Source organism: Mesorhizobium loti (assembly GCF_003148495.1).
GTDB lineage: Bacteria > Pseudomonadota > Alphaproteobacteria > Rhizobiales > Rhizobiaceae > Mesorhizobium > Mesorhizobium loti.
The window spans coordinates 223,847-279,216 of sequence record NZ_QGGH01000003.1 but is presented as its reverse complement, the minus strand read 5'-3'; the positions used below and the strand labels follow the sequence as shown (position 1 = coordinate 279,216).

The window sequence follows — 55,370 nt, the reverse complement described above, 5'->3', positions numbered from 1 at the left end:
TTACGGCGTCGTTTCCGTCTGCATCGTGGCGGCCGTCTGGTCGATCTTGTCGGCAAGGACGCCCTGGGCCCAGGCCGTGACCTCGTCGTCGACCGGCTTGTTGGCCATGTCCGTCAGCGCCGCGTCGAGCGATGCATCATCGGTGCCCTCCGTTGCCGCAGCAGCCGCCGCGTTGTCGGCAGCGACCTCGGCCTGCAGAGCCGCGATCTTCCCAGGCAGGGCCGCCTGATCTTCGGGCGACATGGCGGCAATCTGATCGGGTGTCAGCGCCGTCAGGGCGTCCAGTTCGGCCTGGGCGGCGGCCGCTGTAGCCTGGGCGACCTTGGCTTTCGCGGACTGCGTCACGAATGCCTGAATGGCAGCGAACTTTTTGCTCTTGGAGTTCATGTAGGCGTTGATGTTGCGCTGCAGCGAGTTCAACCGGCCGAGTTTGGCGTGGATGTTTTTCTCCTTGGGCACGGCCGAGACCTTTGTGGTCGTGTCGACCGTGGTGCTGTCCGCCTTTGCCGCCCGCCCGGGAGCCGACGACGACTTGCCGTGCGAAGCGCCGCTCTTGCCACTGCCATTGCCGCCGCCGTTACCGCCAGCATTGCCACCGCCGTTCCCGTTGCCGCCGGCATTGCCACCGCCATTGCCGCCGCCGTGCCCGTTGCCGCCGGCTCCGGCGAGCGCCGGAGACGCCAGAAGCGCCAATGCGGCAAGCGCCGCGAACAGAGTCTTTCGGTTCGTCATGGTAACCTCCTCGGGGAATCGCCACCCTCGCCCGACCGCTAGGCGACCGTCGTATGAGAAATCGCTAATTGTACAGAGTAAACTTTAGACAAATGCCGTCTCAATACGCGAGCCGGCAACCAGCCGGCACCATAAACCTTTGATATCAAATACAAATCAATCTTCTCAGATCGCCATGGCACTGAAGTCCCACGTCGGCCAGACTATAGTCCTGCCGCCGAGCAGCGGCACGGGTAAAAGTCGTGGCGTAGTATATCGGAAAGGCTTTGAAACACGGGACGTCCATAACGAAAGCACAGGTCTCAGCCGATGCTTTCGCCCCCATCGATCACCAGCGCCTGGCCGGTCATGAAGGATGAGCGGTCGGAGACGAGGAACAGGATCGCCTCGGCGATCTCATCGGCGCTGGCCCAGCGCCCCATCGGTATCTTGGTGCGGACATAGTTTTCGATCGCCTCGCGTCCACCCATCTGGGCGATGAACGGCTCGTTGAACGGCGTGTCGACCCAGCCGGGACAGAGTGCGTTGACGCGGACATTGTGCCGGGCGTAGTCGAGCGACATCTGCCGCGTCATTGCCACCACCGCATGTTTGGAGGTTGCGTAGGCGATCATCTCGCGGTCGTAGAACACGCCCGAATTGGAGGCGGTGTTGAGGATGACACCGCCGCCTCGTGCGACCATCGACGGCATGACCATCCTGGCCGCCAGGAACTGCGCCCGCACATTGACCCGCCACGAGGCATCCATGCCGTCGACTTCGACTTCAGTCAGCGTGCCGCCGACCTGGATGCCGGCGTGATTGTGCAGGATGTCGATCCGCCCATGCCTGTCGAGCGTGCCGGCAATGAGTTGCCCGACCGCCGCGTCATCAGCGACATCGGTCGCGATTGCCTCGGCCTGCCCTCCCGCTGCCCGAATGTCCGAAGCTGTTGCTTCGCCGGCGGCCTGATCCCTGTCGGCGATGACGACCACCGCGCCTTCCCTGGCCATGGTCATGGCGCCGGCGCGCCCGATGCCGGAGCCGGCGCCTGTCACTACGGCGATGCGGTCTTTGAGGATCATGACGCAGCTTTCAGTTTGACGGTTTGCGTTGGCGCAACTGCCATTGGGCAAGCACCACAAGCAGCACGGAGGCGACGAGGACGATCGTCGCGATGGCATTGATTTCCGGCGTCACGCCACGCCGGATCGAAGCGAAGACATAGATCGGCAACGTCGTCTGTGCGCCGGCGACGAAGAAGGCGACGATGAAATCATCGAAGGAGAAGGTGAAGGCGAGCAGGAAGCCGGCGACCACCGCCGGCAGGATCTGTGGCAGGACGATGCTGCGAAACGTCGTCAACGGCGTGGCGTAGAGATCACTCGAAGCCTCGACCAGATTGCGGTCGAGGCTGCCGAGCCGGGTGCCAACGATCATCGTCACCAGCGCCATCGAAAACAGCCCATGTGCCGCAATGATGGAACCGTAGCCGAGCGCCAGGCGCGGCGGCTGGCCATCCGGCCAGATCGAGGCGAGGAACGGGTTGACGACGCCAAAGAGCTGGACGAGCGCAACCAGCGTCGAAATGCCGATGACGACACCCGGAACGACGATCGCGGCCCCGAGAAGGGCATCGAAAACCGCGCGGGTTCTGACGCTGACACGCGCCAGGCCGAGTGCGGCCGCCGTGCCGCACAGCGCCGCCAGCGAAGCGCTGGTGGTGGCAATGAACAGGCTGTTCTTCAGCGCCTCGACCAGGAACGGGTTCGCCAGCGCCTTGCCGTACCATTGCACCGAAAAGCCGGTGAACTCGCTGGCATGGTGACCGGCGTTGAAGGAGAACAGCACGACCAGCGCGATCGGCAGATAGAGGAAGGCAAAGACGGCAATGACAAAGGCGCGCATCAGATCAGGTCCACCCGGCGCGCGCCCGAAACCCGGGTCGAGATGCGGTTGGCGGCAATCAGCACCACCACCGAGACCAGCACCAGCGTGATCGCGATGGCCGATCCGAACGGCCAGTTGCGCGACTGCAGGAACAGGTCGACCAGCGCGTTGCCGATGAAGAACACCTTGCCGCCGCCGAGCAGCGTTGGGATCAGATATTCGCCAAGCAGCAGGATCATGACCAGCGAGAAGCCGGTCATCACGCCCGGCAGCGACAGCTTTAGGGTCACACCGAGGAAGGTCGATAATGGCGTGGCGCCGAGATCGGCTGAGGCTTCCAGCAGCCTGCGATCAAGCCGTTCGAGGCTGACATAGATCGGCAGGATCATCAGCGGCAGATAGCCATAGACGATGCCGAGCAGCACCGCGCCCGGCGTGTTGATCAGCCTGACGTCCTCAAATCCGATATAAGCAAGCAATGCCGGAATGCCGCGTCCGCCCAGCACGTACATCCAGGCATAGGTCCGCATCAGAAGGCTGGTCCAGAACGGGATGACGACCAGCGCCAGCAGGATCAGCCGCCAGCGCTGCGGCGCGCGCAGGGCGAGGTAATAGGCAACCGGGTAGGCGACGAGAAGACAGGCGAGCGCTCCCACAGGCGCCAGCACCATCGTGTTCCAGAAGGCGGTCGCCCGCGCCGGAAGATTGGCATATTGCGCGAAAGTGAAGGCCGCCTGATAGCCGCCTTCCGGCGCCCGTTCGCCGACGCTGAAGACGGCGATGGCAATGAACGGCAGCACCAGAAACACCACCAGCCACGCGGTCGCTGGACCGAGCAGCATGGCGGTCAGAAGATTCTTGCGAAGACGGCTGCCGTGCATGGAGAGATTGCCCCGGTACCGGCGGGCATGACCCGCCGGTCAAGTTTGTCTGAGTCGAATTGAGGCCAGCTGCTCAGGCCGACTTGAAGCGCGCCATCAATTCGGCACGGCCGGGGTCGGTCAGCGTTGCCGCCGCGCCGAATTCCAGCGGCGTCAACAGGTCCGCCGCCGGATAGAGGATCGGATTGTCGAGCACCTCCTTCGGCAGCAGCTTGTTGACTCGCGCATCGGTCGAGGGCGCACCATTGGCCAGGTGCTCCTTCACCGCCACCTGCGGGTTCATCAGATAGTTGAGCAGAGCGTAACCTGCGGGCTTGTTCGGCGCATCCTTCGGAATGGCGTAGAAATCGGTCCAGATCTCGCCGCCTTCCTTGCCCAGCACATAGGCGATCTCGGGAATGTCACGATGCAGCTGGGCGCCGTCGTTCGTCCAGCACATGGTCATCCAGGCGTCACCCGCGCGCATCCCAGGCTGGTAGTCGGATGAGACCGCGAACAGATGCGGCTTGACCTTCAGCAGCAGTTCCTCCGCCTTGGCGAGTTCGTCCTGCTTGAGCGAGTTGAACGAGTAGCCGTAATATTTCAGCGCATTGCCGATCGTGGTCAGCTGGTAGTCATGCACCATGGTGCGGCTGTCGCCTTCGGCCATGGCGGTGTCCCAGAATTCCTTCCAGCTCGTCATCGGCTTGGTCAGCTTCTTGGTGTTGACGGCAAAGCCGGTGGTGCCCCAGTTCTTCGGTACCGCATAGGTCACCGCATCGATCGTGCCTTCCCCAGTGAAGCGTGGATCCTCCTGCGAGCCGTCGAAGTTCGGCAGCTTCGCCATCTCCAGCGGCTCGATGATGCCGAGCTTCTTGTAGGTCGAGATCGTGTAGTTGGTCGGCACGAAAAGGCTCCAGCCCGAGGCGCCGGCCTGCAGCTTGGCCAGCATCTCCTCATTGGAGCCGAACACGTTGACCTCGACGGCAACGCCGGTGTCCTTTTTGAAATTCTCGAAGGTCGCCGGGTCATGATAGTTCGGCCAGGTGGCGATCGACATGCGGTCGCCAAGGCTTTCCGCGGCGAAGGCCGGTGTCGGCATGATGCCGATCTCGCGCGCCATCACCGCCGTCGCAATGCCAAGGCCGGTGAGGCCAAGGAAATCGCGGCGGCCGATCGAGCCGCGCTTGAGGCGCATCAACTGGTCGACGAAATTCTCGGGGCTTATCGGCAGTCCGTCACGATATGATTTCGACATGTTTATCTACCCTCTGGTTGGTCCCGTTGTTCTTGGTGTCCGGAAACGCCAGCGGCGTTCCGGAGGCAAAGCCGATGGCGACGGGTTCACCCGGCTTGAAGAGATTGCCGTGGCCGATCAGATGGTCGGCCTTGGCGAGCAGCGTTCCGATACCCTGGACCTCGATCGCGTATTCCGCTGTCGAACCCAGGAAAATCCGGTTGCGGACGATGCCCTTGAACCGGCCACTTTCCGGCGCGCCGAGACTGAACGATTCGGGGCGAAGGCTGACTGAAACGGCCTCGCCCTGCTGCAAGGCGGTCCGCTTGCGCGCCGCAATCACCGTGCCATCGGCAAGCGTTACCTCCACCAGATCGCCGGTATGCCCGGCGACGGTGCCGCTCAAGAGATTGGTCTTGCCGACGAAGTCGGCGACGAACAAATCGGCCGGCTCGTCATAGATCTCGCTCGGCTGCCCAAGCTGGACGATGCGGCCGCCATTCATGACGCAGACGAAATCGCTCATCGACAGCGCTTCCTCCTGGTCGTGGGTGACCAGCACGAAGGTGATGCCGATCTCGCGCTGCAGGTTCTGGAGCTCGATCTGCATGTCGGTGCGCAGCTTCTTGTCGAGCGCCGCCAGCGGCTCGTCGAGCAAAAGCACGGCCGGCTTGTTGACCAGCGCGCGCGCCAACGCGACCCGCTGCTGCTGGCCGCCTGACAGTTCGTGGATCTTGCGGCGGCCATAGCCGGCGAGCCGCACCATTTCGAGCGCCTCGCCCGCCCTTGAGGATATCTCGCGTGACGACAGCCTTGGCCGCGCCTGGCGCAGCCCGTAGGCGACGTTGTCCTCGACATCGAGATGCGGAAACAGCGCGTATTGCTGGAACACCATGTTGACCGGCCGCCGGTAGGGCGGCGTGCCGGCCATGTCCTGGCCGCGAATGAACACCTTGCCTTCGCTCGGCTGTTCGAAACCGCCGATCATGCGCAGGCAGGTGGTCTTGCCGCAGCCGGAGGGACCGAGCAAGGCAACAAAGGCGGAAGGTGGCACGGCGAGATCGATGCTGCTCACAGCCGTCACGCTGCCATAGCGCTTGGTGACGCCGCGAAACTCGATGTCGGGCACTGCGGTCAAAGGCTGCGGGCTCCAGCGACAGGGCAATTTCAGAACGCTACCAGAGCCAATGCCGGCTAGTATATACCTCGCAGGTGGTATATCTGATCTATTTTCTCGTTTAAGGGGGTATGGATTGTCCCGCAGCGACGAATACAGCCAGCTCGCCACGCTCGTCGCGGCGACGCGGGAGACGAGCGGCGACCTGTTCGGCAAGGCGCTGGTCGACTGGCTGCGGCTCCATGTCAGTTTCGATCACTGCGTGGTCTTCGGCTATCGCGGCGCCTCGCGCCCGCCGCTGCTGTTCGAGACCTTTTCGCCGGCCGAAAGCCACGTCTTCGTCGCGCTCTATCAGGAGGGGCCGTATCTGCTTGACCCGTTTCACCACGCGGCGGTCGAGCGCAAGGAAGGGTTCTGGCGCATGCGCGAACTGGCGCCGGACCGCTTCTATGCCAGCGAGTATTTTCGCTCCTACTACAGCCAGACCAGACTGGCCGAGGAGGTCGGCTTCTTCGTGCCGCTGCCGGGCAAGGATGCGCTGGTGCTGTCGCTGATGCGGCTGCGCGCTTCAGGCCCGTTCGGCACCGCTGATGCCAGATTGTTGCGCGACATGGCGCCTGCGGTGATCAGCTTCATCAGGTTGCGCTGGCCTGCCCTGGCGACCGACGAACCGGCAGAATTGAAGCAGGACGAGACGGTAGCGCCGGTCAACGAATTCGACCGTGCCCATATCTGGAAGAGCCTGTCGCTGACGCCGCGCGAAAAGCATGTCGTCGATCTGGTGCTGCAGGGACACTCCACCGAATCGATCGCCAGGGCGATGCGCATCGTGCCGGGAACCGTGAAGGTTCACCGCCGCAACATCTACCGCAAGCTCAAGATCAAGTCGCAGGCCGGTCTGTTCGCGCGCTTCGTCGAGATCATCGACGCACGGATCCGGTAATTCCCCTAACCGCCGGCTTCCCACGACCCGGCCCCGGCCATCCGCTTTAGTAGCGGCGCGACGAGGAACACATCCCTGCCTGTCCGCTGATGCCAGTAATCGAGCCGCTCGACGATCTTGGCCGGACCTTCGAGGCCAGCCCAGAACATCGGCCCACCTCTGCCGATGGGAAAACCGTAGCCGTTGACCCAGACGACATCGATGTCGGACGCACGGGCCGCTATGCCTTCCTCCAGGATCTTCGCGCCCTCGTTGACCAGGGGATAGAGCGTGCGCTCGATGATTTCTTCCGCGCTGATCGCACGCGGCGCGATGCCCTTCTCGGCAGCCTTGTCGCGGATCAGCGCTTCAACCTCGGGATCCGGCACCGGCGTGCGCGCGCCAGCCTCGTAGAGATAGAAGCCCCGGCCGGTCTTCTGGCCGAAACGTCCTTGTTCGCACAGCGTGTCGGCGATCACGGCTGTCTGGCCGCGTGCCTTGCGGTTGCGCCAGCCAATGTCGAGGCCAGCGAGATCGCCCATCTGGAACGGCCCCATCGGCCAGCCGAAATCGGTGAAGGCCTGGTCGATCTGGCTGGGTGTCGCACCCTCCAGCAGAAGCGCTTCCGATTCCGAGCCACGCGCCGCCAGCATGCGGTTACCGACGAAGCCGTGGCACACACCGACGACAACGGCCACCTTGCCGATCCGCCGCGCCAGGTCGACGACGGTCGCCAGCGCATCGGGCGCGGTCTTGTCGGCCCGCACGATCTCCAGCAGCTTCATGACATTGGCCGGCGAGAAGAAATGCAGGCCGAGCACATCCTGCGGCCGCGAGACCGAGGCGGCGATTTCGTTAATGTCGAGATAGGAGGTGTTGGTGGCAAGGATCGCGCCCGGCCTGGCCACCGCATCGAGCTTGCCAAAAACCTCCTTCTTGACCGCCATGTCCTCGAACACCGCCTCGACGATCAGGTCGCAATCGGCGAGATCGGCATAGTCGGTGGAGCCTTCGAACTGGGCGAGGCGCTCGCGCTTGGCATCTGCCGTCAGCGAGCCGCGCGTGACGGACACCGAGTAATTCTTGTCGATGGTCGCCAGTCCGCGCTGCAATGCCTCATGGCTGGTTTCCAGCAAGGTCACGGGATAGCCGCCATTGGCGAAAGCCATAGCGATGCCGCCGCCCATCGTGCCGGCCCCAATGACTCCGACACGCGCGATCCGGCGCTTGACGATGTCCTTGCCGGGAAGCTTTGCCGCCTCACGTTCGGCGAAGAACAGATGGCGCTGCGCCCGCGACTGGTCGCTGGCAACGAGCTTGACGAACAGCGCACGCTCCGCCACAAGCGCCTCATCGAAGGGCAGCGTGATGGCATTGCGCACCGCCTGCGCGCAGGCGATCGGCGCCTCGAGCCCCCGCGCCTTTTTGGCGAGGTCCGCGGCCTCGGCGTCGAAAGCCGCGAGGTCGGTTTCCCTAAGCCGGTCGTCGCGGTCGCGCACCGGCGTGAAGGGACCACCCTTGCGGGCTATCTCCCTGGCGAAGTTCACGGCATGCGTGGTCAGATCGCCTTCGAAGACGGCATCGACGAGACCGGCGGCATGCGCCTCGGTCGCACCGATCGGCGCACCGGAAACGATCATCTTCAAGGCCTTCAGCGCGCCGACCAGGCGCGGCAACCGCACTGTGCCACCGCCACCCGGCAACAGGCCGAGCTTCACCTCCGGCAGGCCGAGTCTGGCGCCGGCATCGGCGACACGGAAATGGCAACCGAGCGCCAATTCCAGCCCGCCGCCGAGCGCGGTGCCGTGGATGGCGGCAACCGTCGGCTTGGCGATGGTCTCCAGCGTCGCCACGATGGCGCGCAGTTCGGGTTGCTGCATCGGTTTGCCGAATTCAGTGATGTCGGCGCCGGCGACAAACGTCCGGCCGGCGCAAGCAATGACGATGGCCGCGACCGAAGCATCATCCCGCAGCTCAACCAGCGCCTGCATCAGCGGTTCGCGGACATGAAAACTCAGCGCGTTGACTGGCGGATTGTCGATGGTGACGATGGCGACATCGCCATCGCGGTTGACCCTGAGGAAATCGGACAAAACAAAACCTCCCAGCACTATTCAGCGGCCGTGGCCGCGCGAACCGGATTTACAGCGCCATGACGCGGATGGGAACCGGATGCCGGCCTGGCACAACGATTACAAGCCTTGAAAGTGTATGGCGCTGGCAGCATGACGAAGGCGGAGGCTAGCGCAGCGCCTTCTGTCCGCCCGCCGCGGTAATGACGCCAACGATGATCAGCCCCGTTAGCAGCAATCGCACCCCGGCACTCACTCCAAACGTGTTGAGCATGGTCAACAACAGCACCAGGAACAGCGCCGCGCCCCACACGCCGGGGACATTGGCCTTGCCGCCAGCCACCGACGTGCCGCCAATGACGACGACGGCGATCGAGGCCAGCAGATATTCATTGCCGATATCGACATTGGCGCCCCGGAAATAGCCGGCGAGCAACGCCCCGTCGATGCCGCCGAGCGCGCCCGACAGCGTGTAGGTGAGGAAGCGGATGCGGCCGACATTGACGCCGGCCAGCCACGCGGCGCGGATGTTCTGGCCGATCGCCAGCACCGAGCGGCCATAGATCATGCGCTGCAGGGCGATGGCGGCACCGATGGTGAACAGCACGGTGAGGATCGCCAGCACCGGAATGCCCAGCACCTGCCAGTTGGCGAAATCGGCGAAGCCCGGCGGCGGCTTGATCTGCAGCCCGCGGCCATAGCTGATGTCGATCGACTGGATGATGAAGCTGGCCGACAAGGTGGCGATGATCGGCGGAATGCGCAATGCCCAGATCAGCAGGTAGTTGACGGCGCCGACCGCAGCGCCGCAGGCAAGCGCCGCCAGCAGCCCAAGCGCGATCATGGAATCGTTGCCGTCCATCACCTTCATGGCGACCGCGCTGGCGAGGCCGATATTGGCCGGCAGCGACAGGTCGACATTGCCCGGTCCGAGCGTGATGACGAACATCTGGCCGACACCGACGATGACCGTGAACACCGCCAGCGACAAGGCGGCGGTCACCATGCCGCCGGCGCCATAACCGCCGGTGAAGGCGATCGTCGCCAGCCACACCAGAAGCGCACCAAGGAACGACCAGATCCAGGGTTTCGTCAGCAGCGATTTCACCGATGTCATCGCTCACCTCTCCCTACGGCTGATCAGCACCCGCGCCGCCAGCACGATGATCAAGATGGCGCCGTTGGCTGCGACCTGCCAGTCGGGTGGAATGTGCATGAAGGTGAGCAGCGGCGAGGCGGCCAGCGCCAGCGTCAGCGCGCCGATCACCGCGCCGATCGGCGACACCCGGCCGCCGACGAACTCACCGCCGCCAAGGATGACGCCGGCGATCGCCAGCAGCGTGTAGCCATTGCCGATATTGGCATCGGCCGAAGTGGTGATGCCGATCAGCGCCATACCGGACAGCACGCCAAACAGGCCGGCGAGCGCGAACAGCACGATCTTGGTCTTGAGCAGCGACCAGCCGGCGCGGCCGAGTGCTGCCGGATTGCCGCCCGAGCCGCGCAGGATCACGCCGTAGGAAGTGCGCATCAGGCCGAAATGAACGATGAGGCCGATGAGCAGCGCGGCAATGATCGGGAACGGCACGAAAGGCGGCTTGAACGCCATCAGCCCAAGCAGCCAGTCCGGCGCCTTGCCGCCCGGTTTGGGCAAAACGAGAATCGCGAGGCCCTGCCAGACGAAACTCATGCCCAGCGTCACCACGATGGAAGGCAGGTTGCGCAGATGGATCAGCGCGCCGAGCAGCGCATAGATGCCGATCGACCCGAGCAGGATGACGACGCCGATGAGCGGCGCATCCTTCAGCCAGGTCGCGGTGACGCAGCCGACGAAGCCGACGAAAGTGCCTATCGACAGGTCGAGCTCGTTGCCTGATATGACGAACATCTGCGCGATCGTCGCTAGGGCGATCGGGATCGCCAGGTTGAGCATCAGGCTGAAGCCGAAATAGCTGATGGCGCGCGGGTTGAGCCAGGCGATGGCGAGCAGCACCAGCGCCAACGACAGCGCCGGCAGCAGCCCGCGCAACAGGCGGGCGCGGGCCAGTGCGCCACGCTCGGCGGAAGTCTTGGCAACGGTTTCGAGGCTGGCGGCCGTCATCTCAGGCCGCGTCGCCGAAAGAGGACTGGATGATCTTCTCTTCGGTCAACTCGTCGCGGCGCAGATTGGCGACGATGCGGCCGTTCTTGAAGACATAGATGTGGTCGCAATTGTCGAGCTCTTCGGTTTCCGTGGTGTACCAGAGGAAGGTGCGGCCGCGGGCAGCCTCTTCGCGCACGAGGTCGTAGACCTCCAGCTTGGTGCCGATATCAACGCCGCGCATCGGATCGTCCATCAGCACGATCTGTGCGTCCGAGCCGAGTGCGCGGGCAAACAGCGCCTTCTGCTGGTTGCCGCCCGACAGCGAAAAGATGTTGTTGTTCATCTCCGGCGTGCGGATGCCGATCTTCTTCTGCCAAAATGCAGCAAGCTCTGCCTCGCGCTGCGGCGAGATCAACAGCCCGTTGCGCAGGCGCGCCAGCGAGCGGATGCCGATATTCTGCGCGATCGACCATTGCGGAAAAATGCCGTCCGACTGACGGTCGCCGGCGACCAGCGCCACAGGCGCTGTCACCTCGATGCCGGTCCGGGCGCGCGATGCCGCAGCGAAGATCGCCAGCAGCAGGTCGGTCTGGCCATGTCCCGCCAGCCCGGCGAGGCCGATGATCTCACCGGCACAGGCGACGAGATCGGTGCCGTCCTTCTGCGCGGCAGGTCGCGCCCGAACCCGCAGCGGGCTGGCGCTGGGCTTGGCGGCAGCGATTTGCGCCGCGATCTTCTGGCGCGCTTCCGCTCCGCCCATCGCCGTCACCAGCCGGTCGCGGTCGAAGGCACTGGCAGCGTCAGCGACAACCACTTTGCCGTCGCGCATCACCACGATGCGGTCGGCGTTCCGCAGCACCTCGCCCAGCACATGCGAGATCAGGATGCAGCTTTTGCCGCCGGCAACGAAGCGGCGTACGAAGGCCAGCAGCTGGCCCGCCGTATGCGCATCGAGCGATGATGTCGGCTCGTCGAGGATCACGAGGTCGAGCCGGTCTTGCGTCACCGTGAAGGCACGCGCCACCTCGACCATCTGGCGACGGCCGATCGACAGGTCGCCGACAATGTCCGACGCCGAGATGCTGTGACCCGGAAAGATCTCGTCGAGCTTGGCGGCGATCAGATCGGCCGCCTTGCGCCGCCAGCCGAAGCCACGCAGCGACGCATGGTTGATGCGTGTGTTCTCGGCGACGCTGAGATTGGGGCACAGCGACAGCTCCTGGAACACGCAGCGTATGCCGAGCTGCTGTGCCCGCGACACCGAGTAGTTGTCCTCGATGCCGCCATGCACGCCGATCTGCCCGCTGTCGGGCACCAGCGTGCCCGCCACCATGTGCATCAGCGTCGATTTGCCGGCGCCATTGTGGCCGACGAGACCGACACACTCGCCGGATCCGACGTGAAAATCCACGCCGCCCAGTGCGCGAACGGCGCCGAAATGCTTTTCGGCGCCGTTCAGTCTGATGATGTCAGCGTTCCCTTCAGGCATGCTCAACGATATCCGCTCGGCGATACGGACGGCAACGCTGCCGTGACATTCACTTGATGTTGGCTTTGATGGCCGCGATCGCATCTTCCTGCGTGTATTCGTGGCTGGCAACGCCGCCTTTGACGATCTTCGGCAGTTCGGCCTCGAAATCGTCCTGGGTGAAGGCCAGATACGGCACCAGCAAATCGTGCGGGATATCGGTGCGGCCGTCGAGCACCTGCTGCGCCACCCAGAAGGCGAGCGACGAGACGCCGGGCGCGATCGAGGCCGACCAGGTCTTGTAGCCGTCCTTGTCCTTCTGTTCCTTCCACCATTGCAGCTCGTCCTGGCGGTTGCCCATGATGATGGTCGGGCGCGGCTTGCCGGCGGCGGCGAAGGCCTGTGCGGCGCCATAGCCGTCACCACCCTGGTCGACGATGCCGACGATGTCGGGCAGCGACGGCAGGATGGTCGCCACCGCCTTTTGCGCCGTCGTCTGGTCCCAGTCGCCGGTCACCGAGCCGACGATCTTGAACTCGGGATGGGCAGCCACACCTTCAAGGATGCCGGCATGGATGGCATCGTCGATCGAGGTGCCGGCAAGGCCGCGGATTTCAAGGAGATTGCCGCCCTTGGGCTGGAATTTGGCCATCTGCTCGACTTCCTGCTTGCCCATGTCCTTGAAGTCGACGACGACGCGGTAGGCGCAGGGTTCGGTCACGGTGCCGTCGAAGGAGACGACAGTGATGCCGGCGTCGCAGGCCTGCTTGATGGCGCCGTTGAGTGCGTCCGGCGAGGCGGCATTGATGACGATCGCGTCATAGCCCTGCAGGATCAGGTTCTGCACCTGCGCCGCCTGCGTCGGCACTTCCTTGTCGGCGGTGGTGAAGATGTCGGCCGCGCCGACGATCTTGTCGGCGACCGCCTTCTTGGTGACGATGCCATAGCTGTCGAGCATCGCCTGCCGCCAGGAATTTCCGGCATAGTTGTTGGAGAAGGCGATCTTCTTGCCACTGGTGTCGGCCAGCGCCGTGCCCGAGGCGAGCATCGCCGCCAGGGCGCCCAAGACGAACAGTTTCTTCATGTCGTAATCCTCCCAGATGTTGACTGCTGCATTTCCCGCCGGCTTTGACCCCGGCCTCACTCCCAATCTGATTTGAGCACGGATCGTCGCGGGCTCAAAACAGTCTCAATCCCGGCACTCGCACCCTGAGCCGGTACAGCGACGTCGACGCGGCGATGTAGAGGCTCTGCAGGTCGTCGTCGCCGAAGGTGAAATTCGCGCAATTTTCCGGTGTCCGGATAACGCCGAGAATGGCGCCCGACGCATCGAAGACATGGATGCCACCGGGCCCGGTGCAGTAGAGATTGCCGCGGCTGTCGATCTTCATACCGTCGGGCGCTCCCGGCTCCTCGCCCTCGGTCACGGCCCAGACGGCGCCGCCATTGAGGTCGCCGTTCGCTTCCACGCCGAACACCCTGATGTGCCCCCGTTCGGTGTCGTTGATGAACAGCCGCGACTCGTCCAGCGAAAAGCAAAGCCCGTTCGGCTGGACAAAATCGTCGGCCAGCAATGTCAGCCGGGCGCCGTCGCCATCGATGCGGTAGACGCCCTGGAACGGCAGCTCCTGTGGCCGCGGCACGCCATAGAATTCCACCCGACCATAGCCGGGATCACTGAAGTAGATCGATCCGCCGGTGGCAACGACGATGTCGTTCGGACTGTTGAGCTGCTTGCCCTGATGGTGCGTGGCAAGCACCGTCACGCTGCCGTTGGGCTCGGCGCGGGTCACCCGGCTCGTCGCGTGCTCGCAGGTGACCAGCCGCCCGTGGCGGTCCAGCGTGTTGCCATTGGCCTTGTGGCTCGGTTCGCGGAACAGCTCGATCTCGCCCTCGGCACTGCGGCGGTACATGCGGCTTTCCGGAATGTCGGAGAAGACCAGCCACTTCTCGTAGGGGTGCCAGACCGGCCCTTCGAGGAAGCCGAAGCCGCTCGCCAGCGTCTCGATCGTCGCATCGCCGACGACGTCGTCCAGGCCGGAATGGCGGGCGCGCGCCGACACCGACATCACCGGCTCCCGGCGGTGCGAATCCGCATGGTGACGAATGGCATGAGCGCTTCCCCGATATATCTTCTTGTTGGGGTTGAGCGTAGTTGCGGCGCCGGCGTGGCGATACGGGTCAAAGCGCATGGCCGACTGTGCGTTTGCACAGTCGCGCAGGGGCTAATCGGGGCAGAGTGTTAGCGGCTACGGCGAGGTCGGACTAGGGCCGGCGAACACCCAGCAAAAGCGCGGTCAAGGTCGCGCTCGCGCACGCCACCGCCACGAGCACGACCACGCCAGCAGAGTTGGATTTTTGCCCTGCGCAAAATGGGTTGTGCTGCGTGGGCAAGGGACTGTGAATCAAGGTTTTCAGATCGGACCTGCTGCCGTGCCTAATGGAATAGGCGCGCGTTAACTCGGCACCGAGAAGGAAAATTTCCGACGAATAGTAAACCCAGAGCAGTACGACGAGCAGACCACCCGCCGCGCCATACGAGGACGCAGTCGCGCTGGTGCCGATATACCACCCGATAAGCGATTTCCCCAACGTGAACAGGGCAGCGGTCACAACAGCGCCAATCCCTACATCGCGCCATTCCAGGGTTCGATCGGGCAAAACTTTGTAAATGGCAGCGAACATCACGGAAATGAGCGCAAACGAAACGACGCCGTTGATCCCACTGAGTATGATCGTTCCAAACGGCAGATGGACGTTGATGAAATCGCTCAGCGCCGAAATCGCAGCGCTTGCTATGAGAGAAACCAGCAACAGGAACCCGAGCGCGGCCACCAACCCTAGACTGGCGGCCCGTGCCCGCACCAGACGCGACAAGGAGTTGCCCTGCGGTTCAACCTTCCAAATTGTGTTCAACGACTGCTGCATTTCGCCGAAGACGCCAGAGGCGGCCACCAACAAGGTGGCCAGCCCTATGATTGCGGCCCACGTCCCGTACAGCTTGCTAGATGCACTTTGCAGTGCGGTCTTGAGGAGATCGGCGCTTTCCGGCCCCATCAGCCCGGAGATCTGGGCCGACAAAGCCAATTGTGCGGCATCATGACCGAATACGAGACCAGCAATCGCAACCACAATCAGCAAGATCGGCGCCAGCGAGGTGGCAGCATAAAAGGCCATCGCAGCACCGTGACTAAGAGCATTGTCGTTGATGAAGCCGGCTACGCTTTCACGCACCAAGTGCCATGAATCTGTGATTGAGGGTCGCACTTTGAGTCCGCAGGCAGTGAATTGGAATGGCGTTCACTAGCAATGCGCCGGAACTTCCGATGTTCCGGTTGGCCGTGCCACCAATTTCACGAACCCATCGGAATCGGGTGTGGACACTCCAGTCATGAGGCCGAGGCGCAGAAGACGAGGCCCGCTATTGCTCCGCCAGCCAGGCATCGAGCCGGTCCTGCTCGCGGCGCAGCGCATCGACGTTGATCAGGCCGCGCGCCATGGCGAGATAGATCGCCCGCGTCCGCGAGTTGAACACCGAAGCATCGCTGGCGCCGTCCTCCGCCGGAACGATGCCAAGCTTGTCGTAGACATGTTTAATGCGGCTCTGCGCGCCACGGATCGACAGGCCGCGGCGTGCTGCGATCGCCCGGTCGGTCAGGCCGAGCGCGATGTCGATCAGGCTTTCATATTCGCCGTCGGTGATGCCCTCGAACCTGTCCTGCACGCGGTGCTGGATGCCGCGGATCTCGCGGTCGATGATGCAGTGGCCATCGCGGAAAACGCCGCGCAGGGCGGACCGCATGCCCTCCTCCGTCGCCGATTTGAGCACATAGCCGTAGACCGAGCCCGGCGGCACGATGCGCGCCACGCCACGCACATAGGCCTCGTCGGCGAAATTCGACCAGAACAGGATGTGCGTGCCGGCGCGGCGGTTCCAGATCGCCCTAGCAACCTCGATCCCGGTCGCCTTCGGCATCTGCAGGTCGAGCACGACATGCGGCGGCTCGCGTTCAGCCGCCAGGTTGATCGCGTCCTCGCCGTCGCTCGCTTCGATCACCTCGACGTCGCCGGGCCACAATTGCTCTACGGTCCGGCGCGCGAAGGTGCGGTGCAACCCATCGTTCTCGGCGATCATCACAAGCATCACATGGCCTCCGACACGGCGAACTCGCCGGGTGCTGTTGCAGCCGCCGCAGCCGGTAACTCCCGCGACGGCGGGCGGTCGATCTCGACGACGACACGGGTGCCGCCGCTCTTGCGGCCGGCCTGGCCCATGCGCAGCCGCGCCCCGATGAGGGCGGCCCGTGTGTGCATATGGCCGATGCCGCCATGGGCGGCCGGATCGACAGCGCCGCAGCCCTGGCCGTCATCGGTGACGATCACCCGAAGCACGCTCGTTGTCGACGCCAGCAGCACGTCGATGCGGTGTGGCGCGGCGTGGCGAACGGCATTGTTGATCGCTTCCTGCACGATCCGGTAGAGCGCGGTGCGAACCGGCTCCGGCAGACTGTCGGCGCCACCGTCGCTGGTGTCGGCGATGTGCACGGCGATTGGCGGCTTGGCTCTGGCGACGCTGCGGTTGAGATGCGCCTCGACGGCATCGCGCAGGCCGAACAATTCGAGCACGCTCGGGCGCATGTCGTCGACGATGTGGCGCAGCTCCGTGAGACAACCGGCGACCTCCTGCTCGAGGTCGGCAAGCTGCGCCGCCCGCGCCACGCCCTGGCCGCGCAGGGCCGAAAGCTGGCGCGCGATGCGGGCGAGGTCGGCAAGCGTCTGGTCGTGCAGGTCCATGGCCATGCGCCGGCGTTCGCGCTCCATGCCTTCGGTCAATTGCGAGGCGCCGACCCGCAGCAGTTCGACGCGGTTGCGGGCCTCGCTCTCGGCAAGCATCGCCCGGCGGGCCTCCTCGGTCTGGATCAGCGCGAATATATAGGGCGCGATCAGATCGGCGCATTGCTGGGCGACGGCGACATCGGCAAGCGTGTAGCAATCGACCTCGTGCCGGCTGATGTTGAGCGCGCCGATGATGCCGCCGCGTGCCCTGAGCGGCACGACGATGCGGCTGCGCAGTCGGGCGGCGAAGATCGGCCCATCTATGGCCGTGGCGAAATGGAAGCGCTGGTCGCTCAACGCGTCGTCGGCGAGCAGATAGGGTACTTCGCCCCACAGCACCGAGCGGATCGGGCTGACTTCGGTCGGCAGCGGATGCTGGGCAAGCTCGCTCCAGCTGGTGTGGAAGCCGGCTTCATAACAGGCGTGCCGGCGGCCATCATGCGACAGCACCGCCAGATCCATGTGGTCGTGCGGAATGAGCGAGCCGATCTCGATGGCTGTCGCGCGGAACGCCGTGCCGGGGTCGATATGGCCGGCAAGCGCCCGCGAGATCGCCAGCAGCCGGTCGATCAGGACCAGGGACACCTCCGGCATTGGCTTTCACGATCCTCCCGTGCCGGGAAATAGTGGACGCATGCCGGCGCTGCTGTCAACGACGCGCCATTGGCGGTGTCCGATCAACTTGCGGTGCAATGATTGTAAAGGGTTCGCGTCCTGGTCTAGGGAGGGGGCCAGGAGACCGAAACAGAATGCCAGTGACGCCAACCGTTGCTCCGGGCGCCCCGGGAATTCCGGCCCGCTGGACGTCAAGCGCCAAGAGCGGCGTCGGAACGTCGCTTTCGCCAGCCGGCCAGATCTGGTTCACGATCAGCCACGGCATCCTCAACGAAATCTACTATCCGCGCGTCGACAGCGCCTGCACGCGCGATTTCGGCCTGATCGTCACCGGTCCCGACGGCTACTTCTCGGAAGAGAAGCGTGATGCCGCGCACACCATCGAACCGTTCGAGGACGGCGTACCTGCCTACCGGCTGGTCAACACGGCGAGCGACGGCGCCTGGCGGATCGAAAAGCGCATCCTCGCCGACCCGGCGCGTCCCGCTTTGCTGCAGGAAATCACCTTCACGCCGCTCAAGGGTGCGCCCGGCGACTACCGCGTCTATGCGCTTCTGGCGCCGCATCTGGTCAATGCCGGCATGGGCAACACCGCCTGGGTCGGCGAGCACAAGGGAAAGCCCGTGCTGTTTGCCTCGGGGCGCGGCTCTTGCCTGGCGCTGGCCTCGTCGCTGCCTTGGAAAAACAGCGCGGCCGGCTATGTCGGCTTTTCCGACGGCTGGCAGCAACTGCACGACACCCGCCAACTCGATCCGGCTTGCCAGCGGGCCGAGGACGGCAATGTCGCGTTGACCGGCGAGATCGGTTTTTCCGCCGCAAAGACCAAGGCCTTGCTGGCGCTGGGCTTTGGCGCAACGCCCGACGAGGCCGCGGAAAATGCCTTCGCCAGCCTGAAGCGGGGTTTTGCGGCGGCGGCCAAGTCTTACATCCAGAACTGGCGCAAGTGGCAGACTGGCCTGCTGCCGCTGGATCGGCACACAGCATCAGGCATCAACAGCTATCGCACCAGCACCGCGGTACTGGCGACGCACCGGTCGATCGTCGTGCCGGGCGCCGCGGTCGCCAGCCTGTCGATCCCGTGGGGCTTCAACAAGGGCGACGACGACCTCGGTGGCTATCATCTGGTCTGGCCGCGCGATCTGGTCGAGACGGCGGGCGGCTTCCTCGCCGCCGGCGATGCCGCGGCGGCATTGCGGATTCTCGGCTACCTGCGCTCCATCCAGCAGCCGGACGGCCATTGGCCGCAGAATGCATGGCTCGACGGGTCCCCCTATTGGCCCGGCATACAGATGGACGAATGCGCGTTTCCGCTGCTGTTGGCCGATGCTTTGCGGCGCGCCGGCCATTTGCCGCGCGCCAGGCTCATAACCTTCCTGCCGATGATCGAGGACGCCGCCAGCTATGTCGTGCGCAACGGACCGGTCACCGGCGAAGACCGCTGGGAAGAGGATGCCGGCTACAGCCCGTTCACGCTTGCAGTCGAGATCGCGGCCCTGCTAGCTGCGGCGGACTTGCTCGATGTCTGCGGCAAGGACGACGCCGCGACCTATCTGCGCGAGACCGCCGACGTCTGGAACGACCAGGTCGAGCGCTGGACCTATGTCAGCGGCACGGCGATCTGCAGGCAAGTTGGCGTTGACGGCTACTACGTGCGCATCGCGCCGCCCGACAGCGCCGACGCCGGCTCGCCGAAGGACGGCTACGTACCGATCAAGAACCGGCCGCCCGGCGACAGCGACCGGCCCGCCGAGGCAATCGTCAGCCCGGACGCGCTGGCGCTGGTGCGTTTCGGTCTACGGGCGGCCAACGATCCGCGCATCGTCAACACGGTCAAGGTCATCGACGCTCAATTGCGCTGCGACCTGCCGCAAGGGCCGCTCTGGTATCGCTACACCAGCGACGGCTATGGCGAGCACGAAGACGGCGCGCCATTCGACGGCACCGGCCAGGGCCGCCCCTGGCCGCTATTGGCGGGCGAACGCGCCCATTATGAGCTGGCGGCAGGGCGCAAGGACAAGGCAGCCAGCCTTCTCGAGGCGCTGGAAGGCTCGGCCGGACCGGGCGGTCTGTTGCCGGAGCAAGTCTGGGACGGCCCCGACCTGATGGAGCGCGAATTGCTGCATGGCAGGCCCTCGGGCAGCGCCATGCCTTTGGTCTGGGCGCATTCGGAGCATATCAAGCTGTTGCGCTCGCTGCGCGACGGTGCGGTCTTCGACATGCCGCCGCAAGGCGTCAAGCGCTACATCGAGGACAAGACCGTATCGCCGTTCAGGACCTGGCGGTTCAACAACAAGATCCGCACCATGCCGGCGGGCAAAACGCTGCGCATCGAGCTGTTGGACCCGGCAATCGTTCACTGGAGCAGCGACAACTGGGCAACTGCCCATGACAGCCAGACGGCAGAGAACGCTTTCGGCATCCATCTTGCCGATCTGCCCGTCGCCGGCCTCCCCAAGGGAAGCACGCTGACCTTCACTTTTTTCTGGCCCGCAACCGGCGATTGGGAGAATGTCGACTTCTCCGTCATATCAGGCGAGCAGGATAGCCAGTAGATCTTCCCCCGACAAACCCCGTAAATCTCCTAGAAAACAGGGACGAAACCATGCAAATCGGAATGATGGGACTGGGCCGGATGGGCGCCAACATGGTCCGGCGCCTGATGCGCGACGGCCACGAATGCGTCGTCTACGACATCAATCCCGCCAGCGTCGCGGCTCTGGTGACTGACGGCGCGCTAGGGGCGGCTTCAATGGAAGAATTCGTCGGCAAGCTCGCCAAGCCGCGTTGTGTGTGGCTGATGCTGCCGGCAGCCATCACCGGCAGGATCATCGATCAGGTGGCGGCCCTGATGGAGCCCGCAGACATCGTCATCGACGGCGGCAATTCCTACTATCACGACGCCGTCGACCAGGCCGCGAAACTGGCTGGCAAGGGTATCCATCTTGTCGATGTCGGCACCAGCGGCGGTGTCTGGGGCCTGGAGCGTGGCTACTGCCTGATGATCGGCGGTCCCGATGTGGCGGTGCAACACCTCGATTCGATCTTCGCCACGCTGGCGCCGGGCGCCGACGCCGGCTCCAATCCGCCCAAGGATGCCGGGACCGCGCCCTTTGGCTATCTGCATTGCGGACCGAGCGGCGCAGGCCACTTCGTCAAGATGGTGCACAACGGCATCGAATATGGTGTCATGGCCGCCTATGCCGAAGGCATGAACATCCTGAAATCGGCCAATGCCGGCAAGCGGCAGCGGACGGCGGACGCCGAGACCAGCCCGCTGGAAAACCCGCAATACTACCAGTTCGATATCGACCTTCCCCAGGTGGCCGAGGTCTGGCGGCACGGCAGCGTCATCGGCTCCTGGCTGCTCGACCTGACGGCCGGCGCCTTGAAAGGCGACCCGGGCCTGGCGAATTACGGCGGCCGCGTCTCGGATTCCGGCGAAGGACGCTGGACACTGAAGGCGGCGATCGACACCGGCGTGCCGGCGCCGGTGCTGTCCTCTGCGCTGTTCGACCGCTTCTCCTCGCAAGGCGAATCCGAATTCGCCGACAAGCTGTTGTCCGCCATGCGCTATGCCTTTGGCGGTCATGTCGAAAAGCCGAAGGCAGGCAAGTGACGGCGATAGGGGAGACACGCTCATGAGCCAGGAACGGTCCGACACGCTGGTGCTCTTCGGAGCAACCGGCGACCTCGCCCACAAGAAGATATTTCCGGCACTTTACCAGATGGTCGCCAAGGGCACGCTCACCGAACCGGTGATCGGCGTCGCCTTCGACGCCTGGGACCTCAAGCAGTTGCAGGCCCGCGCCCGCGACGGCATCGTCAATGCGCTGGGCAAGATCGACGAAAAGGTGTTCGCCAAGTTCGCCTCGCTGCTGCGCTATGTCAGCGGCGACTACCGCGATGGAGCGACGTTCGAGAAACTGAAAAGCGCGCTCGGCACCGCGCAGCGGCCGCTGCACTACATGGCGGTGCCGCCGACCATGTTCGAGACCGTCGTCCAGGGGCTGGAACAATCGGGCACCGCGCATGGCGCACGGCTGATGGTGGAAAAGCCCTTCGGTCACGATCTGCAATCGGCGCGCTGGCTCAACCGGGTCCTTCACCTGGTGTTCGACGAACAGTCGATCTTCCGCATCGACCACTATCTCGGCAAGGAAGCGATCCAGAACCTGCTCTATTTCCGCTTCGCCAACTCTTTCCTCGAGCCGATCTGGAACCGCAACTTCGTCGAGAGCGTGCAGATCACCATGGCCGAGGATTTCGGCGTCGAGGGGCGAGGCCGCTTCTATGACGATGTCGGCTGCATCAGGGACGTCATCGAGAACCACCTGCTCAACATCCTGTTGCTGCTTGCCATGGAGCCGCCTGTCGGCCGTTCCGCCGACGATTTGATCGACGAGAAGGTGCAGGTGCTGCGCGCCATCCGGACGCTGACCAAAGACGATGTCGTGCGTGGCCAGTTCACCGGCTATCTCACTGAACCGGGCGTGGCGCCGAACTCGCCGGTCGAGACCTTCGCGGCGGTGCGTTTCTTCGTCGACACCTGGCGCTGGCAGGACGTGCCGTTCTTCATCCGCGCCGGCAAGAACATGCCGGTGCATGTCACCGAAGTGGTGGTGCGGTTGAAGCGGCCGCCGCTCGACGTCTTCGATCCGATCAAGCCCGCCGACCAGAACTACGTCCGCTTCCGCATCGACCCACAGGTGGTGATCGCTATCGGCGCCCAGCGCAAGGCGCCGGGCGACGACATGATCGGCGAGCAGGTCGAACTGACGGCGCTCGACGACAGCAAGGGCGACATGCCGCCCTATGAGCGGCTGATCGGCGACGCCATGAACGGCAACGGCCAGCTGTTCACCCGCCAGGATGCCAGCGAGCTGGCCTGGCGCATTGTCGGCCCGGTGCTTGGCGACACCACGCCGCCGCACCTCTACGAGCCGGGAACATGGGGGCCAGCGGACGTCATGGCCGGGTTCGGGCCGCCCAATGGTTGGATTGATCCAGTGAAATGAGAGGGGACACGATGGCCAAGGCGGTGAAGCAACCAACGTTGGGTATTGAGACATCGGGCGCTGAGAAGATCGTGCTCTCGATCGATATTGGCGGCTCGCACGTCAAGATCCTGACCAGTGCCGGCGGCGAAGAGCGCCGCGCCGACTCCGGACCGGGCCTGACGCCGCAGCAGATGATCGATGCGGTGAAGAAGCTTGCCGAGGGCCTGCCTTACGATGTCGTCTCGATGGGCTATCCCGGCCCGGTCAATCACAACAGGCCGCTGACCGACCCCGCCAATCTCGGCGCGGGTTGGGCTGGATTTGACTTCGCAGGTGCATTCGGCAAACCGGTGAAGGTGGTCAATGACGCGCTGATGCAGGCCATCGGCAGCTATGAGGGAGGACGCATGCTTTTCCTCGGGCTCGGCACTGGCCTTGGTGCAGCGATGATTGCCGACAACGTCGCCCAGCCGATGGAACTTGCACACCTGCCCTACAAGAAAGGCAAGAGTTTCGAGGATTATGTCGGCGAGCGCGGCCTCGAAGAGCGCGGCAAGAAGAAATGGCGCAAATATGTCTTCGACGTCGTCGACCGGCTTCGCGCCGCCCTGCAGCCTGACTATGTCGTCATTGGCGGCGGCAATGTCGACAAGCTCGATGAATTGCCCGCCGACTCCAGGCGCGGCGACAACACACGTGCGTTCGAAGGCGGATTTCGTTTGTGGCGCGACAAGGCACTGATAGTTTGATACTGTTATTGTTTAATATAGTTGTTCAAAATAACGTGTGATATGACACCAAGTCATTGCATTACGCAGATTTGCCGACTAGGAATTCCGCGCCACAACAACGCCATTCGTCCCGTGGACGCACGACGGACGCCATAGCATTTTTGATTTCGCGCATGATCCTTTCCGGAAATCGAATCCGATTTTCAGGTCATTCGCTGTAGACGGAGAAATAGAGTGACCGACGATAGCAACAGTGCCCGTAAAGACATCGACCTGCTCGAGCTGACCGCTCACATCGTGTCCGCTTACGTCGAGAAGAACCGGTTGCCCGCCTCCGGCCTGGCCGACCTCATCGCCAGCGTCAGCACCTCGATAAGCGGGCTCGGCAAGCCGGTGGTTCCGGTGGCTGCGCCCCTGGTCCCGGCGGTCAATCCCAAGAAGTCGGTGACGCCCGATTTCATCATCTGCCTCGAGGACGGCAAGAAGTTCAAATCGCTGAAGCGTCACCTCGGTGTGCATTTCGGCCTGACGCCGGACGCCTATCGCGCCAAGTGGGGCTTGCCGTCGGACTATCCGATGGTCGCCCCCAACTACGCGGCCTCGCGCTCGCTGCTGGCGAAGTCGATCGGCCTCGGCCGCAAGGCCGCCCCCGTGAAGGCACCTGTCAAGGGCAGGAAGGCCAAGGTTTCAGCCTGAGGCATGTCGCCCAAAAGCATGCCCTTGGGCTTGACCCAAGGGTGCGCAGCGCTTTTGGGACAACGACCTGCCTGAAGCAAAGACCTAATTCGGCCCTGAGCCAATAGATTGATTGGAACCTGCCGGCGAATCCGCCTTGGCAGGCTTCATGTTTTTATGGCTTGGATGGGGCCGACAAGGTCTTTGGGGGGAAGCCATGAACTACACCAGGATGGTGATCGAGAAAGAGGCGCCGGAGGAATACGGCTACGACCGCATCCGCTACAATCTCTCCGAAAGTTCGATCGCCGACCAGAAACTCTCGGACATCGGCCTGTCACTGCCTGATCTCACGCTTTTCTATGGCGAGCATCGCGGCGACAAGGATTTGCGCGCGCTGATATCGGCGCAGGACGCCGGCACTTCGCCTGACGATGTCCTGGTCACCGCCGGTGCCGCCGGCGCGCTGTTCATCATCTCGACCTCGCTCTTGTCGGCGGACGACCATCTCGTCGTCATCAGGCCCAACTACGCCACCAACATCGAAACCCCAAGGGCGATCGGCTGCGCCATCAGCTTTGTCGACCTGGCCTTCGAAGAAGGCTTCGCCATCGATGTCGAACGCGTCAAGGCGGCGATACAGCCGAACACGAAACTGATCAGCGTCACCTGCCCGCACAACCCGACCGGCACGATGATGAGCCGAACCGAGCTCGATGAGCTGGTGGCGCTCGCGGAAAGCAGGAACTGCCGTCTGCTGGTTGACGAGACCTACCGCGACCTCTCCTACGGCCGCCGCCTGCCGTCGGCGGCATCGCTCAGCCCGAAGGCGATCAGCGTCTCATCGCTGTCCAAGGCTTTCGGTATTCCCGGCATCCGCATCGGCTGGCTGGTCACCAGGGATGCGGCGCTTCAGGAGAAATTTCTCGCCGCCAAGGAGCAGATCGGCGTCTGCGGCAGCGTCATCGATGAAGGCATTGCGCGCGGCATGCTTGAGCGCCGGGACGCCTTCCTGGCGACGCTGCTGCCCGAAATGGCCAAACGCCGCGACAGCGTCCAGGCCTGGATCGACCGCGAGCCACTGGTCGACTGGGTTCGGCCCGAAGGTGGCGTCGTAGGTTTCCCCCGCCTGAATGTCGATCCCGGCTTCGACCTCGACCGGTTCTATGTGAACCTGGTGGAGAACCACGGCACCTATGTCGGACCCGGCCACTGGTTCGAAATGGAGAAGCGCTTCTTCCGCGTCGGCTTTGGCTGGCCGACGGAAGCCGAATTGAGCGGCGGCCTCGACGCCATTTCCGCCGCGCTGAGGCAGTAACTTCCCCGTGCGGGCGATGGAGCAGGCTGAAAATTCCTTGATCCAGCACTGATTTTAACGCATATCCGCGGCGAACTTTACTAGAAGTTCCATTGGTCGGAACAGCACCCATCCGGGAAGTGCCCCGCCGGCCGATGCCATCGCAACGGGGCCTCACTCCATGACATCAGCACAAACCTCGCCGGACCAGCGCTATGCCGCGTTCCGCCACCGCTCCTTCCTGAGCTATTGGGCGGCGCGCTTCCTCACCACCTTCGCCACCATGATCGTGTCCGTCGCGGTCGGCTGGCAGATGTACGATTTGACCCGTGACCCGCTCGATCTCGGCCTGGTCGGCATCGTCCAGTTCCTGCCGTCGCTGCTACTGGTGCTGGTCACCGGGGTCGTCGCCGACCGCTTCGGCCGCCGCCTGATCATGGCGCTGGCGGTGGTGGTGGAAGCAATCTGCGCGCTGGCGCTGCTGCTCTTGGCGCTGCGCGGTATCAGTGGACCGCTGCCGATCTTCGCCGTACTCGCCATGTTCGGTGTCGCCCGCGCCTTCTTCGGCCCGGCCTCGGCCTCGCTGTTCGCCAATCTGGTGCCATCGGAGGATTTCGCCAACGCCATCGCCTGGAATTCATCGGCCTGGCAGACGGCGACCATCGTTGGCCCGGTCGCCGGCGGCCTGCTCTACGGCGTTTCGCCGGAAGTGGCCTACGGCACCGCCGCTGTCCTGATGCTTGTGTCCGGGCTGCTGATCTTCACCATCCCGAAGCCGTCGCAGCGCACGGAGACGGAAAAGCCGACCATGCAGCACCTGTTAGGCGGGTTCAGCTATATCTGGAGCGAGAAGATCGTGCTGGGCGCCATCTCGCTCGATCTGTTCGCCGTGCTCCTGTCCGGCGCCTCGGCGCTGCTGCCGGTCTACGCGCGCGACATCCTCCAGCTCGGTCCCTGGGGGCTCGGCCTGCTGCGCTCGGCGCCCAGCGTCGGCGCCATTTGCGTCGCGATCTGGCTGGCCGGGCATCCGCTCCGCAACCACGCCGGCATAATCATGCTGGCTTCCGCCGCATCGTTCGGCGCCTTCACCGTGCTGTTCGGCCTGTCGACCATCACCTGGCTGTCGATCGTCGCCCTTGCCTTCCTTGGCGCCACCGACATGTTCAGCGTCTACATCAGGGAGACTCTGATCCAGCTGTGGACGCCCGACCACGTGCGTGGCCGTGTTAATGCCGTCAACCAAGTCTTCGTCGGCGCCTCCAACGAACTGGGCGAATTCCGCGCCGGTACCATGGCGGCGCTGATCGGCACCGTGCCGGCCGTGGTGGTCGGCGGCGTCGGCGCCATCGTCGTCGCCGGCCTGTGGATGGTGCTGTTCCCGCAACTGCGTAAGGTCCGCCACCTCAACGGGCGAAACTGACCTTATCGCGCTGCCGGCTTGCCGAAAATCACCCGCAGGAATTCGTCCAGCCAGCGCTTGAGATGCATGTCCCAGATCAGCCGGCCGCCGAGATGATCGCGGCCGGGCTGCGCGCCCGGCAACTCGAAGCGATGCGCGCCGCGCACCACCCAGCGCTGCATCATCACCCTGGTCAACTCGCCATGGAACTGGATGCCCCAGGCATTGTCGCCATAGCGGAAGGCCTGGTTGGGATAGGTCTCGGCCGTCGCCAGCAGCGTCGCGTCCCTGGGCAGCGAAAAGCCCTCGCGGTGGAACTGATAGACCATCTCAGGCCAGTGCATCAGTTGCTTGCCGGCTTCGGTCGCCTTCAGCTTGTACCAGCCGATCTCGACCAGCCCTTCGCCATGCCCCTCGACCTTGCCGCCGAGATGATTGGCCAGCATCTGCGCGCCAAGGCAGATGCCGAGGAACGGCCGGTTCTCCTTGAGCGGTATTTCCAGCCAGTTGGTCTCGCGGCGGACGAACTCGTCATCGTCATTGGCGCTCATCGGGCCGCCGAACACCACCGTGCCGGCATGGCCGTCCAGCGTTTCCGGCAAGGTGTCGCCCAGCGGCGGCCGGCGGATGTCGAGATCGAAGCCCTCCTCCAGAAGCATGTGGCCGACACGTCCGGGGCTCGAATTCTCCTGATGCAGCACGATCAGGATTTTGGGCTTCGAACTCGTTTGGCGCGGCATGGGTAGGCGAAATCCCGTCTATTCGTCGCTCGATGTTCCGGTGGCGCCGGGCGCGTGCGCCGCCGCCTTGCGGCGCGCCTCGACGCGGTCGCGGCGTTCGACGCCGATCAGCTCGGCGACGCGCCAGACGGTGTTATCCTCCAGCTCGTGCAGCTCGCCATCGGCATAGACGATCTCCCACATCAGGCCGATGAAGGCCTTGCGCGCATCGGCATCGAGATGGCGCTTCAAGACACTGGTGAAGGCATAGAGATCGATCGCCTCATTGTCGGCCCGCTCGCCGGCGGCGACGAGCGCTTCGAGTTCGGCGCCGCTGATCGAGTAGCTCTCCGCCAGTACCGCCTTGAACCGCTCCCACTCGACATCCTGGCGCACACCATCGGCATTCATCACATGGTAGAGAAGCGCCGAGGCCGCGATGCGCGGATCGTCCGTGCTGGCATGCGTGTCGGCGCCGGCCGGCAAATCCCTGAGAAATGACAGAACGCGTTCAAACATAAGTCCATTCCTCAGAGCATGATGCCGAAAAGTGTGAAGCGGTTTTCGGACGACATCGTGCTCTATCTCCTTGAGTCAGAGGGGGCTGACGGCCGGCCCAGTTCAAAACAGCCGAAACCGGCGCGGCGATTTTTCCGCTTCCTCGTCCGGATCGACGCCGGGATCGTCCGGCAGCCGTGCAAGCTCCTCGGCCGGCTCGACAGCCTCGGCATCGGTCGGCACCGCGGCGAAGGCCGCCGCCGTGATTGGCTTGACATGATCCTCGTGGCTCTCGGCGTCCCTGCCGCCTGCCTCGCCCTGACCGGCGTCATCGATCACCTCGGCCGGCTTTTTTCCGCTTATCGGCTTTGCCAGTGCTTCAATGACCGGCGCCGCGCTGGCTGGTGCATCCTCATGGCTGTCGATCAACTGGCCGAGACGCTCCATCGGCGCGCGCCATTCGAAGGCATCGAGCCGGCCGGTAATCGGTGACACCGGCGCCCAACGTTCGGACACCACGCCGTCGGCGACCCAGGCCGGATCGCGCGGCGCCCGCACCGCCCTCGACAGCAGTTGCCGCACCTTGCCCTGGTCGCCGGTCTCGGCCTCCTCGATGTCGGCGAGCAGCAGATAGGCGCCCTCGCGGCGATCCATCCGGATCGCGGCCTCGGCCTCGCGGCGGGCGGTCGAGAAATCCTGCGCGTCGAGTGCGGCGCGCGCCACCGTCATCGACGACTCGGCGTGGTTCTTCTTCATCTCCTGCAGCTTCTTCGCCCGGTTGAGGCGGTCGAGCACGGCGTCGCCCGGTCTGGCATGGGTATAGAGTTCGGCGACCTCCGGATGCGGCTCGGCCTTCCACGCCGCCTCGAGGATCTTTGAGCCCTTGCGCACGTCGTTCTGCTTGAACAGCGCGGCGGCGGCTGCAACGGCGGCGGGCGCGAAGTCCGGTCGCAGCCGGTTTGCCTCGATCGCCGCGGTTCTGGCGGCAGCGGGATCGCTGTCGGCAAGCGCCTGCGCCTTGGCGGTCAGCAGCACGGCGCGGCGGCGGGTGGCCGCGTCGCGTTCGATCTGCCGTGTCGACTTCTGCGCGTCGACCAGTTTCAAGGCGCCGTCCCAGTCGCCGCGTGCGGTCAGCTCTTCCAGCGTCGATTCGGCTGCCCACGCCAGCTGCGGCGCCACAGCGGCAGCACGGCCGGCATAGTGCCGGGCGGCGTTGCGGTCGCCGAGCCGTTCGGCTTCGAGATAGAGCCCGCGCAAACCCAACAGCCGCATTTCGGGATCGTCGAGCATGCTCTCGAATTTCTGCCGCGCGCCTTCATGATCGCCTTCGAGCAGCGACGCCTGCGCCTCGAGCAGATGGATCAGCGGTTCCTGGTCGGAGCGGATCAGCTTGGCGGCTTCCTTGGTCTTCTTGCGGGCCAGCGCGCCGTCTCCGGCGCCGGCGGCGATCATGCCGGTCGACAGCGCCTGATAGCCGCGGTCGCGGCGGCGCACCCGGAAATAGCGCGAGATGGTGTAGGGGCTGTTCCACAGCGACTTGAGCAGCCACCACAGGATCATCACCGCGGCGACCACGGCAACGACAGCCACCGCCGCCACCATCAGGCTGACCTGGTACTGATAGCCGCTGAAGGTGACGACCATGTCGCCTGGCCGGTCGGCCAGCCAGGCAAAGCCCAGCCCAAGTGCGAAAACGACGATGAGGAAGGCGAGCAGCCGGATCATTGTGTTGCCCTCATGCCTTCATCGCGCCGGAGATCAGCGCGTCGACTTGGGTTTCGACCTCGATGCGTGCCTTCAGTTTGCCGGCAAAATCGGCGCCGGCGGCCTTGGCGGCTTGCGGCAGCGTGTCGTATTCACTGAGCGCCTTGGCGTAGTCGCCCTGATTGACCGCCGCCTCCATGCGCGCGACGGTTTCCGGCGCACCGGCGCCCTCGACGGCGCCGATCGGCCTGACCTTGACCAGCGATTCGGCGCTCGACAAAAGGTTCTGCAGGAAGCCGGCATTCTCATCGACAGGCGTCGCAGCAGTAACCATGGCACTGGCGGCGGCATCCGCTTGCGTTGCGATCTCGGCGCGGGTCGGAACGCCCTTTTCGGCATAGGGACGCAAGGTCGCAAGCTGCGGCGCGTCCGGGGAAATCGCGGCAAAGGTCTCGAGTTCGGCCGAGAAAGGCGCGCCACGGTCGAGCGCCGCCTTGAGCGCCGACGCGGCGATGGCGAGCGCGATCTTCGGCTGTCCTGCCGCCGCCTCGACCTTGCTGGAAAGCTGCGACACCGACTGCTCCAGCGCGGTGAGCCGGCCATCCTGTGCCGTCGCCGCCTCGCCGGCCGACTTCACCTGCGCGTCGAGACCAGCCAGTTTTTCGTTGAGCGGGCCGAGATCGACCGGAGCCGTGCTGCCGGCCTTGCTGAGCGTGGCGACCGCCGTTTCGATCTGCGCGACCTTGTCGCCCAGTGCGGCGACCCCGGCAGTGTCGCCTGCTCCACCTTTCTCGACCGCCGATTTCAGCGCCGCGACATCGGCCTTGACCTGCTCCAGGCCCGAGGACAGGCCGACCACCTTGGCCGCTGCATCGCTGTTGCCGCCAGAGTCCTTCAAGCCGGCGATTTCGGCCTTCAGCGAAGCGATGTCACCATTGACGCCATCGAGCGAGACACTGGCGCCGGAGCCCGGTGCGCCGAGCAGGCCGGCAAACTGCAGCCCGCCGGCGCCGACCAGCGCGATGACACCGCCGATGATGCCGGCAGCGATGCCGTTGAGGCCGCCACGCTTTTCAGGGGGAGGTGCCGGCGCCATTCTGTCGTCCCGTGTCTCGGCTTCTGCCTTGCTGCTATCGGTCTGGGTGCGCTTTGCCGACGCATCTTCGAAACTGTAGTCGAAGGCTTTGGCGCGGTTGGGCGGAGCATCCGAACCGGGATAGGGGAGCTCTGGTTCGGCGGCTTTGGCTCCGGCATCTGCCGGCGCTTGCGTCTCCGCTGGCCCTGCGGCGGCATCCGCATGCTCCCAGGGCTCGAGATCGGTTTGGTCGGCATGAACCGGCTCTTCGGGAACTGCGGATCGAGAGGTTTCCGTGGCCTCCACTGGCGCTTCATCAGTGCCGGCCTGCGTCTTGGCGGCATCCTCGTCGGCGATGCGTGAGACGGCGCCCGGCTCCAGATCGATGGTCACCGGCTCGCGGCGGCTTTTTGAGTGTCGCATCTTCGGCGTCTTGACCATGCCTGGGCTCCGCACAATTCGCTTCGTCTCAACGCCCTGCGGCGCATGATGGTTCAGAAAGGGTCTAGCACATCACCAAGCGGTGAAAAGGGGCGGTGTGATGACGCGGCTCAGCTCACGCTCGCAAAAGCGCCAGCAGCGCTTCCTCGTCGGGCTGTGCGGCAATGCGGATTCTTTCGCTGGCGGTATCGTCGAGGATTGCCGCGATGCGGTTGGAAAGTGCGAAAAACCACGTTTTTTCAAAGAGCCCGTGCAGAGCGGGCCGTCTGGCCAGGACCTGCATCGCGGCAGCCGCCTTGGCTGAATAAAGCAGCACCGCATCGGCAGGTTGGCCGGACAGACGCTCGAGGATGGTTTCGTCCGAATAACCCATCTGTAGCGTGTCATATGTTTCGACGGCGTGGACCTGAACGCTCGCCGCCTTGAGCTCATGTTCGAAGGCCGGAAATCGCACGCGTCCACAGAGATAGACAATGGTCTTGCCCGAGAGATCAGCAGCAAGACTGCCGGCGAGACCTTCGGCATTGCCCGGGCCTTCGCTGACCGACAAGAACCCCGCTTCGCGCGCGGCTTCCGCCGTCCTTTTGCCGACGGCATGGCAAGGCAAGGCGGCGAGCGCCGCGATGACGTCTTCCGGCGCATGGCGCACGGCATTGGCGCTGGTGATGGCAACGGCGATGGCATCGTCCGGGACGAGTCCGGCATCGACCGGCAGCGCCACCGTTTCGGTCAGAGGCAGAAGAATCGGCAGAAACCCTGTCTCCCGAAGCTGCCGCGCTGTGCGCAAGGCGCCCGGTTCCGGTCTCGTCACCAGGACGCGAAGCATTTCAGAGCCAGCCGTCGAAGAACTTTTCGCCGGCCTTGTCCCTCACCGTCCTGGCTGCTTCGGCGCCGATACGGGCGGCGTCTTGCGCCGGTCCCTGCAGCTCGACTGTGTGCGACAGCGTGCCGTCGGGCGATATGATCAGCCCTGCGAACGACAGTTTCCCGGCCTCGATCGCCGCATAACCAGCGATCGGCGTGCGACAGGAACCGTCGAGCGCCGCCAGAAAGGCGCGCTCGCAGGCCAGCGCCTGACCGGTCGGAACATCATGGATTGCCACCAGCATCTTTTCGGCATCGCGATCGCCGATGCGGGTCTCGATGCCGATCGCGCCTTGCCCTGGCGCCGGCGGGAAGAGGTCGAGCGGCATCAGGTCGGTGGCGACATGCTCGAGCCCGAGCCGCTTCAGCCCGGCATAGGCGAGGATCGTGCCGGCGGCGACGCCTTCGTCCAGCTTGCGCAGGCGCGTCTGCACATTGCCGCGGAACATAACCACGTCGAGATCCGGCCGCATGCGGCGGATCAGCGCCTGCCGCCGCAGCGACGACGAACCGACTTTCGCCCCTTGCGGCAGGTCCGCAATCGTCTTCGCCGCCCTGCCGACAAAGGCGTCGCGCGCATCCTCCCGCGGCAGGAAGGCTGAGAGTTCGAGACCGTCGGGCAGTTGCGTCGGCATGTCCTTCGACGAATGCACGGCGATGTCGATCCGGCCCGCCAGCAGCGCCTCCTCGATCTCCTTGGTGAACAGACCCTTGCCGCCGGCTTCCGACAGCGGCCGGTCCTGGATGCGGTCGCCGCTGGTCGAGATGACGACGATCTCGAAGGCCTCCGCCGGCATGCCGTGCGCGGCCATCAGTCGCGCCTGCGTTTCCTGCGCCTGTGCCAACGCCAGCGGGCTGCCGCGTGTTCCGATTCTCAAGATTGTTTGCATGGCGCGCGGTCCGTGATAACCCCCGGCCTGAGCATTTTGCAGCCAAGTGGAACCACTTGGCGTCGCAGCAATGCGGCTAAAATAACCGAGGCCTTTCCGGACTTTCTCCTAACGGGGAAAGGCCTGACAGACAATCTCTTGGGATAGCGACGAATTGATCCGCGTGCTGGGCATAGAGACGAGTTGTGACGAGACCGCCGCCAGCGTCGTGGCTGTGGATGGCAACGCCGCGCCAAAAATCCTGTCCAACATCGTGCTCAGCCAGATCGAGGAACATGCCGCATTCGGCGGCGTCGTGCCGGAAATCGCGGCGCGCGCCCATGTCGAGGCGCTGGACGGCATCATCGAGGCGGCCCTTGCCGATTCGGGCGTGGCGCTCGCCGACATCGACGCGATTGCCGCCACCGCCGGTCCCGGCCTCGTCGGCGGGCTAATCGTCGGGCTGATGACGGCCAAGGCGATCGCCGCTGCGGCAAACAAGCCGCTGATCGCCATCAACCACCTCGAAGGTCATGCCTTGACCGCACGGCTGACCGACGGGCTCAATTTTCCCTATTTGCTGCTGCTGGTTTCCGGCGGTCATACGCAGATTCTCGCCGTGCGCGGCGTCGGCGACTATCAGCGCTGGGCAACCACCATAGACGACGCGCTCGGCGAAGCCTTCGACAAAACGGCCAAGATGCTTGGCCTGCCCTATCCTGGCGGACCGAATGTCGAGAAGGCGGCACAGGCCGGCAATCCTTCGCGCTTTGCCTTTCCGCGTCCGATGAAGGGCTCGGCTCAGCCCGACTTCTCCTTCTCCGGCCTCAAGACCGCCGTGCGTCAGGCGGCGACCGCCATTGCTCCCTTGAGCGACCAGGACGTCGCCGACATCTGCGCCTCCTTCCAGGTGGCCGTCGCCGATGCGCTGGCCGACCGCGTTTCCCGCGCGCTGACGCGCTTTCGGCAGACATTTCCCGCCACCAGGAACCCGGCACTCGTCGTGGCCGGCGGTGTCGCCGCCAACCGCACGATCAAGGCGATGCTGGAGCGGCTCTGTGCCGAGGCCGGCTTCAGCTTCATTGCGCCGCCGCTGAAACTTTGCACCGACAATGCGGCGATGATCGCCTGGGCCGGCGTCGAGCGGCTGCGCGCCGGCATGGCGCAGGAGAACGGCTTCGATTTCGTGCCGCGCTCGCGCTGGCCGCTGGACGGCATCTCGACGCCGATGGTCGGCTCCGGCCGGCGCGGAGCCAAGGCATGACTGGCCAGCATATGAACAGTCCGGACAAGAGCGGCTGGCGTGTCACCGTGCTTGGCGGCGGCGCCTGGGGCACGGCGCTGGCGCTGGCGATGCTACGCGCCGGTCATTCGGTCCGGCTGTTCGCGCGCGACCCGGAAACCGTCGCTGCGATCGGCCATGGCGAAAATCCGCGCTATCTGCCCGGCATTGCCATCGCGCCCGGCATCGAGGCGACGGGCGACATCAAGGTGGCACTTGCCGGCGCCGATTGCGTGCTGGCGGTGACCCCGGCGCAGGCGTTGCGGGCGACGCTGGCAGCCGCGAAGGACCATATGCCGGCGGGCATCCCGCTGGTTCTCTGCGCCAAGGGCATCGAGCGCGACACGGGCGCCTTGCTGTCGGCAATCGTCGAAGAGATCCTGCCGCAGAATCCGGTCGCCGCCCTGTCGGGTCCAAGCTTCGCCACCGATGTCGCCCGCGGCCTGCCGACGGCCGTTGTGGTCGCCGCCCGCGACGAGGCATTGGCCGCCGACCTCGCCGCCCGCTTTTCGGCGGAGAACCTGCGCTGCTATTCGAGTGACGACCTGATCGGCGTCGAAATCGGTGGCGCCTTGAAGAACGTCTTCGCCATTGCCGCCGGTGCTGTCACTGGCGCCGGGCTCGGCGCCAGCGCCCAGGCCGCCATGGTGACGCGCGGCTTTGTCGAACTGCGCCGCATCGGCGCCGCCTTCGGCGCCAGGCCCGAGACCTTGATGGGGCTTTCCGGCCTTGGTGACCTGCTGCTCACCTGCTCGTCCACCCAGTCGCGCAATTTCGCCTATGGGCTGGCGCTTGGGCAAGGCAAGCCGCTTGCCGGATTGCCGCTGGCCGAGGGCGTGCCGACGGCCGCGATCGCTGCCCGCATCGCCACCGAGCGCAACATCGACGCGCCGATCATCGCCGCCGTCGCCGCCATACTGGACGGCACCATTACCATCCGGCAGGCTGTGACGGCTCTGATGACCCGGCCGCTGAAGACCGAAACCAACGATTGATCCCCACGACTTTGATCCCCAAGACCAGGAGAAGACCATGCTGTTTGCCGTGATTTGCAAGGACAAGCCCGGAAGCCTGCAGGTGCGCCTCGACACGCGGCCCGAACATGTTGCCTTTCTCGAAGGGTTGAACGGCGACAAGAAGCTGGCCTTCGCCGGTCCGTTCCTTGACGCCGAAGGCAAGCCCAATGGCAGCCTCGTCGTCGTCGAAGCACCCGACATGGCGGGTGCACAGGCCCTGTCGGCCGCCGACCCCTACGCTAAGGCCGGGCTGTTCGAAAGCGTCGAAATCCGCCCGTGGAACTGGACGTTCAACAAGCCGGCAGCTAGTTAATCCCGGTCGTCGGCGCGCAACCCCAAGGAGGAGAAAAGACATGAACTACTGGCTGTTCAAATCCGAACCCTCGGTCTTCTCCTTCGAGGCATTGAAGGCCAAGGGCAAGGCCGGCACGCAATGGGACGGCGTGCGCAACTATGCGGCGCGCAACAACATGAAGGCGATGCAGATCGGCGATCTCGGCTTCTTCTATCATTCCAACGAGGGGCTGAACGTGGTCGGCATCGCCGAAGTCTGCGCGCTGGCCCATCCCGACACCACGTCGGATGATCCGCGCTGGGAATGCGTCGACATCCGCGCCGTCCAGGATGTGCCGAACCCGCCGACGCTGGAAGAGGTCAAGGCCAATCCAAAGCTTGCCGACATGGCGCTGGTGCGGCTCGGACGGCTTTCCGTGCAGCCGGTGACGCCGGCCGAATGGAAGGAAGTCTGCCGCATGGGCGGCTTGACACCCGCTCCGTGACGGCGCTGACGCCGAACAGTGCGAAACAATTCATTCTCGACAACACGGCGCTGATGGCGCCGCCGCACGTGCCGGAAATCCTGCTTCACCTTGCCGATGAAGCCCATGATCTGTGGCAGCGGACCGAGGACGAGCTGGTCGAAATCGGCCTGCCGCCGCCCTTCTGGGCCTTTGCCTGGGCCGGCGGCCAAGGCCTTGCCCGCTATGTCCTGGACAATCCCGGCACGGTGCGGGGCAAGCGCGTGCTCGACTTTGCCTCCGGCTCCGGCCTTGTCGCTATCGCCGCCGTCAAGGCGGGTGCTGCCAAGGTGATCGCCACCGACATCGATCCGTTTTGCGCGACCGCGATCCGGCTCAACAGCGAGGCCAACGATGTCGGGATCGAATTCCTCGGCACGGATTGCATCGGCACCGATGCGAGATGGGACGTGATCCTGGCCGGCGACGTCTTCTACGACAAATCCTTCGCCGACCGGCTGATGCCGTGGTTCGCAACCCTGAAGGCGCGTGGCGCCGAGATCCTCGTCGGCGATCCCGGCCGGTCGTATATGCCGAAGGCGGGGCTGGAACCGCTTGCGGTCTATGAAGTCGCCGTCACGCGGGCACTGGAGGATTCCCTGGTCAAGCGCACGACCGTCTGGCGCTTTGCTTGACGTGATCGCCGAACAGGCGTTCCATCACACCAGCATCTGAGGGGGAAGCTCATGGATTTTTCAGCAGTGAACTGGCTGGCGGTGATCGCAGCCGCAATCGTGGCATGGCTGTTCGGCGCCGCCTGGTACATGGGCCTGAGCAAGCCGTGGCTGAAGGCCGCCAAGCTTGATCCGGCCACGATGAAGAAATCGCCGCTGCCCTTCGTCATCAGCTTCATTGCCGAACTGGTCATGGCCTACATCATGGCCCTGGTCGTCGGCGCGATGACCGGCGGCGAGCCGACACTGCTGGCCGGCCTTGTCTTCGGCTTCGTGCTTTGGCTGGGCTTCGTCGCCACGACGCTCTCGGTCAACCACCGCTACGAGAATTTCGGCTGGGACCTGACCCTCATCGACGGCGGCCACTGGCTTGGCGTGCTGCTGATCATCGGCGCTGTGATCGGCTGGTTCGGCGCGGCGGCAAGCTGATCAAAGGCAGGGGAATAGGGGCCGAAGGCGGCACCGACGCCCATCCCTACTGCCCTACTGCCCTACTGCCCTACTGCCCTACTGCCCTACTGCCCTACTGCCCTACTGCCCTACTGCCCTTTGTCCGTGGTCCGCGTCTTGGCGACTTCCTCGAGAATCCATTCGCGAAAGGCGACGATACGCGGATCGTCGCCAGCGCTCTCGGGATAGACTAGGAAATAGGCGAACTCAGGCGCCACCCGTAGGCCGAGTTCGAAAGGCTGCACCAGCCTGCCTTGGGACAAGTCGTTGGCCACCATGGCGAAATCGGCGAGCGCGACGGCATTGCCGTCGAGCGCCGCCTGGACGGCGTCCGTGGAGTTTCCGAACACGACAGTCCGGCTGTCGTCGAAATCGTGGACGCCGGCCGCCGCCATCCACATCCGCCAGTTCGGCCATGTCACGCCTTGTCGCGACCATTCGATATGGGCAAGCGTGTGATTGAAAAGATCGCGCGGCTCGCGCAGCGGCGGACCGGACGTCAAGAGGCTCGGACTGCACACCGGGATGAGGATGTTGTCGAACAGCCGGTGGGCGCGAAGGCCCGGATATTTGCCGGCGCCGAACCGAATGCCGACATCGATGTCATCGAGTTCGAAATCCCGCACTTCGTAGGCGATGTCGAATCTCAGCTCGATATTGGGGTGATGCTTGCGAAAATCGTCGACGCGCCGCATCAGCCATTTTGACGCGAACTGTGCATCGAGAGTCACTTTCAGCAACGCGGTGCCGCGCGTCAGCTTTTGCGCCCGCGAAACGGCCCGGCCAAGCAGGTCGAGCGCGTCGGTCGACGCCTCGAAGAGCACCGTGCCCGCCTCGGTCAGCCGGATGGTGCGGCTGGTGCGCGTGAACAGCACAAGCCCAAGCTGATCCTCGATTTCCTTGATCTGGTGGCTGACGGCGGCTGGCGTCAGGCCCAGCTCGTCGGCCGCACGAGTGAAATTGAGGTGCCTGGCCGCTGCTTCCAGCGTCCTCAAGGCGCGAGTGCCTGGCAGCAGGCGAGCCATTCTATCCTCAAATAAAACTTGATAATCTAGAGAAAACTACTCGTTTCTCACAGCGATTTCAATCTGGCATGATCCAACCATCGAAACATCATCAAGCCGGATTTGATATCCGGAGAGAACGGATCACACCATGTCCATCATCGCTTTGAATTCATCCATCGCTCGTCCGAACTGGCTGACCGAGACCCTTGACTGGTTGCGTCACGCCAGGGTCGCGATCAATCTCCCACACCAGAACGTCGAAGACCTGTCGGATCGGCAACTGCGCGACGTCGGCGCCAGGCGCAAGGACATCGCACGCGCCATGGACCGCGAGATGGGCCGCCTCGGCCTTCTCGACATCGGCTGGCAGCAGTCTGGTCGTAAGGGAAGGGAATAGGGCAGTAGGGAAAATCAAGGCGCACTGACGCCCATCCCTACTGCCCTACTGCCCTACTGCCCTACTGCCCTACTGCCCTACTGCCCTACCTCACCACCCTCACCACCGTCCGGTCCGACAGCAGCGGCAGCAGCCGCGCCATGGTTTGCGCCGTCACAGCCACACAGCCTTGCGTCGGCGTGAAGCCGGGGCGCGCTAGATGAAAGAAGATGGCGCTGCCGCGCCCGCGTCGGCGTGGCGCCACGTTCCAGTCGAGCACCAGGCAGGCGTCGTAGAGCCGGTCGTCGCGCCGCATGCGTTCGTGGCTGGCGCCATAGGGAATCTTGACCGGCCTGTTATAGTTGCGGTCGTCAGGCACTTCGCACCAGCCGAGATCAGGCCCGATCGGCGTCATCGCCAGACGGGTCTTGCGGCCGCTGGTGAACTGATCTCCCCGGAAATATCCCGACAGGATCCGCATCGAGGCCAGCGGCGTGGCGCCGTCGCCTTCGCGCTTGCCGGCCGAGATGCCGCCCCACCCCAGCGCACAGGCAAACACCGTTTTGCCGGCCTGCAGCAGGCCTTGGCTTGGATGACCGGGCCTGGCCCGCACGGTCAGCACGCGCAGCCCTTTTCGCAAAATTGCGCCGGCTGCATTGCGATCGCGTTTTTTCTTGTATGATCGTGCCACGGAACAAATCACTGTGATCGGGTGTTGTGCCGGTCAGCTTCCGCATAAACAGGCAGCGGTCAACTGAATTTTCTTTTCAAAACAACGGATTGATCCATGACTTCACGCACCATTCTGATCGTCGACGACGATGACGACCTGCGCGGCACACTGGTCGAGCAATTGTCCCTTTACGAGGAATTCGACGTGCTGCAGGAATCGACTGCGGCAAAAGGTGTCGCCGCCGCACGCGGCGGCCTCATCGATCTGCTCATCATGGATGTCGGGCTGCCCGACATGGATGGCCGCGAAGCGGTGAAGATCCTGCGCAAGGGCGGCTACAAGGCGCCCATCATCATGCTCACCGGCCACGACACCGATTCGGATACGATTCTGGGTCTCGAGGCCGGCGCCAACGACTATGTGACGAAGCCGTTCCGCTTCGCCGTGCTGCTTGCGCGCATCCGGGCGCAATTGCGCCAGCATGAGCAGAGCGAGGACGCCACCTTCTCGGTCGGACCCTACACCTTCAAGCCCAGCCAGAAACTGCTGCTCGACCCGCGCGGCGGCAAGGTGCGGCTGACGGAGAAGGAGGCCTCGATCATCAAATATCTCTATCGCGCCGACCAGAAGGTGGTGACGCGCGATGTGCTGCTCGAGGAAGTCTGGGGCTACAATTCCGGCGTCACCACGCACACGCTGGAAACCCATGTCTATCGGCTGCGTCAGAAGATCGAGCGCGATCCTTCCAATGCGGAAATTCTTGTGACAGAAAGCGGCGGCTACAAGCTGGTTCCTTAAACATTTCATTATCCAATGAGCGGTCGGGCGGGGACGCTTTTCGGGTACGGTCCTGAAGCTGGAGGTGGTTTGGATCGAACTCGCAGAGGAGGAGTCGGACTGTCGGTTCGGGGACATAGCTAGATGGCGCTGGATGACGACATCCGCATCCTGTCCGCCGTGAGGCTCTTCGAGGGCTTCACGCAGGAACAGCTGCGCCTGCTCGCCTTTGGCGCCGAGAACACCAGGCTGAGCGCCAACCACAAGCTTTACCGCGAGGAGGACGAGGCCGATTCTGCCTATATCGTCGTCAGCGGGCGCATCGTGCTCTACCGTGAGCAGAATGGCGAACGCATCCCGATAGGCACGGCCGGCCCCGGCACGATCCTGAGCGAACTGGCATTGATCGCCGACACCAATCGGCTGACCAGCGCGTCGGCCGAAATCGATTCGGAAGTGATACGGCTCAGCCGCAAGATGTTCCGCCGCATCCTGGAGGAATACCCCGAGATCGCGGTCAAGCTCCACCAGCGCATCTCCGAGGAATTTCAGGCGATGATCCGCCGCATCGAGGAACTGGCGCCACGCTTCTCGGGCTGAGGCGCACATGAACTTCCAGCTTGTACGCGCTACCGGAAATGACCTGCCCTTCATCATGGCGACCGAGCGGCGCGAGGGCTATGACGCCTTTGTCGGGCGCTGGGACGAAGCGCGTCATCGCGAGGCCCTTTTCGACGACAGTCATGCCTATTTTGTCGGTGTCGATGGTTCAGTGCCGATCGGCTTCGTCATCCTTCGCCAATTGGCCTCTGCCGAGCGCGTGACGCTGGTCAAGCGCATCGCGGTCATCGCACCAGGACAAGGCCACGGCAGAATGCTTCTGGCAGCGGCGGTTGATCGGGTTTTCGTCGAGACCGACGCCTATCGGCTCTGCATTGGGCTTTTCCCGGACAATCATCGCGCCCGGCGCGCCTACGAAGCTGTCGGCTTCACGGCTGAGGGCATTTCGCGCGGCAGCGCGTTTTTCAAAGGCGTGCACCGCGACGAGCTGGTCATGGCGCAACTGCGGCCGGAGTGGGAGGATCGCCGACGGGTTGGTCATCCCGTTGCCCGGACCTGAGCGCCGAGGTTCCGTTGACAGGCAAGAGGTGAAATCCTACAGAACCTCGAAGGCGGGCGGCCCAGCAGGCACCGCCACCACCAGGCTCCTGGGGGGAGCGAGGCATGCTGCCAGCTCGGTACGAGACGATTATCTTGTATTCCCGCAATGACGCGTTCGGCGACGGATTGATCCGGATTCCGGCTTTGCGCGCCGCCAGAACGGCATTCCCCGATAGTTTTATCGTCTACGGAACCACCGGGTCATCGACCCTTGAACACGTCCTCAATCGCCATGTCGATCACCTCGTCGATGCGATCAATGTGCGGACGCCCCTGATGCAGCTTGTGGCCAGCCACCGCAAGGGCAAGGGGCGATTGGCCGTTGTCGATTTCCGCATCTCGGGGCGTTGGCTGCTTCAGACCTGGGGCTCGCTGCTCGGTCGCGGCATCGCCTATGAGGCGAACTTCCCGGCTTTCGCTCTTTCCTGGCGCCCGGGCCAAAAATCCGAAGCACGGCCCGAGCGCAACGCATGGCGCTACCACCGCCTCATCGAGCGTCTTGCGGGCAAACGGTTGCCTTTCGATCATCGCCTGGAGCCCACCCCAGCCGCCCGGGCGGCGGCCAGGAGCCTGGGGGACGGCAAGCATGCTCCATTGATCGTTATCGCGGCGCATGGCGATGGCGGCAAACGCATGACCGCGGATCAGGTTGTCGCGATATCCGACAGTATGATCGCCGACGGGGCAAACCTTCTCTACGTGAAAACGCCAGGCGACGGCCCTGATATGGCTGAACTGGCTCAACGCGCGCCCAAGTTGCAGCTTGTCGATTCCGGTACGGTCGAGGGTGTCAATGTCAGCGATGTTCTGCTGGCGCTAGGGGAGTTTGCCGATCTTTACATTGGCGCCGAAGGCGGCACGGCACATCTCATGGCAGCGGTGATGACGCCGATGGTTATCGTCAGTGGCGGTGCCAGCATGGCCCGTTGGCGGCCGCTTTCGAACTGCGTGGACGTGATCGAATCCCGCCATGCAAGTCCAACCGGCCTGGTCGCCAATGTCCCGGCGCCGATAATCATCGAAGCGGCCCAGCGCATGCTGGCGACGCGCCACCGCGACCATCCCCATCTGCTGGATCACGCGGCAGACCTGTCAGCGCAGCTGTCGCCCAACAAAGACTTGAAGCACGCCATTTGAATTTGGAAGCGCAGGAAGCCGCCGTTTGCAGGCTGGCCTCACCTGAATATCGACGCACCTAATCCAGATCGAACCGCGCGATGACGGGCACATGGTCCGACGGGCGCTCCCAGCCGCGCGCCAAGCGCAGGATCTCGTAGCCGGAAAAGCTGGACACCAGATTCGGCGACGACCAGACATGGTCGAGCCGCCGGCCGCGGTTCGAGGCTTCCCAATCCTGCGCGCGGTAACTCCACCATGTGTAGAGCTTCTGCTCATGCGGCACGTTGAGCCGCATGAGGTCGATCCAGTTGCCGGCGAGACGCATCGCCTCGAAATTTTCCGTCTCGACCGGCGTATGGCTGACCACGTTGAGCAATTGCTTGTGTGACCAGACGTCGTGTTCGAGCGGGGCGATGTTGAGGTCGCCGACCAGCATCGAGGCGGACACCTCGTCATGTTCTGCCCGGATGGCATTCATCTCGGCGACGAAATCGAGCTTGTGCTTGAACTTCCTGTTGATGACGGGATCCGGTTCGTCGCCGCCCGCAGGAACGTAGAAATTGTGCAGCAGGATCGCCTTGCCGCCGGCCCGCACCGTCACCGAAAGGTGCCGGCTGTCCTCGATCTCGCAGAAACGCCGCTTCTCGACCACTTCGATCGGCCGCCGCGCCACCGTCGCGACGCCGTGGTAGCCCTTCTGGCCATGGAAGGCGATGTGCTCGTAGCCGAGCTTGCGGAAGGCCTTTTCGGGAAACAGTTCGTCGGGAACCTTGGTTTCCTGCAGGCAGAGCACGTCAGGCGCATGCTCGACGAGCAGGCGCTCGACGATCGGCATGCGCAGCCGAACGGAGTTGATGTTCCAGGTGGCGATGGAGAAGGGCATTTGGCAATCCAGGACAGCGTGCGGCCGGCCAGAGCCGATGGGCCCTGACGGGGAAGACGCCTTTTGACGGAGTCAGTCCGGGAAACTGCCAGCCGCAAGCCGCAAAGACAAGCCGGCCAACGCCCGACGAGGCGCGGCCCGGTGCTTTCCACAGCTATAACGACAGGGTTAGCGCGACTTGTTGGTGTTGAGCTCGCGATTCGCCGTGTAGTCGATGGCGAAAGTATCGGGGGCGAAGCTGACGCCTTCCTTGGTGTTGAAGATCATCACCGTTGTGTCCTTGCCCTGCGCGTCGGTGATCGTCCACTGTCGCAAATCAAAGGTTTTAGGATCGAACATCATCGTGATCTTCGAATTGCCGAACACCGATTTGTCGGCGAGCTGGATGGTGGTGAGGTCATCCTCTTGCTTGACGCTTTTGACGCGGTCGCCGGAGAGGTCGATCCTGTTGTCGAGCAGCAGCTTCAAGGGTGTCTTCGACAGCGGATAGAGATCGGACGTGTTGAGCTTCTTGTTCAGGATGACCACCGACTGGCCGTCTGAAATCACCCGGAAGTTTGAAGAGCCGTCATAGTTGAAGCGGATCTTGCCCGGCCGTTCGAGGAAGAACTTGCCGCCGGTCTGCTCGCCCTTCGGGCCGAACTGCACGAATTCGCCGCTCATCGATTTCACCGAGGAAAAATGGTCGGCGATCTTCTGTGCCGCGGCCGGCACGGCCGCCTGCGCCGAAGCCAGCACCTGGAAGCCGGGCACCGCGTTGAAGGCTGCCGCCCCTGCAAACGCCAGGCCGAGGCCCAGCAACTGACGCCGGGAGGGAGCAAACGTGCTGAGCGCTGAAGGATCATTTTTCATGTCGGTCACTCTCATCTGATTCCTGAGTTGTTCTGGTGCTTGGACCCCCAGTTAGGCTGAAGTTTGGCGGGTCAGGGCTCCCTCAGTCGCTTCAACGTCTTGAAAGGTTCAAGGTTGCGAGACCGGGATGTCACAAGGGTCAGGCCTTCTGGTCAGAATTTGTCCTCTTCGGTCGGCACCAGGATCTCGCGCTTGCCGGCGTGGTTGGCCGGGCCGACGATCCCTTCCTTCTCCATCTTCTCTATGATCGAGGCGGCGCGGTTGTAGCCGATGCCCAGCCGGCGCTGGATATAGCTGGTCGAGGCCTTGCCGTCGCGCAGCACCACGGAAACCGCCTGATCGTAAGGATCGTCGGAATCCTCGAAATTGCTGTTGCCGCCACCGCTACCGGAACCACCCTTGCCTGACGGCTCGTCGTCGTCCTCGCCGTCATCCTCGGTGATGGCGTCAAGATATTCTGGCACGCCCTGCAGCTTCAGATGCGCGACGATCCTCTCGACCTCTTCATCGGCGACGAACGGGCCGTGCACGCGCTGGATACGGCCGCCGCCCGCCATATAGAGCATGTCGCCCATGCCGAGCAGCTGCTCGGCGCCCTGCTCGCCCAGAATGGTGCGGCTGTCGATCTTCGACGTCACCTGGAAGGAGATGCGGGTCGGGAAATTGGCCTTGATGGTGCCGGTGATGACGTCGACCGACGGGCGCTGCGTCGCCATGATGACATGGATGCCGGCGGCACGCGCCATCTGCGCCAGGCGCTGCACGGCACCCTCGATGTCCTTGCCGGCGACCATCATCAGGTCGGCCATCTCGTCGATGATGACGACGATATAGGGCATCGGCTCGAGATCGAGGTTCTCGGTCTCGTAGATCGCCTCGCCGGTCTGGCGGTCGAAGCCGGTCTGCACGGTGCGCGAGATCTTTTCGCCCTTCTTGTCAGCCTGGCTGACGCGGGCATTGAAACCGTCGATGTTGCGCACGCCGACCTTGGACATCTTGCGGTAGCGGTCCTCCATCTCGCGCACGGTCCATTTCAGCGCCACCACCGCCTTCTTCGGATCGGTGACAACGGGCGTGAGCAGATGCGGGATGCCGTCATAGACCGAGAGTTCCAGCATCTTCGGATCGATCATGATCAGCCGGCAATCCTGCGGCGTCAGCCGGTAGAGCAGCGACAGGATCATGGTGTTGATGGCAACCGATTTGCCCGAGCCGGTGGTGCCGGCGACCAGCACGTGCGGCATCTTGGCGATATCGACGATGACCGCCTCGCCGTTGATGGTCTTGCCCAGCGCCAGCGCCAGCTTGGCCTTCGTCGTCTCGAAGTCGCGGCTGGCCAGGATCTCTCTGAGATAGACGGTCTCGCGCTTGGCGTTCGGCAGCTCGATGCCTATGGCGTTGCGGCCGGGCACCACGGCGACACGGCAGGCGATGGCGCTCATCGAGCGGGCGATGTCGTCGGACAAGCCAATGACCCGCGACGACTTGATGCCGGGCGCCGGTTCAAGCTCGTAGAGGGTGACCACCGGACCCGGACGGACGGCGATGATCTCGCCCTTGACGCCAAAATCCTCCAAAACGCCTTCGAGCAGGCGCGCGTTCTGTTCCAGCGCGTCCTTGGACAGGCTGGCGTCGCGCACCACGTTCTTCGGTTCAGAGAGGAAATGCAGCGACGGCATTTCGAACTTTTCCGAGCCGATCAGCGATGTCTGCGCCTCGCGCTGCACGCGGGCGCCTGGAGCCGGACGCGGCGCCGGCGCCTCGACGCGGGTGGCGGCATCGGAACGGAACGGCTGGACCTTGGCGGTCGGCGCCGCGCGCCGCTGGATGGCGGGCTCGTCCTGCTCGAAATCCATGTCGTCGTCGGCGTCGAAGATGTCGGCATCATCGGGGTCGAGCGAGACGCTGCGGTCATTGACCATGGCGGCGAAGAATTCGGGCTCGACGCGGGCGCGGCCATCCTGGCTCATCCGCGATTCGGCGAACTCGGCCGATTCGACCCGTTCGGCGGCGCGGCGCCAGGCGGTGGAGCGCTGCTCCATCTCCGGCTCGTACTCGTCCCGCTCCTGCCTGCGGCGCACGGCGCGGCGGTGCATCCACGCGCGGAACGAGAGCCACCAATGAGTAATTGCCCCGAGCGCCAGGATGCCCTCGTCGCCTTCGTCCTCGTCATTGTCGAACAAGAGGTCGTCCTCGCGCGGATCGACGGCAGGCTCGTCCTCCATGACGGCGAAGCCGTTCTTGCGTCCGATCAGCGCCGAGCCAAGGGCGAACAGCCACAGCGCGGGTGCGGCCAGCAGGATGGCGATGATGCTGGCGATCAGCCCGGTCGGATAGCCGCCGATGACGACGCTGGGGATCTTCAGCACCATGTCGCCGAACACGCCGCCGAGGCCGGTGGGCAGCGGCCAGGTCTTGGGCGGCACAACGCAGCCGGCCATTGCAGCGGCCAGCAGCGCAAAGCCGAACCAGGACAGCCCGCGTTTGGGCAGCCTGTCGACGCCGCGCGCGGAAAACAGCAGGAAGCCCCAGATGACGGCCGGAACCAGGGCCGCGACGGCGGCGAGGCCGAAGAACTGCATGGCCAGGTCGGAGAACACCGCACCGGCATAGCCCATGGCGTTGGTGACGGTGTTGTTTGTCGCGTGGGAGAAGCTCGGATCGGCTACGTTCCAGGTGGCAAGGCTGGCCACGCCAAAGGCGACAGCCAAGAACAGCCCGGCACCGACCAGCCGCCCGACCTGACGCCGCGCGAACGCCTGGATGCCGTGCCCCGTATCGGCCAGCGCAAGCGGTGCTGAAGCCCCTGAACGCATGCTCTTCCCCGTCTGTCATGGACTCGCCGGGTGCGTGGCGCACTTCGGCAGATTCGGGTGTCAGACTATCGGCGGGAAGGTTAAGGGCGCATTAACTATAAGAGGTTGAGATGATCAAACCTCGTTACCGCCGGTTGAGCAGCTTGCTGCTCGAGGGATAGCCGAGAGCGGGCCGCAGGGGTCACCGATTTGGGTAGAGGCATGCAATCCGTCCTCCTTCGCGTGGCAGCACTGGCCTGGGCGGGGCTCAGTCTCCTGCTCGCCCTGCACTGGTTTGTCGAACTCGGCATGGTGGGTTTCCCGGATGGTCACGTGACGCCCTTTGCCAGAGCGACCGGCCCGCTCCTGCACGTCCTCGCCACGGCCTGCCTGGCACAAGGCCTGTATTTTCTGTGCATGGGTCTCTTCGGCAAGGGATTTGGAGCGCATGGCCTCGGCCTGCAGGTTCTGATCGCCGCGGTCCTGACGGTGGCGCCCGTGCTGATTGTCAGGAATTGCCCCCAGTCCCGGACATGCAGCAGCGCCTATGAGGCACTGACGAACACCATGATGGACGACGGCGCCGGTGGATAGCGCTGCCGCTTGCCGAAACACAATGGCGGACCCGCGAGCCCGCCATTGGTCGTTTGGCAACAAAAGATCGGGCCTCGGTCCGATCGCGGCAAAATCAGTTGGCGCCGCCAAGCGCCTGCAGGTTCGCGCAGAACTCCGCATGCGGCTTGCTCATCGCCGCGTCCTGGCATTCCTTCATCATCGCGTCCTGCTTGTCCTTCGCCATCGAATCCCAGGCAGCCTTGAAGTCGGCCTTGGGCTTCATGGTTTTCATGCCGGCGTCGGTGAAGAACGGTGCCATGTTGTCCGGTTCATCGAGAGCGCCGGCAAATGCCGTGCCGCTGACCATGGCAAGAGCGAGCGCTCCGAGGCAGATGTTCTTGAGGTTCATGAGATGGTTTCCTTCCCTGTTGTTTGGCACGAGCGTCAGAACGACGATCGTCCCCACAGTTCGGAACCAGAGCGGTCGATGTTTCCTCAAAAATCTTGATCACACGAACGTGATTGCGCGTATCCCGGCATTGGCAGGGCGATTGTACCAAAAAAAGAGGCCCGGACGTGATCCGGGCCTCAATGCGTGAACTCCTTTCGGGAGCGTCACGACGGGATTTTTAAAGCAATTCCAGGAAAAGTGTGTAGCGGTTTTCCGTCCGGAATTGCGTCGGAAGACAGGGGGCCGGCGGGAGGAGGGTTCCGCCGGCCCCGTGGCTAAGTTGGCCTTACGGCACCACTTCGCCATGCTGGGAGATGTCGAGGCCTTCGACCTCTTCCTGGGTCGTCGGACGCAGGCCGACCAGCGCCTTGACGATGTAGAGGATCACGAAGGTGGCAATCGCCGTCCACACGATGGTGACGGCAACGCCGTAGATCTGCTTGCCGAGCGAAGCGCCCGCACCGAGGCTGTTGATCGCCGGGTCGGCGAGCACGCCGGTGAGCAGAGCGCCGATCACACCGCCGACGCCGTGCACGCCGAACGCATCGAGCGAGTCGTCATAGCCGAACATGTGCTTGACCTTGACCGCCGAGAGGTAGCAGAGCACGCCGGCAACGATGCCGACGATAAAGGCGCCGGTCGGGTTGACGAAGCCGGAAGCAGGCGTCACCGCGACGAGGCCGGCAACGGCACCCGAGATGATGCCGAGCACCGAAGGCTTCTTTGCGACAATCCATTCAGCGAACATCCAGGCCAGAGCCGCGGCGGCGGTGGCAACCTGGGTGTTGAGCATGGCAGCGCCGGCAAGGCCGTCGGCTGCGAGTTCCGAACCGGCGTTGAAGCCGAACCAGCCGACCCACAGCAGCGAAGCACCGATCACCGAATAGACCAGGTTGTGCGGCGCCATGTTGGTGGTGCCATAGCCTTCGCGCTTGCCGAGAACCAGCGCGCAGACGAGACCGGCGACACCGGCGTTGATGTGGACGACCGTGCCGCCGGCAAAGTCGAGCACGCCAGCCGTGCCGAGGAAGCCGCCACCCCAGACCCAATGCGCGATCGGCACGTAGACGACGAGCAGCCACAGCGCCATGAAGATCAGCAGCGCAGAGAATTTGAAGCGTTCGGCGAAGGCGCCGGCAATCAGCGCTGGGGTAATGATGGCGAAGGTCATCTGGAACATCGAGAAGACGAATTCAGGAATGTTCGCGACGCCCGGCAGCCACAGCGAGGCAGTGGTGATGCCGTGATGGAAGAATTTCGAGGTGCCGCCGATATAGCTGTTCACGCCGCCGCCGTCGGAGAAGGCCAGCGAATAGCCGAACATGAACCACAGCACCGTCACCAGGCAGGTGATGGCAAAGCTCTGCATGATGGTGGCGAGCACGTTCTTCTTGCGCACCATGCCGCCGTAGAACAGCGCCAGGCCCGGAATGGTCATCATCAGCACGAGCGCCGTCGAGGTCAGCATCCAGGCGGTGTTGCCGGTGTCGAGCACCGGGGTCGGGGCAGCAGCCGGCGCGGCCGCGGCTGCGGCAGGAGCCGCTTCCTGCGCGAAGGCGGCGACCGTGCCCAATGCTGCGAGAACGAGCGAACCCAAAAGGGCGGCTCGTCCCGTCGTCTTCAAGGTGGAAGGAATATTCATTGAACTCTCCATTGGAATACGTGATCGCCGCTCAGAGCGCGTCGGTGTCTGTTTCGCCGGTGCGGATGCGCACCGCCTGATCGATGCCGAAAACGAAGATTTTGCCGTCGCCGATCTGGCCGGTCTTGGCGGCGGCGGTGATGGCTTCGACGGCCTTGTCGACCATGTCGGCACTGACCGCGACTTCGATCTTGATCTTCGGCAGGAAGCTGACCGCGTATTCCGCCCCGCGATAGATTTCCGTATGCCCTTTCTGACGCCCGTAGCCTTTGACTTCGGTGACGGTCAGGCCCTGGATGCCGACGGCGGTAAGCGCTTCGCGTACCTCGTCGAGCTTGAACGGCTTGATGATTGCCATCACGATTTTCATAAGGTTTCACCCTTTGCTGTTGCGGTCCCCCGCGTTTGCACACCTTCACCGATCCCAAAGAGCCGGAGAGTGCCCACGAGGATTCAAGCTCCGTGCCAAGTGCCGAAGCAGGGTGTTAACCCGTTGTAAACAAAGAGATCGAGGAGCGTCCCGACGCAACCTGCCCACAGCTGCGGCGATGCATCTGCTTAAAAATTAGGCAATTTTTCCAAAATGCCTACTCTGCAGGCGATCGCTTGAGCCGGATCAGCCCTTCCTGCGCAACCGAGGCGATCAGCGTGCCGTCGCGGGCAAACAGCGACCCGCGCGTAAAGCCGCGCGACCCTTGCGTCGACGGGCTGTCCTGCGTGTAGAGCATCCAGTCGTCGAGCGCATGGCTGCGGTGGAACCACATGGCGTGGTCGAGGCTCGCCGCCTGGATATCGCGATCGAAAATGGCGCGGCCATGCGCGAAGGTCGAGGTGTCGAGCAGCGTCATGTCGGAGAGATAGGCAAGCACCGCCGCCTGGATGGCGCGATCCGCGGGCACCGGACCGGTGGTCCGGATCCAGATGTTCTGCTTCGGCTCCAGCTTCTCGCGGCTCGTGTAATGCTTCAGCATCACCGGCTTCATCTCGATCGGCCGGTCACGCTCCCAATAGCGTTTGATGCCTTCGGGCACCGCTTCGCCGAACTTGCCCAGCAATTCGCGCTGCGACAGCAATGTGTCCGGCCCCGGAACGTCCTGCGGCATCGGCACCTGGTGCTCGAGGCCGACCTCGTCCTGCTGGAACGAGGCCTCCAGCGAAAAGATCGCCTGGCCGTGCTGGATCGCCACCACGCGCCGCGTGGTGAAGGAGCCGCCATCGCGGATCCGGTCGACCTCGTAGACGATCGGCACCTTGGTGTCGCCGGGCCGCATGAAATAGCCGTGCAGCGAATGCACGTGGCGATCGGGATCGACGGTTCGCTGCGCCGCCACCAGCGCCTGGGCAATGGTCTGGCCGCCGAAGACGCGCTGCCAGTCGAGCAGGGGGCTGCGACCACGATACAGATTGTGTTCCAGCTTCTCGAGGTCGAGAATGCCGAGAAGCTCGTCCATGGCTGCCGTCATATTTCGCGCCCTCGCAGCAGAAGTGTTATGGCGGTTTCCGACAGGACGGACAGGCAGTCAAGGGCGCAAGACCCGGCCGGCGCGCAAGGAGCGAAGATGATGGAACGCAAGGCGGACGCGAAACCCAGATCCGGGCTCGATGTTCTGGTCGCCGGCGCCGGCTATGTCGGCTTGGCCGCAGCCGTGTCGCTGAAGCAGGCGCGCCCGGGTCTCGCCATCGCTCTTGTCGATGCCGCGCCCGCTGGCGTCTGGCAAAGGGATGGCCGCGCTTCGGCCATTGCCGCCGCCGCCTGCCGCATGCTCGACCAGCTTGGCGTGTGGGCCGAAATCGCGCCGCAGGCGCAGGCGATCACCGAGATGATCATCACCGATTCGCGCACCTCCGATCCGGTGCGTCCGGTGTTCCTGACCTTCGACGGCGAAGTGGCGCCGGGAGAGCCGTTTGCACATATGGTTGCCAACAGGGTGCTGAATGGCGCCTTGCGGGCCAATGCGGAAAAACTCGGCATCGACATCATCGAAGGCGTCGCCGTGCAGGGTTTCGAGACCAACGGCGCCGGCATCACCGTGCACCTCGCCGACGGTGCGACGCTGAAGGCCCGGCTGCTGGTCGCCGCCGACGGCGTCAACTCCAGGCTGCGCGACATGGCCGGCATCAAGACGGTGAAGTGGGAGTATGGCCAGTCCGGTATCGTCTGCACCGTGGCACATGAACGCCCACACAATGGCCGTGCCGAGGAGCATTTCCTGCCGGCGGGACCCTTCGCCACACTGCCGCTCAAACCCGGCGAGGACGGCACCAACCGCTCGTCGATCGTCTGGGTCGAGCGCTCGCAGGATGCCGAGAAGCTGGTGGCCGGTGACGATCTCGTCTTCGAACACGAACTCGAACAGCGTTTTGGCCTGAAGCTTGGCGAGATCCGCGTTGCTGACAAGCCGCGCGCCTGGCCGCTCGGCCTGACCATCGCGCGTGCTTTCGTCGCACCGCGCATTGCGCTCGCCGGCGATGCCGCCCACGGCATCCACCCGATCGCCGGCCAGGGTCTCAATCTCGGTTTCAAGGATGTCGCCGCGCTTGCCGAGGTGATCGTCGAGGCCGACCGGCTCGGCCAGGACATCGGCGCGCTCGACGTGCTTGAGCGCTACCAGCAGTGGCGCCGCTTCGACACGGTGCAGATGGGCGTCACCACGGACGTGCTGAACCGGCTGTTTTCCAACGACATCGGCCCGCTCCGCACCGTCCGCGACATCGGCCTTGGCTTGGTCGAACGCATGCCGCGCCTCAAGGAATTCTTCATCCGCCAGGCATCGGGGTTGTCCGCCGGCACGCCAAGACTGTTGAAGGGCGAGGCGATCTGAGCGCTGTCGCTCAATTGACTTCGAAGCCGAGCTTCTGCCGCAGTCGCAATATCCTCTGGTCGGATATCTCCAGGCGTTTCTCGCCGCCCTGCGCCGCCCGGTTGACCATCTGCAGCAGATCGTTGCGCTCGGCGACATCGAGGCGTTCGCGCAGGAACGGCGCCAGCTTGTCGATGACAATTGTGGTGTCGTCGATCTGTGACGCCGCCCATTTGGCGTAGACCACCGCTTCGTCCGTTTTCTTCTTGTCGGCAATCTCGGAAATCACCGCGCGAATGACGGCCTCGCGCTGCGGCAGGATCGGCCCGTTCTCGGAGACGATGGCGGTGATGAGCGTTGCCGCCGCTACGACCGGATCATCGATCGCCGTCAGCGGCGACAGGGCCGCCTGCTTGCGCAGCTTCTTGCGGCGGATGTTGCCCTGCACGCGCCCGACGACGTCCGCAACCTCGCGAGCCGCATCGTTCATCGCCTTCATCCGATACCACCAGAACGCCGCCGCGCCCAACACGCCAAGGATAGCAATCAAGAACGGCATGCCGACATCCCCCCAAATCCTGGCGACGATAGGAGAACTCTCGCCTTGCTTCAACGCGCAAAAGTTGCGCACGAAACCGACCCGGAACGTCGGCTCAGCCAGACGCCCGGTTTCGAAGCGGCCGCAACGCATGGCAGGCTCTATGACCCCGGTATGTCGTAGACCGCCCGGACCTCGATCGTGCCGAGTTCGGCCAGCGGAATACCGGCGGCAATATCCAGCGCCTCTTCGAGATTTTCAGCCTCGATCATGACGAAACCAAGCAGTTGCTCCTTGGTCTCAGTGAAGGGGCCGTCTGTGACCAGCCGCTTGCCCTTGCGCCGCCGCACGGTTTTGGCTGTCGTCACCGATTGCAGCGCCTGCGCGACGATCAGCAGGCCCTTCTCCTCCAGCGATCGGTCGTAGGCCAGCGAATCGGCGTCGAGCTTGGCCGACCCTGCCGGGGTCAGCGCGTGAAGATCCTTTTCCTCACCATAGACCAGACAGACATATTTCATTTCCAGCTCCCTTGCTGCGGTGAACCATAGGATGCGGTGACGAGGGTGTCAGCGTTGCCCCTGACCGCGGCTGCATGGTCGAGAAGGCATGCCGCGATGCCGATGATGGCAACCGCCGCCAGAAGCCGGCCAAAGCCGGACCCCGGCGGATGCAGCCAGAAGTCTTCTCGTCGCCCGGCCTTGCAGCCTGCGCCTCTCCAAAGTGCGAAAAACAGATTGTCCATGTGAACCTCCATCCGGCCACAAAACCCGTGGCCGCCCGCAGGACGGGCGAGGGGGACCAAAGTCGACATTTTTGCACCTGCATTTTTTCAGAAAAGATTTGACCACCATCGCCGACACCGTGCCGTGGTTCAAAGTGCGCAGTGGCCTTCGCGCCCGCGCGCGCTATAGTTGACCGGAAGCCGGGCTCAGCCCCGACAACAAGTCACGACAACCCAGCCACGACAACCAAGGAGGAATTCATGGACCGCACCGCAAACGCCGTCTGGAAAGGCAATCTGAAAGAGGGCAAGGGCACGCTCGACACCCAGAGCGGAACCCTGAAGGGCACGCCCTATTCGTTCAAGGCGCGCTTCGAGGACGAGAGCGGCAAATCCGGCACCAACCCTGAAGAGCTGATTGCCGCCGCGCACGCCGGCTGCTTTGCCATGCAGTTCTCGCATTTCCTGGCCGAGAACGGCACGCCTGCCACCGAACTCGATGCCAAGGCGGTGGTGACGCTGGTTCCAGGCACGGGGATCACCGGCAGCGCCCTCACCGTGGTCGGCAAGGTGCCGGGCATCGATGCTGCGAAATTTGGCGAGTTGGCCGAAAAGGCCAAGGCCGGCTGCCCGGTGTCGAAGGCGCTCGGCGCCATAAACGTATCGCTCGACGCCAAGCTCGGCTGAGAACGCTGCATCCGGTGTGAAGACCCGGCGCGAACGCTCAGGCGCGCGCCGGGACCTACGCGCCCAGCGCGTCTAGCCGGGCGCGGAGTGCGGCGACTTCCTGCTCCAGCGCCTCCAACCGTACCTCCAGGTCGGAAGCAGGCAGGGCCGATGCACTCCGCTGCGCCGAAAGGGCTGCAACGTCCATTGGGCCGCTGAGGAGATGCACGTAGCGGTCCTCGCGCTGGCCCGGTCCGCGCGGGATTTCCTGGATGAGTGGCGGTCGGCGGCCGATCAGCATGTCGAGCTCGGCGCGCAGATCTTCGATCGATGAGAACCGTGCCATGCGCTCGGTGCGCGCCGACAATTCATGGGCCGTCTGCGGCCCGCGCAGCAAGAGCAGGCCGATCAATGCGGTCTGCGGCGTGGTCAGCGAGAAGCGCTGCGCCATCTGGTGCTCGTATCGCTCGACGCGCGAGCCGAACATCTGCCGCACCAGCCCCTTTTGTTCGAGCAGCTTCAGCCCCCGGTGCACCTCGGCCTGTTCCAGCGCCATCACCGGCTCGCGCGCCGTCTTCTGGTTGGCGGCGGCCAGTGCTGCATTGAGCGTCAGCGGATAGACATCCGGCGTCAGCTCCTTCTTCTCGATCAGGCAGCCGAGCACGCGGGCTTCGACGGGATTAAGGATGGGAAGGTCTTCGCTCATGGCTCTCTCATACCCGAAGCTCCCGATACCATAGCTGTTCGCGAAACGTCTCCTACTTTCGATCGACGGATGTAGCTATGGAGCGTCACACCTTTCAGTCCTGTTTCTCGCATCGGGGCGATAGCTAGCATGGGACATATGCACTAGCGCGCTTCGGCACTCATGCAATATCGCCCAAAAATTGGCTCCGATTTCTGGGAGAACGACATGCATGAAGACAAAAGCTTAAAGCGCATCAGTCCCAGGCCCCGCAGCCTTCCGCTCCGGTTTCGGCTGCCAGAATGATCTGACCAGCACATCCTCGGCATGGATCGCGTCGTCGAACCGGGCCTGTCCAAGTTCCTGGGC

The 55,370-nt window shown here is 64.1% G+C and carries 57 protein-coding genes (1 of these 57 cut by a window edge); 22 read left to right on the top strand and 35 right to left on the bottom strand.

The window, feature by feature from the left end:
- From C8D77_RS14805 to C8D77_RS14780, 6 genes are all read right to left on the bottom strand, one after another.
- On the bottom strand, positions 1–732 hold the full coding sequence (locus tag C8D77_RS14805; protein ID WP_109664074.1) for a hypothetical protein: 732 nt from the start codon (positions 730–732) through the stop codon (positions 1–3).
- 302 nt (positions 733–1,034) lie between these two features.
- Positions 1,035–1,796, bottom strand: a complete 762-nt coding sequence (locus C8D77_RS14800) for an SDR family NAD(P)-dependent oxidoreductase (RefSeq protein WP_109664069.1) — start codon at positions 1,794–1,796, stop codon at positions 1,035–1,037.
- A 10-nt stretch (positions 1,797–1,806) separates the two neighbouring features.
- Positions 1,807–2,619, bottom strand: coding sequence for an ABC transporter permease (locus C8D77_RS14795; protein ID WP_109664066.1), 813 nt, complete (start codon positions 2,617–2,619; stop codon positions 1,807–1,809).
- Entirely contained in the window at positions 2,619–3,482 is an 864-nt protein-coding gene (locus C8D77_RS14790) for an ABC transporter permease (protein ID WP_109664060.1), read from the bottom strand. The genes C8D77_RS14795 and C8D77_RS14790 overlap by 1 nt, the downstream gene beginning before the upstream one ends.
- 73 nt (positions 3,483–3,555) lie before the next feature.
- Positions 3,556–4,719, bottom strand: coding sequence for an ABC transporter substrate-binding protein (locus C8D77_RS14785; RefSeq protein WP_109664056.1), 1,164 nt, complete (start codon positions 4,717–4,719; stop codon positions 3,556–3,558).
- Entirely contained in the window at positions 4,700–5,836 is a 1,137-nt protein-coding gene (locus C8D77_RS14780; RefSeq protein ID WP_109664051.1) for an ABC transporter ATP-binding protein, read from the bottom strand. Before C8D77_RS14780 ends, C8D77_RS14785 begins: the two co-directional genes overlap by 20 nt.
- 115 nt (positions 5,837–5,951) lie before the next feature.
- Between C8D77_RS14780 and C8D77_RS14775 the strand changes: the two genes are divergently transcribed.
- Positions 5,952–6,758 carry a response regulator transcription factor gene (locus C8D77_RS14775; RefSeq protein WP_109664047.1) on the top strand — a complete coding sequence of 269 codons (807 nt, stop codon included), beginning with the start codon at positions 5,952–5,954 and terminating at the stop codon, positions 6,756–6,758.
- A gap of 5 nt (positions 6,759–6,763) precedes the next feature.
- Here C8D77_RS14775 and C8D77_RS14770 read toward each other — a convergent pair whose 3' ends face one another.
- From C8D77_RS14770 to C8D77_RS14730, 9 genes are all read right to left on the bottom strand, one after another.
- A complete protein-coding gene (locus tag C8D77_RS14770; protein WP_109664042.1) occupies positions 6,764–8,830 on the bottom strand; it encodes a 3-hydroxyacyl-CoA dehydrogenase NAD-binding domain-containing protein in 2,067 nt (688 codons plus the stop codon).
- 148 nt (positions 8,831–8,978) lie between these two features.
- On the bottom strand, positions 8,979–9,926 hold the full coding sequence (locus C8D77_RS14765; RefSeq protein WP_109664038.1) for an ABC transporter permease: 948 nt from the start codon (positions 9,924–9,926) through the stop codon (positions 8,979–8,981).
- A 3-nt stretch (positions 9,927–9,929) separates the two neighbouring features.
- Positions 9,930–10,910: an ABC transporter permease gene (locus tag C8D77_RS14760; protein WP_109664034.1), complete on the bottom strand. Its 981-nt coding sequence runs from the start codon at positions 10,908–10,910 to the stop codon at positions 9,930–9,932.
- Position 10,911: 1 nt separating this feature from the next.
- Positions 10,912–12,381: a sugar ABC transporter ATP-binding protein gene (locus C8D77_RS14755; RefSeq protein ID WP_109664030.1), complete on the bottom strand. Its 1,470-nt coding sequence runs from the start codon at positions 12,379–12,381 to the stop codon at positions 10,912–10,914.
- A 49-nt stretch (positions 12,382–12,430) separates the two neighbouring features.
- Positions 12,431–13,444, bottom strand: coding sequence for an ABC transporter substrate-binding protein (locus C8D77_RS14750; RefSeq protein WP_109664026.1), 1,014 nt, complete (start codon positions 13,442–13,444; stop codon positions 12,431–12,433).
- Between the two features lie 94 nt (positions 13,445–13,538).
- Positions 13,539–14,552: an SMP-30/gluconolactonase/LRE family protein gene (locus C8D77_RS14745; RefSeq protein WP_245468595.1), complete on the bottom strand. Its 1,014-nt coding sequence runs from the start codon at positions 14,550–14,552 to the stop codon at positions 13,539–13,541.
- A 73-nt stretch (positions 14,553–14,625) separates the two neighbouring features.
- Complete coding sequence (locus C8D77_RS14740; RefSeq protein ID WP_245468599.1) at positions 14,626–15,594, bottom strand: YihY/virulence factor BrkB family protein; 969 nt, start codon at positions 15,592–15,594, stop codon at positions 14,626–14,628.
- 187 nt (positions 15,595–15,781) lie between these two features.
- Entirely contained in the window at positions 15,782–16,504 is a 723-nt protein-coding gene (locus C8D77_RS14735) for a response regulator transcription factor (RefSeq protein WP_109664011.1), read from the bottom strand.
- Positions 16,504–17,790, bottom strand: coding sequence for a histidine kinase (locus tag C8D77_RS14730; RefSeq protein ID WP_109664007.1), 1,287 nt, complete (start codon positions 17,788–17,790; stop codon positions 16,504–16,506). The genes C8D77_RS14735 and C8D77_RS14730 overlap by 1 nt, the downstream gene beginning before the upstream one ends.
- 155 nt (positions 17,791–17,945) lie before the next feature.
- On the opposite strand from C8D77_RS14730, the gene C8D77_RS14725 reads away from it, so the two are divergent.
- The 7 genes from C8D77_RS14725 to C8D77_RS14695 all read left to right on the top strand — a co-directional run bounded on the left by C8D77_RS14725 (position 17,946) and on the right by C8D77_RS14695 (position 26,931).
- Positions 17,946–20,363, top strand: coding sequence for a glucan 1,4-alpha-glucosidase (locus tag C8D77_RS14725; RefSeq protein WP_109664003.1), 2,418 nt, complete (start codon positions 17,946–17,948; stop codon positions 20,361–20,363).
- Positions 20,364–20,413: 50 nt separating this feature from the next.
- Positions 20,414–21,427, top strand: a complete 1,014-nt coding sequence (gnd, locus tag C8D77_RS14720; protein ID WP_109663999.1) for a phosphogluconate dehydrogenase (NAD(+)-dependent, decarboxylating) — start codon at positions 20,414–20,416, stop codon at positions 21,425–21,427.
- Positions 21,428–21,449: 22 nt separating this feature from the next.
- The gene (gene zwf / locus C8D77_RS14715; protein ID WP_109663995.1) at positions 21,450–22,826 is read left to right on the top strand and encodes a glucose-6-phosphate dehydrogenase; all 1,377 of its coding nucleotides are present in this window, start codon (positions 21,450–21,452) and stop codon (positions 22,824–22,826) included.
- Positions 22,827–22,837: 11 nt separating this feature from the next.
- Positions 22,838–23,557: an ROK family protein gene (locus tag C8D77_RS14710; protein ID WP_109663992.1), complete on the top strand. Its 720-nt coding sequence runs from the start codon at positions 22,838–22,840 to the stop codon at positions 23,555–23,557.
- A gap of 216 nt (positions 23,558–23,773) precedes the next feature.
- On the top strand, positions 23,774–24,235 hold the full coding sequence (locus C8D77_RS14705; RefSeq protein ID WP_056585880.1) for a Ros/MucR family transcriptional regulator: 462 nt from the start codon (positions 23,774–23,776) through the stop codon (positions 24,233–24,235).
- A 196-nt stretch (positions 24,236–24,431) separates the two neighbouring features.
- Positions 24,432–25,532, top strand: coding sequence for an aminotransferase class I/II-fold pyridoxal phosphate-dependent enzyme (locus C8D77_RS14700; RefSeq protein WP_109663988.1), 1,101 nt, complete (start codon positions 24,432–24,434; stop codon positions 25,530–25,532).
- Between the two features lie 160 nt (positions 25,533–25,692).
- On the top strand, positions 25,693–26,931 hold the full coding sequence (locus tag C8D77_RS14695; protein ID WP_109663983.1) for an MFS transporter: 1,239 nt from the start codon (positions 25,693–25,695) through the stop codon (positions 26,929–26,931).
- A 2-nt stretch (positions 26,932–26,933) separates the two neighbouring features.
- Here C8D77_RS14695 and C8D77_RS14690 read toward each other — a convergent pair whose 3' ends face one another.
- The 6 genes from C8D77_RS14690 to hemC all read right to left on the bottom strand — a co-directional run bounded on the left by C8D77_RS14690 (position 26,934) and on the right by hemC (position 33,101).
- Positions 26,934–27,650 carry a glutamine amidotransferase gene (locus tag C8D77_RS14690; RefSeq protein ID WP_109663980.1) on the bottom strand — a complete coding sequence of 239 codons (717 nt, stop codon included), beginning with the start codon at positions 27,648–27,650 and terminating at the stop codon, positions 26,934–26,936.
- 18 nt (positions 27,651–27,668) lie between these two features.
- Positions 27,669–28,148 (bottom strand): tellurite resistance TerB family protein, encoded by a 480-nt coding sequence (locus C8D77_RS14685; protein ID WP_109663977.1) that lies wholly within the window; start codon positions 28,146–28,148, stop codon positions 27,669–27,671.
- Between the two features lie 102 nt (positions 28,149–28,250).
- Positions 28,251–29,852 carry a heme biosynthesis protein HemY gene (locus C8D77_RS14680; RefSeq protein WP_109663972.1) on the bottom strand — a complete coding sequence of 534 codons (1,602 nt, stop codon included), beginning with the start codon at positions 29,850–29,852 and terminating at the stop codon, positions 28,251–28,253.
- Positions 29,853–29,862: 10 nt separating this feature from the next.
- Positions 29,863–31,347 (bottom strand): COG4223 family protein, encoded by a 1,485-nt coding sequence (locus C8D77_RS14675; protein WP_109663967.1) that lies wholly within the window; start codon positions 31,345–31,347, stop codon positions 29,863–29,865.
- Between the two features lie 115 nt (positions 31,348–31,462).
- Positions 31,463–32,173 carry a uroporphyrinogen-III synthase gene (locus tag C8D77_RS14670; RefSeq protein ID WP_109663964.1) on the bottom strand — a complete coding sequence of 237 codons (711 nt, stop codon included), beginning with the start codon at positions 32,171–32,173 and terminating at the stop codon, positions 31,463–31,465.
- Between the two features lies 1 nt (position 32,174).
- Entirely contained in the window at positions 32,175–33,101 is a 927-nt protein-coding gene (gene hemC, locus C8D77_RS14665; protein WP_109663960.1) for a hydroxymethylbilane synthase, read from the bottom strand.
- Between the two features lie 157 nt (positions 33,102–33,258).
- On the opposite strand from hemC, the gene tsaD reads away from it, so the two are divergent.
- Genes tsaD through C8D77_RS14635 form a run of 6 tightly spaced genes read left to right on the top strand, consistent with a single transcriptional unit; the run spans position 33,259 to position 37,278 of the window.
- Positions 33,259–34,344, top strand: a complete 1,086-nt coding sequence (gene tsaD / locus C8D77_RS14660) for a tRNA (adenosine(37)-N6)-threonylcarbamoyltransferase complex transferase subunit TsaD (protein ID WP_206438802.1) — start codon at positions 33,259–33,261, stop codon at positions 34,342–34,344.
- Positions 34,341–35,357 carry an NAD(P)H-dependent glycerol-3-phosphate dehydrogenase gene (locus tag C8D77_RS14655; protein ID WP_109663953.1) on the top strand — a complete coding sequence of 339 codons (1,017 nt, stop codon included), beginning with the start codon at positions 34,341–34,343 and terminating at the stop codon, positions 35,355–35,357. The genes tsaD and C8D77_RS14655 overlap by 4 nt, the downstream gene beginning before the upstream one ends.
- A 37-nt stretch (positions 35,358–35,394) precedes the next feature.
- Entirely contained in the window at positions 35,395–35,691 is a 297-nt protein-coding gene (locus tag C8D77_RS14650) for a YciI-like protein (RefSeq protein ID WP_109663949.1), read from the top strand.
- Between the two features lie 40 nt (positions 35,692–35,731).
- Positions 35,732–36,157 (top strand): EVE domain-containing protein, encoded by a 426-nt coding sequence (locus C8D77_RS14645; RefSeq protein ID WP_109663946.1) that lies wholly within the window; start codon positions 35,732–35,734, stop codon positions 36,155–36,157.
- A 53-nt stretch (positions 36,158–36,210) separates the two neighbouring features.
- Positions 36,211–36,810 (top strand): class I SAM-dependent methyltransferase, encoded by a 600-nt coding sequence (locus tag C8D77_RS14640; protein WP_215732066.1) that lies wholly within the window; start codon positions 36,211–36,213, stop codon positions 36,808–36,810.
- 51 nt (positions 36,811–36,861) lie between these two features.
- Entirely contained in the window at positions 36,862–37,278 is a 417-nt protein-coding gene (locus tag C8D77_RS14635; protein WP_109663939.1) for a DUF1761 domain-containing protein, read from the top strand.
- 110 nt (positions 37,279–37,388) lie between these two features.
- Here the strand turns inward: C8D77_RS14635 and gcvA are convergent, their stop codons facing one another.
- Positions 37,389–38,324 (bottom strand): transcriptional regulator GcvA, encoded by a 936-nt coding sequence (gene gcvA, locus C8D77_RS14630; protein ID WP_109663936.1) that lies wholly within the window; start codon positions 38,322–38,324, stop codon positions 37,389–37,391.
- Between the two features lie 130 nt (positions 38,325–38,454).
- On the opposite strand from gcvA, the gene C8D77_RS14625 reads away from it, so the two are divergent.
- Complete coding sequence (locus C8D77_RS14625) at positions 38,455–38,703, top strand: hypothetical protein (RefSeq protein WP_109663933.1); 249 nt, start codon at positions 38,455–38,457, stop codon at positions 38,701–38,703.
- Positions 38,704–38,788: 85 nt separating this feature from the next.
- Here the strand turns inward: C8D77_RS14625 and C8D77_RS14620 are convergent, their stop codons facing one another.
- Entirely contained in the window at positions 38,789–39,304 is a 516-nt protein-coding gene (locus tag C8D77_RS14620; RefSeq protein WP_170136755.1) for a L,D-transpeptidase family protein, read from the bottom strand.
- Between the two features lie 165 nt (positions 39,305–39,469).
- Between C8D77_RS14620 and C8D77_RS14615 the strand changes: the two genes are divergently transcribed.
- From C8D77_RS14615 to C8D77_RS14600, 4 genes are all read left to right on the top strand, one after another.
- Positions 39,470–40,153 carry a response regulator transcription factor gene (locus C8D77_RS14615; RefSeq protein ID WP_013528898.1) on the top strand — a complete coding sequence of 228 codons (684 nt, stop codon included), beginning with the start codon at positions 39,470–39,472 and terminating at the stop codon, positions 40,151–40,153.
- Positions 40,154–40,276: 123 nt separating this feature from the next.
- Positions 40,277–40,732, top strand: a complete 456-nt coding sequence (locus tag C8D77_RS14610; RefSeq protein WP_109663926.1) for a Crp/Fnr family transcriptional regulator — start codon at positions 40,277–40,279, stop codon at positions 40,730–40,732.
- A gap of 7 nt (positions 40,733–40,739) precedes the next feature.
- Complete coding sequence (locus C8D77_RS14605; RefSeq protein WP_109663922.1) at positions 40,740–41,252, top strand: GNAT family N-acetyltransferase; 513 nt, start codon at positions 40,740–40,742, stop codon at positions 41,250–41,252.
- A 104-nt stretch (positions 41,253–41,356) separates the two neighbouring features.
- Complete coding sequence (locus C8D77_RS14600) at positions 41,357–42,430, top strand: glycosyltransferase family 9 protein (RefSeq protein WP_109663919.1); 1,074 nt, start codon at positions 41,357–41,359, stop codon at positions 42,428–42,430.
- A gap of 58 nt (positions 42,431–42,488) precedes the next feature.
- On the opposite strand, the gene C8D77_RS14595 is transcribed toward C8D77_RS14600, so the two are convergent.
- From C8D77_RS14595 to C8D77_RS14585, 3 genes are all read right to left on the bottom strand, one after another.
- A complete protein-coding gene (locus tag C8D77_RS14595) occupies positions 42,489–43,295 on the bottom strand; it encodes an exodeoxyribonuclease III (RefSeq protein ID WP_109663916.1) in 807 nt (268 codons plus the stop codon).
- A gap of 168 nt (positions 43,296–43,463) precedes the next feature.
- Positions 43,464–44,147: an outer-membrane lipoprotein carrier protein LolA gene (locus C8D77_RS14590; protein ID WP_109665359.1), complete on the bottom strand. Its 684-nt coding sequence runs from the start codon at positions 44,145–44,147 to the stop codon at positions 43,464–43,466.
- A 152-nt stretch (positions 44,148–44,299) separates the two neighbouring features.
- Positions 44,300–46,963, bottom strand: a complete 2,664-nt coding sequence (locus tag C8D77_RS14585; protein WP_109663912.1) for a DNA translocase FtsK — start codon at positions 46,961–46,963, stop codon at positions 44,300–44,302.
- Between the two features lie 201 nt (positions 46,964–47,164).
- On the opposite strand from C8D77_RS14585, the gene C8D77_RS14580 reads away from it, so the two are divergent.
- Entirely contained in the window at positions 47,165–47,536 is a 372-nt protein-coding gene (locus C8D77_RS14580; protein WP_109663908.1) for a hypothetical protein, read from the top strand.
- A 94-nt stretch (positions 47,537–47,630) separates the two neighbouring features.
- Here C8D77_RS14580 and C8D77_RS14575 read toward each other — a convergent pair whose 3' ends face one another.
- The 4 genes from C8D77_RS14575 to tesB form a co-directional block, all read right to left on the bottom strand.
- Positions 47,631–47,906: a hypothetical protein gene (locus C8D77_RS14575; RefSeq protein WP_109665356.1), complete on the bottom strand. Its 276-nt coding sequence runs from the start codon at positions 47,904–47,906 to the stop codon at positions 47,631–47,633.
- A 328-nt stretch (positions 47,907–48,234) separates the two neighbouring features.
- Positions 48,235–49,590: an ammonium transporter gene (locus C8D77_RS14570; RefSeq protein WP_109663905.1), complete on the bottom strand. Its 1,356-nt coding sequence runs from the start codon at positions 49,588–49,590 to the stop codon at positions 48,235–48,237.
- Positions 49,591–49,621: 31 nt separating this feature from the next.
- A complete protein-coding gene (locus C8D77_RS14565; protein ID WP_013528889.1) occupies positions 49,622–49,960 on the bottom strand; it encodes a P-II family nitrogen regulator in 339 nt (112 codons plus the stop codon).
- Between the two features lie 217 nt (positions 49,961–50,177).
- Positions 50,178–51,053: an acyl-CoA thioesterase II gene (gene tesB, locus C8D77_RS14560; protein WP_109663902.1), complete on the bottom strand. Its 876-nt coding sequence runs from the start codon at positions 51,051–51,053 to the stop codon at positions 50,178–50,180.
- 99 nt (positions 51,054–51,152) lie between these two features.
- Between tesB and C8D77_RS14555 the strand changes: the two genes are divergently transcribed.
- Positions 51,153–52,412, top strand: a complete 1,260-nt coding sequence (locus tag C8D77_RS14555; RefSeq protein ID WP_164757517.1) for a ubiquinone biosynthesis hydroxylase — start codon at positions 51,153–51,155, stop codon at positions 52,410–52,412.
- Positions 52,413–52,422: 10 nt separating this feature from the next.
- Here the strand turns inward: C8D77_RS14555 and C8D77_RS14550 are convergent, their stop codons facing one another.
- The 3 genes from C8D77_RS14550 to C8D77_RS14540 form a co-directional block, all read right to left on the bottom strand.
- Complete coding sequence (locus C8D77_RS14550) at positions 52,423–52,950, bottom strand: hypothetical protein (protein ID WP_109663898.1); 528 nt, start codon at positions 52,948–52,950, stop codon at positions 52,423–52,425.
- Positions 52,951–53,090: 140 nt separating this feature from the next.
- Positions 53,091–53,447 carry a YciI family protein gene (locus C8D77_RS14545; RefSeq protein WP_109663894.1) on the bottom strand — a complete coding sequence of 119 codons (357 nt, stop codon included), beginning with the start codon at positions 53,445–53,447 and terminating at the stop codon, positions 53,091–53,093.
- Positions 53,444–53,671, bottom strand: a complete 228-nt coding sequence (locus C8D77_RS14540; protein WP_109663891.1) for a hypothetical protein — start codon at positions 53,669–53,671, stop codon at positions 53,444–53,446. The genes C8D77_RS14545 and C8D77_RS14540 overlap by 4 nt, the downstream gene beginning before the upstream one ends.
- Positions 53,672–53,911: 240 nt before the next feature.
- Between C8D77_RS14540 and C8D77_RS14535 the strand changes: the two genes are divergently transcribed.
- Entirely contained in the window at positions 53,912–54,337 is a 426-nt protein-coding gene (locus C8D77_RS14535; RefSeq protein ID WP_109663886.1) for an OsmC family protein, read from the top strand.
- Positions 54,338–54,392: 55 nt separating this feature from the next.
- Here C8D77_RS14535 and C8D77_RS14530 read toward each other — a convergent pair whose 3' ends face one another.
- Positions 54,393–55,022: a YceH family protein gene (locus tag C8D77_RS14530; RefSeq protein ID WP_109663882.1), complete on the bottom strand. Its 630-nt coding sequence runs from the start codon at positions 55,020–55,022 to the stop codon at positions 54,393–54,395.
- A 225-nt stretch (positions 55,023–55,247) separates the two neighbouring features.
- Positions 55,248–55,370, bottom strand: the final stretch of a protein-coding gene (locus C8D77_RS14525; RefSeq protein ID WP_109665350.1) for a sulfatase-like hydrolase/transferase. It continues 1,518 nt past the right edge of the window; only the last 123 of its 1,641 coding nucleotides appear in the window; the start codon falls outside the window, past its right edge; its stop codon occupies positions 55,248–55,250.

Bases quoted from the DNA above. Each gene is read 5' to 3' on its own strand.
- C8D77_RS14805 (WP_109664074.1), bottom strand. From the start codon at position 732: ATGACGAACCGAAAGACTCTGTTCGCGGCGCTTGCCGCATTGGCGCTT.
- C8D77_RS14800 (WP_109664069.1), bottom strand. From the start codon at position 1,796: ATGATCCTCAAAGACCGCATCGCCGTAGTGACAGGCGCCGGCTCCGGC.
- C8D77_RS14795 (WP_109664066.1), bottom strand. From the start codon at position 2,619: ATGCGCGCCTTTGTCATTGCCGTCTTTGCCTTCCTCTATCTGCCGATC.
- C8D77_RS14790 (WP_109664060.1), bottom strand. From the start codon at position 3,482: ATGCACGGCAGCCGTCTTCGCAAGAATCTTCTGACCGCCATGCTGCTC.
- C8D77_RS14785 (WP_109664056.1), bottom strand. From the start codon at position 4,719: ATGTCGAAATCATATCGTGACGGACTGCCGATAAGCCCCGAGAATTTC.
- C8D77_RS14765 (WP_109664038.1), bottom strand. From the start codon at position 9,926: ATGACATCGGTGAAATCGCTGCTGACGAAACCCTGGATCTGGTCGTTC.
- C8D77_RS14760 (WP_109664034.1), bottom strand. From the start codon at position 10,910: ATGACGGCCGCCAGCCTCGAAACCGTTGCCAAGACTTCCGCCGAGCGT.
- C8D77_RS14755 (WP_109664030.1), bottom strand. From the start codon at position 12,381: ATGCCTGAAGGGAACGCTGACATCATCAGACTGAACGGCGCCGAAAAG.
- C8D77_RS14750 (WP_109664026.1), bottom strand. From the start codon at position 13,444: ATGAAGAAACTGTTCGTCTTGGGCGCCCTGGCGGCGATGCTCGCCTCG.
- C8D77_RS14745 (WP_245468595.1), bottom strand. From the start codon at position 14,552: ATGCGCTTTGACCCGTATCGCCACGCCGGCGCCGCAACTACGCTCAAC.
- C8D77_RS14735 (WP_109664011.1), bottom strand. From the start codon at position 16,504: ATGCTTGTGATGATCGCCGAGAACGATGGGTTGCACCGCACCTTCGCG.
- C8D77_RS14730 (WP_109664007.1), bottom strand. From the start codon at position 17,790: ATGCCGGAGGTGTCCCTGGTCCTGATCGACCGGCTGCTGGCGATCTCG.
- C8D77_RS14725 (WP_109664003.1), top strand. From the start codon at position 17,946: ATGCCAGTGACGCCAACCGTTGCTCCGGGCGCCCCGGGAATTCCGGCC.
- gnd (WP_109663999.1), top strand. From the start codon at position 20,414: ATGCAAATCGGAATGATGGGACTGGGCCGGATGGGCGCCAACATGGTC.
- zwf (WP_109663995.1), top strand. From the start codon at position 21,450: ATGAGCCAGGAACGGTCCGACACGCTGGTGCTCTTCGGAGCAACCGGC.
- C8D77_RS14710 (WP_109663992.1), top strand. From the start codon at position 22,838: ATGGCCAAGGCGGTGAAGCAACCAACGTTGGGTATTGAGACATCGGGC.
- C8D77_RS14700 (WP_109663988.1), top strand. From the start codon at position 24,432: ATGAACTACACCAGGATGGTGATCGAGAAAGAGGCGCCGGAGGAATAC.
- C8D77_RS14695 (WP_109663983.1), top strand. From the start codon at position 25,693: ATGACATCAGCACAAACCTCGCCGGACCAGCGCTATGCCGCGTTCCGC.
- C8D77_RS14690 (WP_109663980.1), bottom strand. From the start codon at position 27,650: ATGCCGCGCCAAACGAGTTCGAAGCCCAAAATCCTGATCGTGCTGCAT.
- C8D77_RS14685 (WP_109663977.1), bottom strand. From the start codon at position 28,148: ATGTTTGAACGCGTTCTGTCATTTCTCAGGGATTTGCCGGCCGGCGCC.
- C8D77_RS14680 (WP_109663972.1), bottom strand. From the start codon at position 29,852: ATGATCCGGCTGCTCGCCTTCCTCATCGTCGTTTTCGCACTTGGGCTG.
- C8D77_RS14675 (WP_109663967.1), bottom strand. From the start codon at position 31,347: ATGGTCAAGACGCCGAAGATGCGACACTCAAAAAGCCGCCGCGAGCCG.
- C8D77_RS14670 (WP_109663964.1), bottom strand. From the start codon at position 32,173: ATGCTTCGCGTCCTGGTGACGAGACCGGAACCGGGCGCCTTGCGCACA.
- hemC (WP_109663960.1), bottom strand. From the start codon at position 33,101: ATGCAAACAATCTTGAGAATCGGAACACGCGGCAGCCCGCTGGCGTTG.
- C8D77_RS14655 (WP_109663953.1), top strand. From the start codon at position 34,341: ATGACTGGCCAGCATATGAACAGTCCGGACAAGAGCGGCTGGCGTGTC.
- C8D77_RS14650 (WP_109663949.1), top strand. From the start codon at position 35,395: ATGCTGTTTGCCGTGATTTGCAAGGACAAGCCCGGAAGCCTGCAGGTG.
- C8D77_RS14645 (WP_109663946.1), top strand. From the start codon at position 35,732: ATGAACTACTGGCTGTTCAAATCCGAACCCTCGGTCTTCTCCTTCGAG.
- C8D77_RS14640 (WP_215732066.1), top strand. From the start codon at position 36,211: ATGGCGCCGCCGCACGTGCCGGAAATCCTGCTTCACCTTGCCGATGAA.
- C8D77_RS14635 (WP_109663939.1), top strand. From the start codon at position 36,862: ATGGATTTTTCAGCAGTGAACTGGCTGGCGGTGATCGCAGCCGCAATC.
- gcvA (WP_109663936.1), bottom strand. From the start codon at position 38,324: ATGGCTCGCCTGCTGCCAGGCACTCGCGCCTTGAGGACGCTGGAAGCA.
- C8D77_RS14625 (WP_109663933.1), top strand. From the start codon at position 38,455: ATGTCCATCATCGCTTTGAATTCATCCATCGCTCGTCCGAACTGGCTG.
- C8D77_RS14615 (WP_013528898.1), top strand. From the start codon at position 39,470: ATGACTTCACGCACCATTCTGATCGTCGACGACGATGACGACCTGCGC.
- C8D77_RS14610 (WP_109663926.1), top strand. From the start codon at position 40,277: ATGGCGCTGGATGACGACATCCGCATCCTGTCCGCCGTGAGGCTCTTC.
- C8D77_RS14605 (WP_109663922.1), top strand. From the start codon at position 40,740: ATGAACTTCCAGCTTGTACGCGCTACCGGAAATGACCTGCCCTTCATC.
- C8D77_RS14600 (WP_109663919.1), top strand. From the start codon at position 41,357: ATGCTGCCAGCTCGGTACGAGACGATTATCTTGTATTCCCGCAATGAC.
- C8D77_RS14595 (WP_109663916.1), bottom strand. From the start codon at position 43,295: ATGCCCTTCTCCATCGCCACCTGGAACATCAACTCCGTTCGGCTGCGC.
- C8D77_RS14590 (WP_109665359.1), bottom strand. From the start codon at position 44,147: ATGAAAAATGATCCTTCAGCGCTCAGCACGTTTGCTCCCTCCCGGCGT.
- C8D77_RS14585 (WP_109663912.1), bottom strand. From the start codon at position 46,963: ATGCGTTCAGGGGCTTCAGCACCGCTTGCGCTGGCCGATACGGGGCAC.
- C8D77_RS14580 (WP_109663908.1), top strand. From the start codon at position 47,165: ATGCAATCCGTCCTCCTTCGCGTGGCAGCACTGGCCTGGGCGGGGCTC.
- C8D77_RS14575 (WP_109665356.1), bottom strand. From the start codon at position 47,906: ATGAACCTCAAGAACATCTGCCTCGGAGCGCTCGCTCTTGCCATGGTC.
- C8D77_RS14570 (WP_109663905.1), bottom strand. From the start codon at position 49,590: ATGAATATTCCTTCCACCTTGAAGACGACGGGACGAGCCGCCCTTTTG.
- C8D77_RS14565 (WP_013528889.1), bottom strand. From the start codon at position 49,960: ATGAAAATCGTGATGGCAATCATCAAGCCGTTCAAGCTCGACGAGGTA.
- tesB (WP_109663902.1), bottom strand. From the start codon at position 51,053: ATGACGGCAGCCATGGACGAGCTTCTCGGCATTCTCGACCTCGAGAAG.
- C8D77_RS14555 (WP_164757517.1), top strand. From the start codon at position 51,153: ATGGAACGCAAGGCGGACGCGAAACCCAGATCCGGGCTCGATGTTCTG.
- C8D77_RS14550 (WP_109663898.1), bottom strand. From the start codon at position 52,950: ATGCCGTTCTTGATTGCTATCCTTGGCGTGTTGGGCGCGGCGGCGTTC.
- C8D77_RS14545 (WP_109663894.1), bottom strand. From the start codon at position 53,447: ATGAAATATGTCTGTCTGGTCTATGGTGAGGAAAAGGATCTTCACGCG.
- C8D77_RS14540 (WP_109663891.1), bottom strand. From the start codon at position 53,671: ATGGACAATCTGTTTTTCGCACTTTGGAGAGGCGCAGGCTGCAAGGCC.
- C8D77_RS14535 (WP_109663886.1), top strand. From the start codon at position 53,912: ATGGACCGCACCGCAAACGCCGTCTGGAAAGGCAATCTGAAAGAGGGC.
- C8D77_RS14530 (WP_109663882.1), bottom strand. From the start codon at position 55,022: ATGAGCGAAGACCTTCCCATCCTTAATCCCGTCGAAGCCCGCGTGCTC.